General features: G+C 35.8%; 42 protein-coding genes (1 of these 42 cut by a window edge). 34 read left to right on the top strand and 8 right to left on the bottom strand.

The window, feature by feature from the left end:
- Window positions 1-630: 630 nt before the first annotated feature.
- From rpmH to LG296_RS19570, 12 genes are all read left to right on the top strand, one after another.
- Entirely contained in the window at window positions 631-765 is a 135-nt protein-coding gene (rpmH, locus tag LG296_RS19625) for a 50S ribosomal protein L34 (RefSeq protein ID WP_036200974.1), read from the top strand.
- 164 nt (window positions 766-929) lie between these two features.
- Window positions 930-1,274, top strand: a complete 345-nt coding sequence (gene rnpA / locus LG296_RS19620) for a ribonuclease P protein component (RefSeq protein ID WP_107937758.1) — start codon at window positions 930-932, stop codon at window positions 1,272-1,274.
- Between the two features lie 168 nt (window positions 1,275-1,442).
- Entirely contained in the window at window positions 1,443-2,213 is a 771-nt protein-coding gene (gene yidC / locus LG296_RS19615; RefSeq protein ID WP_107937760.1) for a membrane protein insertase YidC, read from the top strand.
- Window positions 2,210-2,983 (top strand): RNA-binding cell elongation regulator Jag/EloR, encoded by a 774-nt coding sequence (gene jag / locus LG296_RS19610; protein WP_107937762.1) that lies wholly within the window; start codon window positions 2,210-2,212, stop codon window positions 2,981-2,983. The genes yidC and jag overlap by 4 nt, the downstream gene beginning before the upstream one ends.
- 553 nt (window positions 2,984-3,536) lie before the next feature.
- Window positions 3,537-4,811: a group II intron reverse transcriptase/maturase gene (gene ltrA / locus LG296_RS19605; RefSeq protein ID WP_404427262.1), complete on the top strand. Its 1,275-nt coding sequence runs from the start codon at window positions 3,537-3,539 to the stop codon at window positions 4,809-4,811.
- 401 nt (window positions 4,812-5,212) lie between these two features.
- Complete coding sequence (mnmE, locus tag LG296_RS19600) at window positions 5,213-6,598, top strand: tRNA uridine-5-carboxymethylaminomethyl(34) synthesis GTPase MnmE (RefSeq protein ID WP_107932014.1); 1,386 nt, start codon at window positions 5,213-5,215, stop codon at window positions 6,596-6,598.
- A gap of 83 nt (window positions 6,599-6,681) precedes the next feature.
- Complete coding sequence (mnmG, locus tag LG296_RS19595; RefSeq protein WP_107932016.1) at window positions 6,682-8,577, top strand: tRNA uridine-5-carboxymethylaminomethyl(34) synthesis enzyme MnmG; 1,896 nt, start codon at window positions 6,682-6,684, stop codon at window positions 8,575-8,577.
- A gap of 110 nt (window positions 8,578-8,687) precedes the next feature.
- Window positions 8,688-9,404 carry a 16S rRNA (guanine(527)-N(7))-methyltransferase RsmG gene (rsmG, locus tag LG296_RS19590; protein ID WP_107932018.1) on the top strand — a complete coding sequence of 239 codons (717 nt, stop codon included), beginning with the start codon at window positions 8,688-8,690 and terminating at the stop codon, window positions 9,402-9,404.
- Between the two features lie 419 nt (window positions 9,405-9,823).
- The gene (gene noc, locus LG296_RS19585; protein ID WP_107932020.1) at window positions 9,824-10,711 is read left to right on the top strand and encodes a nucleoid occlusion protein; all 888 of its coding nucleotides are present in this window, start codon (window positions 9,824-9,826) and stop codon (window positions 10,709-10,711) included.
- 378 nt (window positions 10,712-11,089) lie between these two features.
- A complete protein-coding gene (locus LG296_RS19580; RefSeq protein ID WP_107932022.1) occupies window positions 11,090-11,851 on the top strand; it encodes a ParA family protein in 762 nt (253 codons plus the stop codon).
- Entirely contained in the window at window positions 11,844-12,701 is an 858-nt protein-coding gene (locus LG296_RS19575) for a ParB/RepB/Spo0J family partition protein (RefSeq protein ID WP_107932024.1), read from the top strand. The genes LG296_RS19580 and LG296_RS19575 overlap by 8 nt, the downstream gene beginning before the upstream one ends.
- A gap of 59 nt (window positions 12,702-12,760) precedes the next feature.
- Complete coding sequence (locus LG296_RS19570) at window positions 12,761-13,468, top strand: DUF554 domain-containing protein (protein WP_107932026.1); 708 nt, start codon at window positions 12,761-12,763, stop codon at window positions 13,466-13,468.
- Here LG296_RS19570 and yyaC read toward each other — a convergent pair.
- Complete coding sequence (gene yyaC / locus LG296_RS19565) at window positions 13,385-14,017, bottom strand: spore protease YyaC (protein ID WP_107932028.1); 633 nt, start codon at window positions 14,015-14,017, stop codon at window positions 13,385-13,387. The genes LG296_RS19570 and yyaC overlap by 84 nt on opposite strands.
- 116 nt (window positions 14,018-14,133) lie before the next feature.
- On the opposite strand from yyaC, the gene LG296_RS19560 reads away from it, so the two are divergent.
- The 3 genes from LG296_RS19560 (at window position 14,134) to ychF (ending at window position 16,488) form a co-directional block, all read left to right on the top strand.
- On the top strand, window positions 14,134-15,054 hold the full coding sequence (locus LG296_RS19560) for a mechanosensitive ion channel family protein (RefSeq protein ID WP_107932030.1): 921 nt from the start codon (window positions 14,134-14,136) through the stop codon (window positions 15,052-15,054).
- Entirely contained in the window at window positions 15,054-15,254 is a 201-nt protein-coding gene (locus tag LG296_RS19555) for a DUF951 domain-containing protein (protein WP_107932032.1), read from the top strand. Before LG296_RS19560 ends, LG296_RS19555 begins: the two co-directional genes overlap by 1 nt.
- Before the next feature lie 133 nt (window positions 15,255-15,387).
- Window positions 15,388-16,488: a redox-regulated ATPase YchF gene (ychF, locus tag LG296_RS19550; protein WP_107932034.1), complete on the top strand. Its 1,101-nt coding sequence runs from the start codon at window positions 15,388-15,390 to the stop codon at window positions 16,486-16,488.
- A 421-nt stretch (window positions 16,489-16,909) separates the two neighbouring features.
- Here the strand turns inward: ychF and LG296_RS19545 are convergent, their stop codons facing one another.
- Both LG296_RS19545 and LG296_RS19540 read right to left on the bottom strand, forming a co-directional pair.
- Window positions 16,910-17,482: a metalloprotease family protein gene (locus tag LG296_RS19545; protein WP_193768044.1), complete on the bottom strand. Its 573-nt coding sequence runs from the start codon at window positions 17,480-17,482 to the stop codon at window positions 16,910-16,912.
- On the bottom strand, window positions 17,460-18,026 hold the full coding sequence (locus LG296_RS19540; protein ID WP_107932037.1) for a DUF3267 domain-containing protein: 567 nt from the start codon (window positions 18,024-18,026) through the stop codon (window positions 17,460-17,462). The genes LG296_RS19545 and LG296_RS19540 overlap by 23 nt, the downstream gene beginning before the upstream one ends.
- Before the next feature lie 251 nt (window positions 18,027-18,277).
- Between LG296_RS19540 and rpsF the strand changes: the two genes are divergently transcribed.
- From rpsF to rpsR, 3 genes are read left to right on the top strand one after another with little or no spacing between them, the layout of a single operon-like run.
- Window positions 18,278-18,565 carry a 30S ribosomal protein S6 gene (gene rpsF, locus LG296_RS19535; protein ID WP_107932039.1) on the top strand — a complete coding sequence of 96 codons (288 nt, stop codon included), beginning with the start codon at window positions 18,278-18,280 and terminating at the stop codon, window positions 18,563-18,565.
- A 48-nt stretch (window positions 18,566-18,613) separates the two neighbouring features.
- Window positions 18,614-19,189, top strand: a complete 576-nt coding sequence (gene ssb / locus LG296_RS19530) for a single-stranded DNA-binding protein (RefSeq protein WP_107932041.1) — start codon at window positions 18,614-18,616, stop codon at window positions 19,187-19,189.
- 51 nt (window positions 19,190-19,240) lie between these two features.
- Entirely contained in the window at window positions 19,241-19,477 is a 237-nt protein-coding gene (gene rpsR, locus LG296_RS19525) for a 30S ribosomal protein S18 (RefSeq protein WP_107932043.1), read from the top strand.
- Between the two features lie 93 nt (window positions 19,478-19,570).
- Here rpsR and LG296_RS19520 read toward each other — a convergent pair whose 3' ends face one another.
- Both LG296_RS19520 and LG296_RS19515 read right to left on the bottom strand, forming a co-directional pair.
- Window positions 19,571-20,791 (bottom strand): hemolysin family protein, encoded by a 1,221-nt coding sequence (locus LG296_RS19520; RefSeq protein ID WP_107932044.1) that lies wholly within the window; start codon window positions 20,789-20,791, stop codon window positions 19,571-19,573.
- 130 nt (window positions 20,792-20,921) lie between these two features.
- Window positions 20,922-21,089: a hypothetical protein gene (locus LG296_RS19515; protein WP_193768045.1), complete on the bottom strand. Its 168-nt coding sequence runs from the start codon at window positions 21,087-21,089 to the stop codon at window positions 20,922-20,924.
- A 361-nt stretch (window positions 21,090-21,450) separates the two neighbouring features.
- Here LG296_RS19515 and LG296_RS19510 point away from each other — a divergent pair, with 361 nt between their 5' ends.
- The 5 genes from LG296_RS19510 to LG296_RS19490 all read left to right on the top strand — a co-directional run bounded on the left by LG296_RS19510 (window position 21,451) and on the right by LG296_RS19490 (window position 27,781).
- Window positions 21,451-22,392, top strand: coding sequence for a YybS family protein (locus LG296_RS19510; protein WP_107932046.1), 942 nt, complete (start codon window positions 21,451-21,453; stop codon window positions 22,390-22,392).
- A 12-nt stretch (window positions 22,393-22,404) separates the two neighbouring features.
- Window positions 22,405-24,378 (top strand): DHH family phosphoesterase, encoded by a 1,974-nt coding sequence (locus tag LG296_RS19505; RefSeq protein WP_107932048.1) that lies wholly within the window; start codon window positions 22,405-22,407, stop codon window positions 24,376-24,378.
- A complete protein-coding gene (rplI, locus tag LG296_RS19500) occupies window positions 24,375-24,821 on the top strand; it encodes a 50S ribosomal protein L9 (RefSeq protein ID WP_107932050.1) in 447 nt (148 codons plus the stop codon). The genes LG296_RS19505 and rplI overlap by 4 nt, the downstream gene beginning before the upstream one ends.
- A 12-nt stretch (window positions 24,822-24,833) precedes the next feature.
- Window positions 24,834-26,195: a replicative DNA helicase gene (dnaB, locus tag LG296_RS19495; RefSeq protein ID WP_107932052.1), complete on the top strand. Its 1,362-nt coding sequence runs from the start codon at window positions 24,834-24,836 to the stop codon at window positions 26,193-26,195.
- Window positions 26,196-26,494: 299 nt separating this feature from the next.
- The gene (locus tag LG296_RS19490) at window positions 26,495-27,781 is read left to right on the top strand and encodes an adenylosuccinate synthase (RefSeq protein ID WP_107932054.1); all 1,287 of its coding nucleotides are present in this window, start codon (window positions 26,495-26,497) and stop codon (window positions 27,779-27,781) included.
- A gap of 206 nt (window positions 27,782-27,987) precedes the next feature.
- Here LG296_RS19490 and LG296_RS19485 read toward each other — a convergent pair whose 3' ends face one another.
- Window positions 27,988-28,857 carry a YitT family protein gene (locus tag LG296_RS19485; protein WP_235867570.1) on the bottom strand — a complete coding sequence of 290 codons (870 nt, stop codon included), beginning with the start codon at window positions 28,855-28,857 and terminating at the stop codon, window positions 27,988-27,990.
- A gap of 482 nt (window positions 28,858-29,339) precedes the next feature.
- Here LG296_RS19485 and LG296_RS19480 point away from each other — a divergent pair, with 482 nt between their 5' ends.
- From LG296_RS19480 to rlmH, 9 genes are all read left to right on the top strand, one after another.
- Window positions 29,340-30,818, top strand: coding sequence for a peptidoglycan DD-metalloendopeptidase family protein (locus LG296_RS19480; protein WP_107932059.1), 1,479 nt, complete (start codon window positions 29,340-29,342; stop codon window positions 30,816-30,818).
- A gap of 362 nt (window positions 30,819-31,180) precedes the next feature.
- Window positions 31,181-31,891 (top strand): response regulator YycF, encoded by a 711-nt coding sequence (gene yycF, locus LG296_RS19475; protein WP_107932061.1) that lies wholly within the window; start codon window positions 31,181-31,183, stop codon window positions 31,889-31,891.
- Window positions 31,892-31,896: 5 nt separating this feature from the next.
- The gene (gene walK, locus LG296_RS19470; protein ID WP_107932063.1) at window positions 31,897-33,723 is read left to right on the top strand and encodes a cell wall metabolism sensor histidine kinase WalK; all 1,827 of its coding nucleotides are present in this window, start codon (window positions 31,897-31,899) and stop codon (window positions 33,721-33,723) included.
- Complete coding sequence (locus tag LG296_RS19465; RefSeq protein WP_235867571.1) at window positions 33,720-35,015, top strand: YycH family regulatory protein; 1,296 nt, start codon at window positions 33,720-33,722, stop codon at window positions 35,013-35,015. The genes walK and LG296_RS19465 overlap by 4 nt, the downstream gene beginning before the upstream one ends.
- Before the next feature lie 55 nt (window positions 35,016-35,070).
- Complete coding sequence (locus LG296_RS19460; RefSeq protein ID WP_404427261.1) at window positions 35,071-35,895, top strand: two-component system regulatory protein YycI; 825 nt, start codon at window positions 35,071-35,073, stop codon at window positions 35,893-35,895.
- Between the two features lie 4 nt (window positions 35,896-35,899).
- A complete protein-coding gene (locus LG296_RS19455) occupies window positions 35,900-36,688 on the top strand; it encodes an MBL fold metallo-hydrolase (RefSeq protein ID WP_107932068.1) in 789 nt (262 codons plus the stop codon).
- Between the two features lie 211 nt (window positions 36,689-36,899).
- Window positions 36,900-38,186, top strand: a complete 1,287-nt coding sequence (locus LG296_RS19450) for a S1C family serine protease (RefSeq protein ID WP_107932070.1) — start codon at window positions 36,900-36,902, stop codon at window positions 38,184-38,186.
- 178 nt (window positions 38,187-38,364) lie between these two features.
- Window positions 38,365-38,529 (top strand): CxxH/CxxC protein, encoded by a 165-nt coding sequence (locus LG296_RS19445; RefSeq protein WP_107932072.1) that lies wholly within the window; start codon window positions 38,365-38,367, stop codon window positions 38,527-38,529.
- A 232-nt stretch (window positions 38,530-38,761) separates the two neighbouring features.
- Window positions 38,762-39,241 (top strand): 23S rRNA (pseudouridine(1915)-N(3))-methyltransferase RlmH, encoded by a 480-nt coding sequence (gene rlmH / locus LG296_RS19440; RefSeq protein ID WP_107932074.1) that lies wholly within the window; start codon window positions 38,762-38,764, stop codon window positions 39,239-39,241.
- A gap of 114 nt (window positions 39,242-39,355) precedes the next feature.
- Here rlmH and LG296_RS19435 read toward each other — a convergent pair whose 3' ends face one another.
- A complete protein-coding gene (locus LG296_RS19435) occupies window positions 39,356-40,138 on the bottom strand; it encodes a helix-turn-helix domain-containing protein (RefSeq protein ID WP_107932076.1) in 783 nt (260 codons plus the stop codon).
- Window positions 40,123-40,668 (bottom strand): GNAT family N-acetyltransferase, encoded by a 546-nt coding sequence (locus tag LG296_RS19430; protein WP_235867560.1) that lies wholly within the window; start codon window positions 40,666-40,668, stop codon window positions 40,123-40,125. The genes LG296_RS19435 and LG296_RS19430 overlap by 16 nt, the downstream gene beginning before the upstream one ends.
- A 212-nt stretch (window positions 40,669-40,880) precedes the next feature.
- Between LG296_RS19430 and LG296_RS19425 the strand changes: the two genes are divergently transcribed.
- Together LG296_RS19425 and LG296_RS19420 are read left to right on the top strand one after the other, a co-directional pair.
- Window positions 40,881-41,957: a cyclic GMP-AMP synthase DncV-like nucleotidyltransferase gene (locus LG296_RS19425; protein ID WP_107932078.1), complete on the top strand. Its 1,077-nt coding sequence runs from the start codon at window positions 40,881-40,883 to the stop codon at window positions 41,955-41,957.
- Between the two features lie 2 nt (window positions 41,958-41,959).
- A protein-coding gene (locus tag LG296_RS19420) for a ThiF family adenylyltransferase (RefSeq protein ID WP_107932080.1) crosses the window boundary here: on the top strand, window positions 41,960-42,843 show its 5' portion. It continues 811 nt past the right edge of the window; 884 of the gene's 1,695 nt are visible here — the first part of the coding sequence; the start codon lies at window positions 41,960-41,962; the stop codon falls past the right edge of the window.

Genomic DNA, 42,843 nt, shown 5'->3' with positions numbered 1-42,843 from the left:
GCTTTTAACTCCTTTTCATGTATATTTTCCACTATGAAAAAATAAACTACATCTATATAAGATAGAAATCACGGACCTATAATTGTGTTTGCATTTGAAATCCTTGAGATTTTCGCACATTACGGAATGCGCTTTTGACTTTAGTTAGATACAGAAAATATTTTCTTAATGAAGTTAAAACACATACTCACAGCGTGTGGATAACTGTTATCCCAAAGCTGTGTTAAAGTTTGTCCACAAGTTATTAACATTCTGTGGATAATATATTTCCCACGCAACATTTCCACAAAGGAAAACACATTCATCGTAACAAAAAAAGATTGTCATTTCAATAGTTTACGATGCTTATCCACATAACTATTTTTTATTCACCTAAAAGTTGTCCACAGGGTTGGGATTTGTGTAAAAGTTGTCAGTAACTGTTGTGGATAAAAAAATACATAAAAATATTATCCACAAGCACTGTTTATAATAAACATTGTTCCCTGTGGATAATTTTTATACATGAGAAAATAGCAAACAAAAGAGGATTTAAATATTTAATTGACAATGCATTTCTTTTTTTTATATAATGTTATGGTCTGTATGTAGGATAGAAATTAACTTTCATAAATGGAGGTGTCATATATAATGAAACGCACATACCAACCAAAAAAACGTAAACATAGTAAAGTACACGGATTCCGTGCACGTATGAGCTCAAAAAACGGCCGCAGAGTATTAGCAGCTCGTCGTCGTAAAGGAAGAAAAGTATTATCAGCATAAGTCCACTGAACTTCTTCAGTGGCTTTTTTTTTACTGATAAATAGGAAAAGTTAATAGGCAATCAGTATAAGAAAAGCATCGATTTCGTCTATCTAAGCTGGAATCGAGTTTTTCTAATCTTCATTTTTAAAGATAAGAAAGCATTCAGAATAGCAGGTGAAGGAATGAAGAAGCGCCAAAGAGTCAAGAAGAATGAGGATTTTCAGAAGGTATTCAAAAAAGGAAAGTCCTTCGCCAATCGTCAATTTGTCGTGTATTGTTTACCGAAAGAAGATCAACAAGAATTCCGAATTGGGTTATCTGTTAGTAAAAAGATAGGAAAAGCGGTCACTAGAGTTCAAATCAAACGATATATAAGACAAGTGTTCTTGGAGATAAAAGATGAAGTAAGACAAGATATGGACTATGTTATTATCGCCCGAAACCAGGCGGCCACACTCGATTTTCATGATACGAAAAAAAGTATTGAACATGTGCTGAAAATTGCCAAGGTAATTAAAAAGAAGTAAGAGATTAAAATTTATAATTACCTAAGAGCTTTCAATACAAACAGGACCTATAAACGGTAACCGATAATATAGTTAATATACAATTGAAATAATTATAAGTAGAGAGTAAGTGTCTTTACATGGTAAAATAGCAGAAAAAAGTGAATAGTTACTCTAGGAGGATGAAGGTTGAAGAGAAGACATTGGATGATTCTGTCTCTAGTATCTGTAGTATTACTACTTTCTGGGTGTACAGAATTCGATCAGCCAATCTCATCTGAAAGCGAAGGTTTTTGGAATGAGTATATCGTTTGGCCATTAGTATCAATAATTAAATATTTTGCAGAAACATTAGGCTCGTATGCACTTGGGATTATTGTTGTAACAATTATTATCCGTTTAGTGATACTTCCATTAACGATTAAACAAGTAAAAAGCTCGAAAAAGATGCAAGAAATTCAGCCTAAAATGAAAGAGCTACAAAAGAAATATGCTTCAAAGGATGCCGTTACTCAGCAAAAGTACCAACAAGAGATGATGGCAATGATGCAAAGCTCTGGTGTTAACCCAATGGCGGGATGTTTCCCAATGCTGGTACAAATGCCGATATTAATCGGTTTTTACCATGCGATTAGTCGTATGAATGCAACACCAACAATCGATTTAGGAACGTTTCTTATTTTCCCGCTTGCAGAACCAAGTGTTATTCTAGCTGTACTAGCTGGTTTAATTCAATTTGTTGTACTAATGACAGGACCTGCAATGGACAACCCTCAAATGAAAATAATGATGTACATTATGCCATTTATGATTATCGGCTTCGGTATTGTTTTACCAGCTGCCTTATCATTATATTGGGTTGTAGGGAATATCGTTTCTGTGATTCAAAACCTTGCTATTTATAAACCTTGGAATAGAAAAAAATCAGAACCTGCTACAACAGGAGGAGCGAAAAAGTGAAACAAATTACGCAATTAGGCGCAACAGTAGAAGAAGCGATCTCAATAGCGTTACAACAGCTAAGTACTACTCGTGAACAAGTAGAAGTTGAAGTTTTACAAGAAGCGAAAAAAGGATTTTTTGGTTTTGGTGCACGGAAAGCGGAAGTACGTGTCACTGTAAAAGAGGAAGAAATTGCAAAGACAAACTCAATAGATGAAACGGAGAAGCTTGATGATCAGGTTTCTGATACAAATATTGAGGAACAAGCTAAATTAGTTATACAAAAGGTTGTATCTGAAACACCAGTAAAACAAGCAGCTTCAGATGAAGAGCAAGAAGATCCAATTGAATCAGCAAAAAACTATTTAGTTAGTATTGCTAGAGATATGGGGATTGAAGATTTATCGATTGATACACATAAGCAAGGAAAGAACATTTTATTTAAGCTAGAAAGTGAAAAAGCAGCACTTTTAATTGGAAAACGCGGTGCGACATTAAATGCATTGCAGCAATTAGCACAATTAGTTGTAAATAAAAGTGCAAAATCCTTCTTAATGGTCAAGTTAGATGTCGAGAATTATCGCGAACGACGCAAAGAAGCATTAGAAATATTGGCAGAAAGAATGGCGGATAAAGCGATTCATACAGGAAAGAAAGTAACCTTTGAACCGATGCCATCCTATGAACGAAAAGTCATTCATAATGTACTTGCGAACCGCGTTGATATCGAAACACATTCAGAAGGTACAGAACCAAATCGATACCTAGTTATCGAACCAGTAAGATAACAGAAATTATATACAGACAATGGAAGCGGCCCTTTTTAGGGTCGTTTTTTTGTGTGTGCCAGGCATGGCAACTATCTAGGTGGTGAAAGTCCACTGTGGGGGTACACATCGACCAACCACTAAGGAAGCGCAAGGTACTTATCGTGAGGTAAGGGCTGGAGGAAGCGTGGAATAAAATCTTGGCTCGACGAACAGAAATCTGATACTAAGGCTCTATAAAGGGATAAGGCTCCACGACAAGTCAAAGTCCAAAAGATGTGCGTAGCTTTGTAGGGTAAATCAGGCGAGTAAAAGAGGAAAGATAGTTGTCTTACCCTGGGAGGTCTTGCGGATGTACCAAAAGTACAGTCGAAAAAGGTTAGTCGCAAGAAGTCAGCAGATGCCATAGTAATGACCTTTGGTCATGAAGGGCAGAACAATTTATAGTGTTTCAACACCACAAATGCGTAAGTGACGGACTCCGAATGTGTTAATGGTGAAAGTATGAGCGTATCTCAAATGATAACCAAAATGGAGATATTACTTACTACGTGAGAGGAAAGGAGAAACGAGTGTGCAACTATTAGAAAAGATTCTAAGCAATCGAAATATGAATGAAGCCTATCTACGTGTCTTTAGAAATAAAGGTGCAAGTGGTGTCGATGGAATAACGGTCGATGAACTTAAACAATATCTGAAAGAGAACAAGGATGAGCTATGTCAGCGCATCAGAACTAGAAAATACCAACCACAAGCTGCCTTAAGAGTGGAGATTCCAAAAGAAAATGGTAAGATGCGCAAACTGGGAATACCAACAGTAGTGGATAGGGTCGTTCAACAGGCAATTCATCAAGTACTCAGTCCGATATTCGAAAAAGAGTTTAGTGAATTCAGTTACGGTTTCAGACCAAATAGAAGTTGTGAGATGGCAATTATAAAAAGCCTCGAATTTCTGAATGATGGATACAATTGGATAGTGGACATTGACCTTGAAAGATTTTTCGACACAGTCAACCATGATAAACTAATGCGAATTATATCCAATACAATCGATGATGGAGATGTCATTTCTTTAATAAGAAAATACTTGGTCAGTGGGGTTATGGTAAAGGGTAAATATGAAGAAACACCGGTTGGAACTCCGCAAGGAGGAAACCTCAGCCCACTGTTAAGTAACATAATGTTGAATGAACTGGATAAGGAACTAGAAAGTAGAGGTCTTCAATTCGTAAGATATGCGGATGACGCTCTTATCTTCGTGAAGAGCGAGAAATCTGCAAATAGAGTTATGGAATCAGTCGTGAAGTTTATAGAAAAGAAATTAGGATTGATAGTCAATGCAGAAAAGAGTAAAATCGCTCGTCCAAAAGATTTGAAATTCTTGGGGTTTGGTTATTACTACGATTCAAAAGACAAGAAGTATCAAGTTCGACCACATCCAATGTCAGTACAGAAATTTAAAAGGAAACTTCGGCAATTAACAAAGCGAAACTGGAGCATACCGTTAGACTACAGAATAATGAAACTAAAACAAGTAATATTCGGTTGGGTAAATTACTTTAGAACTGCAAAAATGAAAACGGCTATGCGAGAAATTGATATGAAACTACGCTCAAGAATAAGGGTAATTATTTGGAAGCAATGGAAGGTACCGAGAAAGCAGATTAGGTCTCTAATCCAATTAGGGATACCCGAAGAAGAAGCCAAAGGCTTAACATACTGTAGGAAAGGTTATCGATTTATCGGATTATCGAAAGTTGTTCATAGAGCTATCTCTAATAAAAGACTAGAACAGAGGGGAATACCCTCTGCTCTTGAACGTTACTTAAAAGTACACACTGTAATATAAATTGAAACGCCGTATACGAGATCCGTACGTACGGTGTTGTGAGAGGGGCGAGAACTTATTCTCCCTCTACTCGATTGAGAAAATATAGTTTTAAAATATTTAACTGGAATGAAACGAATAGTAAGCCTAATTTCAGTTCAATACGAATTTCAACAAGGGAATTGGTCATGGAAGATACGACTTTAAAAAATTTCTACTTATCCACATGTGGAAAATTGCTTTACTTTCGTATTTGCTTAAAATATGTTACCCTAAATTGTTAGTAAAAATGTTTTCAATAGTTATTCACATGTGGATAACTTTATTTAGTTTTCACAAGATAAATGTAATTCATATTGCGTGTTGTGAAGTTAATGAAATTACGGTGAATTCGTAATGGATTTAGTAGGAGGATTTTAAAAATGGATTTTGATACAATTGCTGCAATATCCACACCAATGGGAGAAGGCGCCATTGCGATCGTTCGTTTAAGTGGAGATGACGCAGTTCATATAGCAAATAAAATATTCAAATCGCCAAACGGTAAACAGCTCAAGGATGAAAAGTCACATACAATTCATTATGGGCATTTAATCGAACCGAAGACCGAGGAAGTAGTAGAAGAGGTCATGTTATCGTTAATGCGCGCACCAAAAACATTCACACGTGAGGATGTAGTTGAAATCAACTGTCACGGTGGGATAGTTTCAGTCAACCGTGTTTTACAGCTCGTACTACAAAACGGTGCAAGATTAGCGGACCCTGGTGAATTTACAAAGCGTGCATTCTTAAATGGTCGTATCGATTTATCACAAGCTGAAGCTGTAATGGATTTAATCCGTGCAAAAACAGATCGTGCCATGAACGTAGCACTAGGTCAAATGGAAGGGAAGCTTTCTAAGTTAATTGGCCAATTACGCGATGCTTTAATAGAGACATTAGCACATGTAGAGGTTAATATAGATTATCCTGAGTATGATGATGTAGAAGAAATGACGATACCGGTGCTGCTAGAGAAATGCTCCTGGGTACGTGATGAGATTGCGAAGCTTTTACAAACATCTTCTCAAGGGAAAATATTGCGTGAAGGGTTATCAACGGTGATTTTAGGTAGACCGAATGTTGGTAAATCCTCACTATTAAATAGTTTAGTTCATGAGAATAAAGCAATTGTTACTGATGTAGCAGGTACAACTCGTGATATTATAGAAGAGTATGTCAATGTACGTGGAGTACCTTTACGTTTAGTAGACACAGCTGGTATCCGCGAAACAGAAGATATCGTTGAGCGTATAGGGGTAGAAAGATCTCGCCAGGTATTAAAGGAAGCAGATTTAATCCTGCTTGTTTTAAACTCAGCAGAAGGTCTATCTGAGGAAGATGAACGTCTATTTGAAACAATTCAAAATATGGATTTCATCGTCGTTGTTAATAAAACAGATTTACCTCAGCAAATTGATTTGGATAAAGTAAAAGAATTATCGAATGGACGTCCTATTGTGACAACCTCGATTTTACAAGAGCAAGGAATTATCGAATTAGAGGAAGCCATTGCTAAGACATTCTTTGAAGGTCAAATCGAAGCTAACGATTTAACATATGTTTCAAATGCACGTCATATTGCACTTTTGCATCAAGCAAAAGCAACTATTGAAGATGCAATCGATGCAGCTGAATCTGGGATTCCAGTTGATATGATTCAAATCGATGTAACGAAAACGTGGGAGCTACTAGGCGAAATCGTTGGAGACACAGTTCAAGAAAGCTTAATCAATCAGCTATTCTCACAATTCTGTTTAGGAAAATAGAATTTGCTTCATTTAGGTGAAGATAACATACAAGTGTAAGAAGTAATTAATCAATTATTAGAGTAATGAAAGGAAGAGACGGCATGACTACAACATATGATGCAGGTCAATATGATGTAATTGTCATCGGTGCAGGGCATGCTGGTGTAGAATCAGCGTATGCCTCAGCCAAAATGGGTGCAAAAACACTCATGGTGACGATTAATTTAGATATGATTGCCTTTATGCCATGTAATCCATCTGTGGGTGGACCAGCAAAAGGAATCGTTGTTCGTGAAATTGACGCATTAGGCGGTGTGATGGGAAGAGTAATCGATAAAACACACATCCAAATGCGTATGTTAAATACGGGGAAAGGACCTGCAGTGCGTGCTTTACGTGCACAAGCAGACAAAATCCTTTACCAACGAGAAATGAAGCGTTTATTAGAGGAAGAAGAAAATTTAACGATTCACCAATCAATAGTTGATGAACTAATCATTGAAGATGATGAAGTTCGCGGTGTGATTACACAAACAGGTGCAGCATACCGAGCAAAAGCAGTTATTATTACAACAGGTACGTATCTGCGCGGCGAAATTATTATTGGAGATTTAAAATATTCAAGTGGTCCAAACAACCAGCAGCCTTCTGTTAAATTAGCAGATAATATGCGCGAGCTAGGTTTTGATATGGTCCGCTTTAAAACAGGTACACCACCGCGTGTTGATAGCAAAACAATTGATTATAGTAAAACAGAAATTCAGCCAGGTGATGATGTTCCACGTGCTTTCAGCTTTGAAACAACTGAATTTATCATGGATCAAATTCCTTGCTGGTTAACGTATACAAGTGCAGAAACACATCAAATTATTAATGATAATTTAGACAAAGCACCAATGTATACAGGTGCAATTACAGGAACTGGTCCTCGTTATTGCCCATCAATTGAAACAAAAATTGTTCGTTTTAATGATAAACCACGTCACCAGCTGTTCCTTGAGCCAGAAGGCCGTGATACGCAAGAGGTTTATGTACAAGGACTTTCAACAAGTTTACCAGAGCATATTCAGCGTAAAATGCTACAATCGATTCCTGGCTTAGAAAACGCAGAAATGATGCGCCCAGGTTATGCTATTGAGTATGATTCAATTGTACCGACACAATTATGGCCAACTTTAGAAACAAAACGCATTAAAAATCTTTACACTGCAGGTCAAATCAATGGAACGAGTGGTTATGAAGAAGCAGCGGGTCAAGGATTAATGGCTGGTATTAATGCAGCAGCTAAAGTATTAGGTAAAGATGAAGTAATCTTAAAGCGTTCTGATGCATATATCGGTGTGCTAATCGACGATTTAGTTACGAAGGGGACAAATGAGCCATATCGCTTATTAACTTCTCGTGCAGAATATCGTTTATTACTTCGTCATGATAATGCAGATCTACGTTTAACAGAAATTGGTCACCAATTAGGATTAATTTCAGAAGAACGTTTTACTAAGTTTAAAGAAAAAGAAGCGCAAATCGAAGCTGAAATTGCTCGTCTGCGTGAAGTGATTATAAAACCAAACGAAACGACACAAGAGGTTATTCGCTCTGTAGGCGGAACTGAACTTAAAGATGGTATTCGTGGAGCTGATTTAGTTAAACGAACAGAGATGAACTATGACTTAGTTGCTTCATTAACGCCACCAGAGTTCGAATTAAGTGAAGAAGTGAAAGAACAAATTGAAGTTCAGTTAAAATATGAAGGCTATATCCAAAAAGCATTAAATCAAGTAGATAAACTTCATAAAATGGAAAGTAAGAAAATTCCTGAAGACATTGATTATGATGATATTTCAAGTCTTGCTACAGAAGCTCGTGAAAAATTAAAAGAAGTACGCCCATTATCAATAGCGCAAGCATCACGTATTTCAGGTGTTAACCCTGCAGATATATCAATTTTAGCTGTCTATATTGAGCAAGGGAAAATTGCACGAGTAAGTAATGAGTAAAGATTCAGGTAGTAATTAGCTTATTTTGATTTGCGAGCGTTCGAGCTAAAAACTTCTCGGACGCTCGTTCATTTTATGAAAGAATTCTTTAAAAACTAAAGGAGATCCCTATGAACCAACAACAATTTATTGAAGCATTAAAAGAGATGGGAATAGAATTAAGTGACACGCAAATTGAACAGTTCAATAAATACTTTGAGCTATTAGTTGAGTGGAATGAAAAAATGAATTTAACAGCAATTACAGATTTAGAGGGTGTTTATTTAAAGCATTTCTATGATTCCATTAGTGCAAGCTTTTACTTTGACTTTACAAAAGTAGAATCCGTTTGTGATGTCGGGGCAGGAGCTGGATTCCCAAGCTTACCTATTAAAATTTGTTTCCCTCATTTACATGTGACAATTGTTGATTCATTAAATAAACGTATTACGTTTTTAAATCATTTAAGTGAACAGCTTCAATTAGATAATGTGACATTTGTCCATTCTCGTGCAGAAGAGTTCGGTCAAAATGATAAATATCGTGAAAAATATGATGTAGTTACGGCTCGTGCGGTGGCAAGATTATCTGTTCTTTCTGAGCTATGTATCCCACTTGCAAAAGAGGGCGGAAGCTTTGTTGCTTTGAAGGCAGCGGCTGGCCCAGAAGAGCTAAAGGATGCAAAAAAAGCCATTACAACATTAGGTGCAGCTTTAAAGGAAGAATTTTCATATTTATTACCTGTAGAAGAAAGTGAACGAACACTTTATATTTTTGATAAAATAAAAAAGACGCCAAAGAAATATCCACGTAAACCAGGTGTTCCAAATAAAACGCCAATTATATAAAAAATATGTGGTAGTATTAAATAGAGATTTAGGTGACATTAGAGATTCCTTTACTGTCACTCAATTTTAAATCTAGTTAACTAATAATAATAATTAAGAGATTCACATATGGAATTTTCAATTACTCTATTAAACTCTACTGTTTCACATGAAACATTGTATTATAACGGTGATTTTTTAAAATTAACTAGATAACTTATCGCTATTTTTAGCGGTTTATCGTGCTTTTTCTGAGGAAAAATTGAATTATCTTCAATTTTTAGATATAAATTTGCCTCTTGAAGCATAAATATATTATATTATGTCAATTTACTAGAGATTTTACTTCTATCGAACTCTGTACAATTTATAGATTTTAATAAATAATATTATATAAGTATTCTTGAGCAAGATAGTTTCTAAAAGGTGGTGCCTATTGAATGAAAAGTCCTTTTTCACGATTTTTCGGAGGCGGAGACAAAACTGTTTCTGAAGTTAAAAGTGAAGTAGAACAAGTAGCACAAGTTGAAAAGAAAACAGCTGCAGAAGAAGTAGTGAAAATTCCAATCGATAAAATTATTCCAAATCGGTTCCAACCTCGTACAGTTTTTGATGAAGAAAAAATTGAAGAATTATCAAGAACCATTCATACGCATGGTGTCATTCAACCAATTGTTATACGCAATTTTGATGGAGAGCGTTTTGAGATAATTGCAGGGGAACGTCGCTACCGAGCAATGAAAAAACTCAATTGGACTGAGGTTCCTGCGATTGTTCGTGATTTAAGTGATAAAGAGACTGCTTCTATTGCATTAATTGAAAATCTTCAACGAGAAGAACTGACAGCAATTGAAGAAGCTTTAGCTTATCAGCAATTATTAGAACTTCATTCACTAACACAGGAAGCACTTGCTCAACGTTTAGGAAAAGGTCAATCTACTGTAGCAAATAAATTACGATTATTAAAATTGCCTCAATTCGTACAGGAAGCAATCTTATCAAGAGAAATTACAGAACGTCATGCACGTGCGATGATTTCTTTAAAAGATGAAAAAGTACAAGCAGAATTAGTGGCATTAATAAAAGAATATGATTGGAATGTTCGCCAGCTGGAAGAATATATCCAACAAATGAACAAACCAAAAGAAGAAGAAACAAAAAAGGAAAAACCAAAACGTAAAGCAATTAGTAAAGATATTCGTATTGCATTAAATACGATCAAACAATCTTTATCGATGGTGACGAAAAGTGGTATAAATGTAAATACTGAAGAAGAAGATACAGATGATTATTATCAAATCACTGTTCGAATTCCGAAGAAAAAATAAAATAAATAACAAAGTGACCCAAAACAGCCTATTTCCGTTTAATATTTGAGCGATTCGCTTTTATAGGGGAGAGCTATTGAATGGGGGCTTTAGTGATGAGACAAGCCTTCAAAACTTGTCACAGAAAAAGAGCTGTCGTTTAGTCCTTATGAGATGGCTCTTTTTCTACAGCTAGAAAAGTAAAACTTTAATAGCTGAATAAGTACAAACAAGGCTTATCGTCATCCCATTCGACGATAAGCCTAATTTTCTACTGTCAAATTTATAAATTAGTTGTTTTGCAATCAATACATCTAGTTTATAAATTTGATAAAATGAACTAAGAAATCTAAATTCGATTCATATATAAATTGAGTAATGAAAGCAGGTGCAAAAAGGTTGGGAAGAATTATTGCCGTTACAAACCAAAAAGGTGGAGTAGGGAAAACTACAACATCTGTCAATTTGAGCGCTTGTCTTGCTTATTTAGGGAAAAAAGTTCTTTTAATAGACACTGATCCACAAGGTAATGCTACAAGTGGTGTAGGTATAAATAAAGGTGAAATTCAAGGTTGTATCTATGACGTTTTAATTGATGATGAAGAAGTAGCAAATATTATACAATCATCCAAAGTTGAAAATTTAGATGTAGTACCAGCAACAATTTCTCTTGCGGGAGCTGAAATTGAACTTGTTTCAACCATCTCACGTGAGGTGCGCTTAAAGCATGCACTACAGAATGTTAAGGAGCAATATGATTATGTTATTATCGATTGCCCACCATCTTTAGGGTTATTAACGATAAACGCCTTAACTGCATCAGATGCTGTAATTATTCCAGTGCAATGTGAATACTACGCACTCGAAGGGCTAAGCCAATTACTATCAACTGTTCGCCTTGTTCAAAAGCATCTTAATCAAGAATTATATATTGATGGTGTTTTACTGACGATGCTTGATGCACGGACGAATCTTGGCTTACAAGTGATTGAGGAAGTAAAAAAATATTTCCAAGACAAAGTATATAAAACCATTATCCCTCGCAATGTTCGTTTAAGTGAGGCACCAAGTCATGGTGAACCCATCATCATTTATGATTCAAAATCAAGAGGTGCAGAAGTTTATTTAGAGTTAGCAAGGGAAGTGATCAAAAATGGCTAGAGGTTTAGGTAAAGGAATAGGCGCATTATTTCCAACTGAAGCGATAGACAATTTACAGACTAACGAAGATCAAATTGAAAAAATTGATTTACAAAAGTTGGTGGCTAATCCTTTTCAACCACGTAAAACCTTTGAGGACGATGCAATTGAGGAATTAGCTGAATCTATCAAGGAGCATGGAATCATTCAACCGATTGTTGTTAGGAAAAAAGGCAAAAAGTTTGAAATAGTTGTTGGGGAAAGACGATTCAGAGCTGCAAAATTAGCCAATCTAAATGAAATCCCTGCCATCGTAAGAAATCTGACGGAAGATCAAATGATGGAGCTAGCCATTTTAGAAAATCTTCAACGTGAGGATTTAACACCTATAGAGGAAGCAGAAGCATACCAAAGCTTGATTGAAAAACTTAACTTCACTCAAGAAGAGCTTGCAAATCGTTTAGGTAAAAGTCGACCATATATTACAAACCATCTTCGTTTATTAACATTACCAGATGACGTACGGGAATTAGTAAATACCGGTGAGTTATCAATGGGACATGGACGTACATTACTAGGTCTAAAAAATAAAAGAAGAATCACAGAGGTAGCCGAGAAGGTAATTAAGCATGGGTTGAATGTCCGTCAATTAGAGGCGCTAATCAAACAATTAAATGAAGAGGTTTCACGTGAAACAGAGAAGCCTGTAAAAAAGGACATTTTTGTTCAGGCTACTGAAACACAATTACGTGACTACTTTGGAACAAATGTACAAATCAAAAAATCCAAGAATAAAGGAAAAATCGAAATAGAATTTTATTCTGAAGATGATTTAGAGCGTATTTTGGAAATATTACAACTAGAAGAATAGAAAAGCTGTGAGCGCCAAGGGTAAGGCGCTCTTTTTTCTAAGACATAAGAGGTTAGGATATGGTATTACTTGGATCGATTATAAACGCTTTATTAATCATTATTGGATCAACTATTGGTCTTATTTTAAAGGGAATCCCTGAAAAAATGAAAACAACTGTTTTATCCCTTATTGGTCTTGCTGTAGCTGTTCTAGGAATTCAAATGGGAATGGAAACTACAAACTTCATCATTGTAATTATTAGTCTAGTTGTAGGTGCAGTGATTGGAGAATGGATTGATATTGATATGCGGCTGTTTCAATTGGGTAAATGGATTGAAACAAAGATTGGGCGACAATCGTCAGAGAGTAGTATAGCGGAAGGATTTATTAATGCTACGTTGTTTTTTGTGATTGGTTCGATGGCAATTTTAGGTTCTTTGGATAGCGGGATTCGAAATGATCATTCAGTTTTAATAACAAAGGGGATTATTGATGGATTTACTGCGATAGTCTTATCATCAACCTTAGGAATAGGTGTGATGTTAGCTGCAATCCCCGTATTTTTATATCAAGGCACATTAACCCTTCTTGCAGGGTTAATCAGTAAATATATACCTGAAGCTGCATTGAATTTATTCATTCAAGAAATGACGGCAACAGGTGGTGTCATGATTATGGCAATCGGCTTGAATATAGCTGGCCTAACTAAGATTCGAGTAGCCAATTTGCTGCCCGGCATTGTGGTAGTTGGTATTGTCGTTGTGTTCATTTTTCTTTTTCAATGAATGACGCTGCCAAGCAAGCAGTAAGGCACGAGCGATTTTGTTACCCATTGAATAGGTAACATTTAAACGGGTATTTTGTAAAACAAGCATTTCCATAAAGCCTCCAATATTGACGATTCCTTTAATAGAAATGTCACCAATTGGAGGTAATTCTTTTTTTACAGCCTTCCCTGGAAATAACGGGCCATCCTGAAGAACGATATGACCTACATTTCGTTCACTACCCAAACACGCATCAATGGCAACGATATAAGGAGTAATCGGCTTTTGATTGATCTCTTCTATTTTCGATGACAAATTAATCGCATGTAATGGGTCTTCAAGCGTACCTATAACTTCAAATGGGAATGAATGAAAACTAGATAAAAAACTGCCTGTTAAAGGACCTAGAGAATCACCTGTTGAACGATCCGTTCCAATACAACAAAAGATGAGTTGTTCATGGTCAAAAGGAATATAATTTAAAAACAAATCACTTAATTGCCAAAGTGCGCCTGTCTGCTCATGGTGTACGAAAGAATTTAAGGGGACCTTCGAGATATTTTGCATAAGCAATTCTCCCTTTCTTTAGAATTGGTAAAAAATTATCTTTTATGGTAAAAATTGAACTATATTGTAATCAAAGTATATTCAAATTTTTAGCTACTTATACAAGGAGTGGAAAAATGGCAACAGAAGTTTTAGATAAACCAACAGAAGAGCTTGTAGAGAAGTCAGGGGAGGCTTGGGCTTTCTTTACTAGTCAAGAGCTATGGGAATTTGTAATAACAGCTTCCATCAAAATTGTTACAATTCTTGTGGTATCCTATCTCGTTATTTTTATAGGGAAAAGAGTTATTACAAGAGTCCTTACTTTGAAAGTCAAAACACCTATTAATCAAAATGAGCGACGTCAGCAAACGATTATTAAATTATTACATAGCACATTGAGCTATTTAGTTTATTTCTCTGCGATGATTGCAATTCTATCGGCGATTAATATTAATATTGGCGGTCTCCTTGCCGGGGCAGGGATAGCCGGTTTAGCGATTGGTTTCGGTGCTCAAAGCTTAGTGAAGGATATCATCACTGGATTCTTTATTATCTTGGAGGATCAATTTGGAGTGGGCGATTATATTAAACTCAATACCAGTAGCGCGGCTGAAGGAACAGTAATCGAAATCGGCTTAAGAACGACTAAAATTTTAGGCTACACAGGTGAGCAATATATCATTCCAAACGGTCAAATTACGGATGTTATCAATTTCTCAGTTAATAACTCAAAAGCAATTGTTGATTTACAGGTTGGCATTGGGGCTGATATTGAAAAAATTGAGAGCTTAGTAAAACCATATTTAGAAACGCTGCCTGCTAAATTTGAAGAGTTAATCGATGTACCTGTTTTTGTAGGGGTACAAAATGTAGTAGGGGTTGAAGTGACAATTCGAATTGTTGCGGAAACTAAGCCTTATAGTCATTTCGCTGTAGCACGTGCAATGAGAAAAGATATAACGAATATATTAGAGAGAAACGGGATTCCACTGGCATTCCAAAAAATGATGGTGGTCGACCCTAGTATAAATCTTGGTAAGGGAGATGAGGTATAATGGAACCAAAAGTATTTGAACTAAATGATGTCGTGGAAATGAAAAAACAACATCCTTGTGGAACAAATGCCTGGAAAATTATCCGACTAGGTGCAGATATTCGAATCAAATGTACAGGTTGTGGTCATAGTGTGATGATACCTCGTCGAGAATTTGAAAAGAAAATGAAAAAAGTATTAGAAAAGGCGAATGAAGAGTAAAATCTTAGTGTATTAGACTTTTTCATCACTTATCCATATAATAAACAATGGTTTCATATTATTTAGTCCTGTATTTACTAATACTTCAAACGTAAAAAATGAGAAGAGAAATAGAAAGGTCGTGTCAACAAACATGTCGCTAACAGCTGGTATCGTAGGTTTACCGAACGTAGGAAAATCTACATTATTTAACGCAATTACAAAAGCAGGCGCATTAGCTGCTAACTACCCATTCGCTACAATTGACCCTAACGTAGGAGTAGTTGAAGTACCTGATGCTCGTTTAGATAAATTAACTGAATTAGTAGAACCGAAGAAAACAGTTCCAACAGCTTTCGAATTTACTGATATCGCAGGGATTGTAAAGGGAGCATCAAAAGGAGAAGGGCTAGGAAACAAATTCTTATCTCACATCCGTGAAGTAGATGCAATCTGCCAAGTAGTTCGTTGCTTTGAAGATGAAAATATTACACACGTTTCAGGTTCAGTTAATCCAATTGATGATATCGAAGTTATCAATTTAGAGCTAATCTTAGCGGATATGGAATCTGTAGACAAACGTCTTTTACGTGTAGGTAAAATGGCAAAGCAAAAAGATAAAGAGGCTCTTATTGAAGAGCCGATTCTAGTAAAGCTAAAAGACGCTCTAGAAAAAGAAAAGCCAGCACGCTCTGTTGATTTATCGGAGGATGAATTAAAAGTTGTTAAAGGCTTACATCTTTTGACGATTAAACCAATGCTTTATGTAGCAAACGTTTCTGAAGATGAAGTAGCAGATGCAGCAAACAATAAATATGTACAGCAGGTACGTGAATTTGCAGCTGCAGAAGGAGCACAAGTAATTACAATTTGTGCAAAAATCGAAGAAGAAATTTCTGAATTAGATGATGAAGAAAAAACAATGTTCCTAGAAGAGCTAGGAATTGAAGAGTCAGGCTTAGACCAATTGATTCGTGCTTCTTATGATTTATTAGGTTTAGCGACATACTTCACTGCTGGTGTACAAGAGGTACGTGCGTGGACTTTCCGTAAAGGAATGAAGGCGCCTGCATGTGCTGGTGTAATTCACTCTGATTTCGAGCGCGGATTTATCCGTGCAGAAACGGTGGCATATGAAGACTTAGTAGAAGCTGGCTCAATGGCAGCAGCTAAAGAAGCTGGTAAAGTACGTTTAGAGGGGAAAGAATACGTTGTACAAGATGGCGACGTAATGCTATTCCGCTTCAACGTTTAATTTGAAAGGCTAACGGGTTTCTCTAATAAAATGGGAACCAGGTTAACTAAAAAGCATGGCATTCATGAATTGAATTGCCATGCTTTTTGTATTTCTCATATATCATGTTTAAGTTTCGTTGTAGCTTTAAGAGCACTTAAGCGGAGAAATTCCCGTTATTGTATATAGTAGTGGTTTAAATTGCTGATATAAGCGAAGGAATTCCTGTTAACTGCTCAAAATAAGACCAAATACACCGATTTGGGGAAAATAAGCGGAAAAATTACCTTTATTTTATAGAGAATCCAGTTTTTTTTTAATTTAAACGTAAATTTACGCTTATTTTCAAACACAGTGACAACAGCATTCAATTATCATAGAGCCAAAAATTAATTTGGCCAAACGTATGAGAGAATCACCAGGATTGCTGACCCTTAGCCAATTAAGAAGGCTTTTCCTCATTATCCAAATAGACAATCACACTAAAATTCTCTGGTATATCCTGCACTAGGCATTCATCCGGAAATTTTCTAAGCTTATTAATCCCTTTAAAATTAGCAAGTCCACCTGCAATAAAAGAAGCGCTAGCAAGTAACAAAGGATAGCTGCCAACAGCGAAGCCAAAAGCTAATGGCAGGACGCCCGTGAATGAAAAGGAGGTTAAAAAGACAGATTGATATTGTCCGTTTTTAATTTTCTCTGTTGTTTTCGTGTAGATTAAGCCCTTTTCAAGATTTATAGAAAGCGAGATAGATTCACGAGCAACCTTACATCGATATCGATAAATAAATATGTTAAGCACTTCGTTCGCAATTACTAGTGCCAACGATACGATTAAGTAAATGGCTGCACCAAAGATGAATCGTAATATGCTAAATGAAAGATCCCTATGTAGATAATAATTTATCCCAGTAAATAGAATACTTAATAGGATAGTCAAGATAATGGTTTGCTTTATAATTTTCTTTTCATCTATAGTGATAATCTTTACATTATTGGTCATAGCTGACTTCAATTCCTTCCTCATAAACATACAACTGTGGTAATTCAGGGTCATCCTTGACTAGTGAAGTATTAGGGAATTTACGTAACTCCTTGTACATATAAAAATCGCCAACAGCACCCGCAATAAGAAACGCACCCAATAACACTAATAGATTGGATTGGAATAGAAATCCGAGGATGCTAGGAATTACTCCGGTTGTCCAAAAAGGTAATAATAATGCTTTTTTCATTGCTGTGTTTGTTAATGGCTGTGTAGTCGTAGCATAAGCGATACCTAATTTTAAATTCACCCCATAATCTAATTGATTAAATTTTACTTTTCCAAAAAGCATAAATCCAAATAAATGAAAAATCTCATGAAGTCCGATAAGAGCAATGTAACAAACGATAAACAAAAGAATATTCCACAATGAAATCGAAACAGAAAATTGTTGATGAATTAAACTGTTAGCAATCAAGAAAAGAACACTTAAGCCAAAAGTGAACCAAATGTTCATTTTCGCAATTTTTTTCATATCAAGCTTGATTATATTGGGTTTTACGTCTATAGACATTTTTCCACACCCCTTTATAAATAACCATTATAAATGGTTCAAAACTGATTGTGCACTGTAAAAAAATATTAAGTTTTTGAATAGAAAGATTAAATAAGCCAGTAGAGACATAGACACTCATAACGAAATGCTGTGATATATGTTGCATATAGTGTCGAAGTGTGCTACAATTCAATGATGTGAGTATATATTACTTACTCCTTGCTCCCGCTATGTCGGAGAGCCCAAGTCCATAAGGAGGTGCAAAAAAGATGAAAAAGTATGAAGTAATGTACATCGTTCGTCCTAACATTGAAGACGAAGCGAAAAAAGCATTAGTAGAACGCTTCAATGAAGTTTTAACTTCAAACGGCGCTGAAATCATCGAGTCTAAAGAGTGGGGCAAACGCCGCTTAGCTTATGAAATCAACGACTTCCGCGAAGGTTACTACCAAATCGTAAAAGCTAACGCTGGAACAGAAGCTATCAACGAATTCACTCGTTTAGCTAACATCAGCGAAGACATTATCCGTCACATGGCTGTTCGTGCAGAAGCATAATTAACATTTAAAACTAACAAAAATCGCTGAAAAAAGGAGGTTGAAATTGTGATAAACCGTGTCGTATTAGTTGGAAGACTTACGAAAGATCCAGAGCTTCGTTATACACCGAGTGGCGTTCCTATGACTCGATTTACAGTTGCTGTAAATAGAACATTTTCGAACCAACAAGGTGATCGTGAAGCAGACTTCATCGGATGTATTGCTTGGAGAAAACAAGCCGAAAACTTAGCAAACTTCATGAGAAAAGGAAGTTTGATTGGTGTAGAAGGCCGTATTCAAACAGGTAGCTTTGAGGGTCAAGATGGTAAACGTGTTTATACAACAGATGTTGTAGCGGATGCTGTGCAATTCTTAGAGCCGCGTAACAACACTGGTGGTGGTGGGGTGCCAAATCAACAGTATGGAGGGCAACCACAATATGGAGGCAACCAACCTTCGTATAGTACAAGCCAACCAAACCAACAATTTGGCGGTGGCAATATGGACCAAGATCCATTTGCTCCTTCTTACCAACAATCTCAACCTCCTGCAAATCAGCAAAATTATACACGTGTTGATGAGGATCCATTTGCATCAAGCAAAGGACCAATCGAGGTTTCTGAAGACGATCTACCATTCTAATTAGAGTGTGGTCGCCTAAGAACTAAAAACTTATAAAGGAGGAATATTGAAATGGCACAACGTCGCGGAGGCCGCAAACGCCGTAAAGTTTGTTACTTCACTTCAAACAACATCACTACAATCGATTATAAAGATGTAGATTTACTTAAAAAGTTCATTTCTGAGCGCGGTAAAATTTTACCACGTCGCGTAACTGGTACAAGTGCAAAATACCAACGCAAATTAACTACAGCTATTAAACGTTCTCGTATTATGGCTCTTCTTCCATTCGTAGCGGAAGAAAAATAAGATATAAAATAAAAGTACAACAAAGGTGTTAAAGCCTTCGTTGTACTTTTTTGTTGTTATTTAATTTTAATATCAATTTTGAAGAGGTCTATATTATTTTAAAATCTGGACCTTCTTAATAGCTCCACTATCGGTAGTTAAGATTTTAAAGGTCAGATTGTCACGCTCAATGACATCTCCTTCATTTGGGAAATCTTTAATTTCATTTAGGAGATAGCCAGCAAGTACGTCCTCTTCTTCTGGGATGTCTGTATAGAAAATGGTGTTTAAGCGATGAAGCGTTATTTTTCCATCACAAATAATTTCAGTTTCTGTTAATTTTTCAACGAGGCTTTCACTATTTAAATCTGTCTCGTCTTCAATTTCAAATCCAAGCATTACCTCAAGTATGTCTTCATGAGTAAGAATACCTTCTGTTCCACCATACTCCTCTAAAACAATGGCCATATGCTTCTTTTCTTTTGTCATTTTACTCAATACCAATTCAATCGAATGGAATTCGTAAACAATTAGAGGGTCATTGTCACAAAAAGCTGCCAATGGTTTTTCAGGCTCAATTGACCAGGAAATAATGTTTTTGGAGTGAAATACAGCAATAATATTATCAATATTTTCACCATAAACCGGATATCGAGTAAAAGGGTTTTGCATAACGATTTCACGGGCTTCTTCAAATGTAGTTGTACTAGATAGGGCAACAATATTGATACGTGGTGTTTTCATCGCATCCTTTACATTCAAATCATAGAAGTCCATTACACCTTTAATACGATAAGACTCTGCTTGGTTGAATGTTCCCTCTATATCTGCAATATCAACCATAGTCCGCAGCTCTTCCTTAGATATAGATACATCTATTGGCTGGTTCTTAGATAATGCTCTAGTAAGCGTGCCTGTAAGAGAGTTAAGAATAAATGTAATCGGTTTAAAAATAATAACGAAAAAGCGAATAATAGGGTAAACAAGTAAGGCGATACGATCTGGAAATGCAGCTGCAATTGACTTTGGAATTACTTCAGAAAAAACGATAATAATAACCGTTAAAATTGCAGAAGCCAATCCTAAATTAAAGCCGTATTGAATAGCAAGTGTTGTAACTAAGGTTGGCAATAGGATGTTGGCAATGTTATTTCCAATTAAAATTGTCGTAATAAACTCACTAGGCTTTGATACTAAATTTAATAGGTTTTCAGCCTTTTTATCATTATTACTAGACTTGGTTTGAAGCCGCATTTTGTTCGTGGCGGTCAGTGCTGTTTCACTTCCTGAAAAGAAAAAGGAAACAAATAGTAGAAAAATGATCGCAATGATCAAAGTAAATTTCCCCCTTAAAATATAAAGCTTACATACAATTATTGAATAATTTTAAAGGAATTTCAATTTTTGAGTACTAATGAAGATTTTTAGTTTGAATAAATAAAATAAAGGGAAAATTTTTCCTTTTCTAGTGGTTTAAGTTATGGTCTGATTTTTTATCTTTTGAAAGAAACCAACCTGCTGCAGCTATTATAAGTAAAACTGCATAGAAGAAGAGCTTCCATTCTTTAGAATGAGCAAATTCATAGGAGAGTACGCCGAAATCCGGATGTCCCAATGTATACAGCAAGCGCAATTATATCCATCTATACTCCAGTAGTATCGATAATTCCAATGATTAGTCCTACTATTTTTAGCTTCAAGGTAAGTATCCATTATTAAGTGAACTTCATTCCTCATAGGATTGACAATTTTGAAGGGATTATAGGGACTAAATTATATTTTTCACTTTCTGAGTTTATTTATTTTATTTTTACTAAACAATGGTGGAAGTGAATATAATGAAAAAAGTCGACAAAATCCTTAGCTGGATTTGTCGACTTTATTAATTGAAACGAAGCTCAGTATTGCTCTGTGCATTTTTGTCCATTGTATAAAAAGATGGTACAATATACGAATGACAAGGATTTTTCTAATTAGTCAAAGGAAGGTTATACATGCCGAATAATCAAACAAAAAGGCTAGCTCACGGTGCTATGATGATAGCACTATTTACAATCTTTATTGCTATCGCCTTTTATGTACCAATCATTAGTCTTGTTGCTACGTTATTTGCTCCACTACCACTAGCTTGGTATAGTGCAAAGTACGATCGAAAATCTTCGCTATTAGTAGCCTTTATAGGTTGTATCATAACTTTCTTCTTTGGAGGATTGTTAATCATTCCATTTTCACTTATTTTTGCAGCAGTTGGGTTTGTAATAGGGGATGCACTTCGATTAAAGCGAAGCAAAGTGTTTTTGCTTATGTCAACTGGGATGACCGTTTTAATAACATTCGCCATACAGTATGTAATATCCTTAAAGTTACTTGAAACGGACTTTATAAAAGAGTCAATGGTTTTAATGCGTGAAAGCTATGAGAAATCCATTGAAATTTCTCAAAATCTAACAGGTCAAGTAGCTATTGACGAAAAAACCTTGAATATTATGTTTGATACGATGGAAATCCTGATTCCAGCATCAATCACAATAGCTGTCTTTTTCTTTTCATTTATTATTATTTCTTTAAATTTACCGATGTTAAAACGCCTCGGAGTGAATGTGCCTAAATTTAGCGCGTTTAAGAATATGCGTTTGCCAAAAGCTGTATTATGGTATTACTTAATAGTACTTACGATTAATTTATTTATTAGCCCTGAAAGCGGTACTGCACTTTACGTAATTTGTTTAAACTTTTCACTAATATTATGGTTTTTGTTAACCTTACAAGGAATTTCACTTATTCATTTTATCCTTGATGCATATGGGTCACCAAAGTTTTTAAAGGTACTAGCAACCATAATGGCAATTCCACTGTATTCCTTCTTTGTATTGATAGGAATAGTGGATTTAGGTTTTGACATACGTTCAATTATTAAAGGTAAGATTCAGAAGTAGGGAGCTGATAAAATGGATACTTATAGGAAGCGAATGATTCGACATCCTCTTATGTATCTAACGATGATTGGCTTACTAGGTGCCATCCTACTGACCATTTGGAATATTTGGTTAGGCATAGCCTATGCAGTAGTCACATCCATCGGGTTAGTATATGCATGGAGAATAGAAAAAATCACCTTTTCACAAACAGAGAAACATATAGAATCCCTATCATTTCGCATGAAAAAAGTAGGTTCAGAAGCTCTTTTAGAAATGCCAATAGGAATTTTACTTGTAAACGATAAGTTTGTTATTGAATGGGCAAATCCGTATATGTCTGAAATTATTGAAGAGGACTCTTTGATTGGTCTAGAAATGTTCGAACTGACAGATGAACTCTATAGTTTAACGAAATCAGAAGAGAAACGTGAGCAGACCGTTACCATTAACGATCATAAATATAAAGTGGTTTATAAGCAGGAGGAAAAGCTTTTATATTTCTTTGATGTGACAGAGCAAGTAAAGATTGAATCCCAATACTTCGCCGATCGTACCGTGATAGCAGTATTATTTATTGATAATTATGATGAGATTACGCAAGGAATGGATGACCAATCAAGAAGCTTAACAAATACAGTGGTTACGTCCATTATTAATGAGTGGGCATTTGAACACGGTATTTTTGCAAAACGCATCTCCTCGGATCGTTTTTTAGCAGTTTTAAATGAATCTATTTTAAGTGAATTAGAGAAGAAAAAGTTCTCGATTTTAGATGACATTCGTGAGAAAACTGCACAGAAAAATCTATCGCTTACACTAAGTATCGGGGTAGGCGCAGGTTCCTCATCTCTTATTAAGTTAGGTGAATTAGCCCAATCAAGTCTCGATCTAGTTTTAGGACGCGGTGGAGATCAGGTGGCCATTAAGCAGCCAAGCGGTAAGTTGAAGTTCTATGGAGGAAAAACAAACCCTGTAGAGAAACGTACTAGAGTAAGAGCACGAGTTATTTCTCATGCCTTACAGGATTTGATTATTGAAAGTGATCAAGTATTTATCATGGGGCATAAGAATCCGGATATGGATGCAATCGGAGCGGCGATTGGTGTTCGTAAAATGGCTCAAAAGAACAAAGTAAATGGCTATGTTGTTGTTAACTTTGATGAGCTTAATGGAAGTGTTAGCCGATTAATGCATGAAATTGAAGAAAACACGGATCTTTACCGTTACTTTATTTCACCTGAGGAAGCTCTTTCAACCATGACGGAAAAGTCGTTAGTAATTGTAGTGGATACCCATAAACCAAGTCTTGTAATGGATGCACGACTTTTGAAGCGTTCAGACAAGGTAGTTGTCATTGACCATCATCGACGCGGAGAAGAGTTTATACAAAATCCAACGCTTGTGTATATGGAGCCATACGCATCCTCTACTGCAGAATTAGTAACAGAAATTCTTGAGTATCAACCAGAGGATGAAAAGCTAACAAAGCTTGAAGCAACCTCCTTATTATCAGGAATTATTGTAGATACGAAAAGTTTTACATTGCGTACGGGCGCCCGTACTTTTGAAGCAGCCTCTTATTTAAGAACTTATGGGGCAGATACAATTCTTGTTCAACAATTATTAAAAGAAGATATCGATACGTATATTGAACGTTCGAAAATCATACAAACTGTTAATTTTGTATATCCAGGCACAGCAGTTGCCAGAGGAGAAGACGACAAAATCTACGACTCAGTATTAATCGCCCAAACAGCTGATATTTTATTGACCATGAAGGATGTTACGGCTTCCTTTGTCATTGCCCATCGCTCAGACGGATTAATCGGCATTAGTGCACGCTCATTGGGTGACATCAATGTCCAGATTATTATGGAGAAGCTTGGTGGTGGCGGTCATTTAACAAATGCAGCCTGTCAAATCGATGCAGAGACTATAGAAGAAGCGCAGAGTCGTTTATCAAATGCAATTTTGGAAACACTCGAAGGGAGTAATGGAGAATGAAAGTAGTATTTTTAAAAGATGTAAAAGGTAAAGGAAAAAAAGGCGAAATCAAAAATGTAGCAGATGGTTATGCACACAACTTCCTTATTAAAAATGGTTTTGCAGTAGAGGCATCTAATCAAGCACTAAGCCAATTAGAAGGTCAAAAGAAGCTAGAAGAAAAAAATGCAGCAGCCGAGCTACAAGCAGCAAAGGATTTAAAGGACCATCTTGAAAAATTAGAGGTTGAAATTAAAGCAAAATCAGGTGAAGGCGGTCGTCTTTTCGGATCTATTTCAACTAAACAAATTGCTTCAAGCTTAGAAAAAACACATGGCATCAAAATTGATAAACGCAAGATGGATTGTGATGGCATCCGTTCATTAGGCTATACAAATGTTCCGGTTAAATTACATCAAGATGTAAAAGCAACTTTAAAAGTACATGTGGTTGAAGAGGCTTAGGGAGAGATGTCTATGAACGATTCCGTTATGGACCGCGTTCCGCCGCATAACCATGAAGCAGAACAATCGGTTATTGGTGCTATATTTCTTGAACCGCCAAGCTTAATAACAGCATCTGAGATTTTAATAGCGGATGATTTCTATCGAATTGCCCATAAAAAAATCTTTCAAACAATGCTGGATTTAAGTGACCAAGGAAAAGCGATAGATGTTGTCACTGTTACAGAAGAGCTTTCAGTACGAAAGGAACTTGAGGATGTTGGTGGACTTTCTTACTTAACAGAGCTTGCAAATGCTGTTCCAACAGCAGCAAACATTGCGTATTATGCAAAAATTGTTGAAGAAAAAGCTCTTTTACGCCGTTTAATTCGTGTGGCAACTAAGATTGCAGAAGATGGTTATACACGAGAAGATGAGGTTGAAGCACTTTTATCAGAGGCTGAAAAGAAAATGATGGAAGTTGCGAACCGCAAAAATGCTGGTGACTTTAAGCACGTAAAAGATGTACTTGTTCAAACCTATGATAATATCGAGCAGCTTCAATTTAGAGATGGCGATGTGACCGGGATTCCTACTGGATTTAACGATTTAGATCACATGACAGCTGGCTTCCAGCGAAACGATTTAATCATCGTTGCTGCACGTCCTTCAGTAGGGAAAACGGCCTTTGCCTTAAATATCGCACAAAACGTAGCCATTAAAGCGCGCGAGAATGTAGCGATTTTCTCACTGGAGATGGGTGCTGAGCAGCTTGTTATGCGTTTGTTATGTGCAGAAGGTAATATCGATGCGCAGGCATTACGTACAGGAGCACTGACAGCAGATCATTGGAGTAAGCTAACCATGGCAATGGGAAGCTTATCGAATTCAGGTATATTTATAGATGATACACCTGGTCTTCGTATCAATGAAATCCGTGCCAAGTGCCGTCGTCTTGCACAAGAGCATGGATTAGGAATGATCTTAATCGATTACTTGCAGTTAATTCAAGGGAGCGGGCGTAGTGGAGAGAACCGTCAGCAAGAGGTATCTGAAATTTCCCGTTCGTTAAAAGCACTAGCTCGTGAATTAAAGGTACCTGTTATCGCCTTATCTCAGCTATCTCGTGGTGTTGAGCAACGTCAAGATAAACGCCCGATGATGAGTGATATCCGTGAATCTGGAAGTATTGAGCAAGATGCTGATATCGTAGCTTTCTTATATCGTGATGATTATTATGATAAAGAAAGTGAAAGCAAAAATATGATTGAAATTATTATTGCTAAACAACGTAACGGTCCGACTGGTACGGTAACTTTGGCATTCAAAAAAGAATTTAATAAATTCATCAATATAGACTGGTCACAGCACCCGATGCCAGCCAACGCTGGGTAAGGTAGCGTGAGTAGTAACAAGATAACTTTTTGACGTTAATTAAACTAGATTAATTAGTAGGATTTCAGAACACGAACAATGGTTAAAATTCATTAATCATTTGTTCGTGTTTTTTGCGATTCTTGATTGACTTCTATTGCGAATCACTGTTACAATAATAGCTGTTTGATATAATGATACATTTACATGAGTAAGTAAATACTTATTAGTAATAGAAATCACAATTGTACGTATTTTTCATGATATTTTACTTATAAATGAGAATAATAAACGTACTCGAGTCTAGCGGAGGTGCTGATATGACATCAGTTGTAGTTGTAGGAACACAATGGGGAGATGAAGGTAAAGGGAAAATTACCGACTTCCTATCTAAAAAAGCAGATATAATCGCTCGTTTTTCTGGTGGCGATAACGCAGGTCACACAATCAAAATTGGTGATGAAACTTACAAGTTGCATTTAATTCCATCAGGTATTTTTTATAAAGAAAAAACTTCAGTTATGGGAAATGGAATGGTTATTAACCCGAAATCTCTAGTAACAGAATTAAAAGGATTAGAAGACCGAGGGATTGATACGTCAAACCTACGTATTTCAAACCGTGCTCAAGTAATTCTTCCATATCATATCTATCAAGATAAAGTGGATGAAGCTTCTCGTGGGGATAACAAAATCGGGACAACTTGCAAAGGGATTGGACCATGCTATCAAGATAAAATTGCACGTATGGGAATCCGTATTGCCGACCTTCTTGATCGTGAAATTTTCGAACAAAAGCTACGTGAGAATTTAGAAAACAAAAACCGTCTTTTTGAAAAATTCTACGAGGTTGAAGGCTTAAAATTTGAAGATATCTTCGAAGAATTTTATGGCTATGGCCAAGAGCTAGCAAAATACGTAACTGATACATCTAAAGTATTAAATGATGTATTGGACGAAGGTGGACGTGTATTATTTGAAGGTGCACAAGGGGTTATGCTAGATGTTGACCATGGTACTTATCCATATGTAACATCTTCAAATCCTGTAGCAGGTGGTGTAACAACTGGTACTGGTATTGGACCTTCTCAGGTATCTCGAGTTGTTGGGGTATGTAAAGCATATACGTCTCGTGTAGGTGATGGTCCGTTCCCAACTGAATTATTCGATGAGGTTGGTCATCAAATCCGTGAAGTTGGTCGTGAATACGGTACAACAACTGGTCGTCCACGCCGTGTAGGTTGGTTTGACTCAGTAGTAGTTCGCCATTCTCGTCGTGTAAGTGGGATCACTGATCTTGCATTAAACTCAATTGACGTTTTATCTGGTCTTGAGACAGTTAAAATTTGTACGGCTTATGAGTATAACGGTGAAGTAATCACTGAATATCCAGCTAGCTTACATGTCCTTGAAGCATGTAAACCAGTTTATGAAGAACTTCCAGGCTGGGCTGAGGACATTACAGGTATGCGCACATTAGAAGAACTTCCAGAAAACGCTCGTAAATACGTAGAACGCGTAGTAGAGCTAACAGGAATCAACCTAATGACGTTCTCGGTGGGTCCTGCAAGAGAGCAAACTAACATTGTTAATCCTATTTGGGATTAACAATGTTAGTTCTGCACCGAAAGCTTGCGACAGGTGCAAACAAAGATAAAAAAATCCTATTTGGGATTAACAATGTTAGTTCTGCACCGAAAGCTTGCGACAGGTGCAAACAAAGATAAAAAAATCCTATTTGGGATTAACAATGTTAGTTCTGGACAAAGAACTAAAAGCTACTAATGGAACCGTTCCATTAGTAGCCTTTTTACTTAGTGAATCGCCTTCTTCTTAAAGCGGCCACCCTTAACCTCGCTAATATTCCCGATAGCTAGGAACGCTTGTGTATCAATCGAGCGCACAATTTCCTTCATTTTGGATTCCTCCAGTCGGGTGATAATACAGAAAATAACCTTTTTGTTATTTCCGGTATAGGCACCTTCACCATATAGATAAGTTACGCCACGTCCTAATCGAGCCATAATGGCCTGCCCAATTTCCTCAATTTCATCACTAATGATATAAACAGATTTAGATTCTTCCATACCTAATACCACAACATCAATGACCTTAGATGCAATAAAGTAAGCGATGACTGAATACATGGCTTGTTCCCAAGTAAAAACAAATCCAGCAATAGTAAAGATAACAAGATTAATAATTAAAATGATTTCCCCAACTGAAAATGGCAGCTTTTTATTGGTTAAAATAGCCATCACTTCTGTGCCATCTAAACAGCCACCAAACCGAATAACCAGTCCAACACCGATTCCTAGTAAAATTCCACCAAAAACTGTAGCTAATAATATATCTGAGGTAAAAGCATGGAAATGATGCATGATCATAGTTGCTCCTGAAAGAATGATAATGCCGAGTAATGACATGAAAGCGAAGGTTTTCCCAATTTGCTTATAGCCTATGTATATAAAGGGGATGTTAATGCAGAAAATGAACACTCCTGTAGGAAGCCCTGTTAAGTAAGAGAGGATAATCGAAATCCCTACAATGCCACCGTCTAATACCGTATTAGGTATTAAAAAGAGTTCAAGACCAACAGCAAAGATGAGTGCTCCAATGACTACCATTGTAATACGTAAAACTTTAGTACCGATACTTATTTTGTTTATCTCAGATGCATACATAGCTTTACCTTTAGCCATTCAAATCCCCCAATCTACTGCTATTAATATATTAAATTGCCCTTAAAAAAATTAATAAATAATGACTGTAATGATTAAAGACTGTGAGGAATTTCCTATTTACTAAGCAAGTGGATAGTCATTCATTTTGTCGAAGAAGAACAAAAGACTACGAATGTCTAGAACAATATAATTATGCAGAAAATTAAGAACTATTAAAAACGAAAGCAGAAAAATGAGATGATAAGAGGTATTTCTATTAAGAATAATAGAAATTTAATGAATATATCGATTTCACATAAAGATATTAAGTTTATATAGTTTATTTTACCTAATTTGTAACAGCGAATATTCAAATAATACATTTTCGTTACAAAGGACTCAAATGGTTTAATAGAAAAAAAGATTATGGTACAGTAAAAAAGTGAAATTTTCACATGGAAATTAGCCCATTGAATGGGTGGTCTTTGGAAGGGGCTTTATCAATGAGTTCGAAATGGAACATCAACGGGGACTTTACAAAGAAAGAAACTTTAAGTCTTAAATCTACTAAAAATAATATATTAAAAAAAGCTGCTATTACTACATTACTGTTCACAGCAATTGGTTCTAGCTATGTATATGCTAATTCAACAAGTGCAAATAGTTTTGACAAAATCTACCACGTCTATGTAGGAGATACATATATTGGTGCAGTCTCAAAAGAAGAAGCTGTTACAGAAATTATTGAAACGAAAGAACAAGAAGCACAAGGAATTTATCAGGACTATGTTCTCGATGGGAAATCCAATGTTACTTTAATTCCTGAACAAGTATTTTCTTATGAAACGGACGATGCTACTACACTATCTAATTTAAATGAAGAGATGATTGTAGAAGCAGAAAGCTATGCATTACAAATTGATGGTCAACCAGTTCTTTATTTGAAAAATCAAGCGGATTACAAAGAAACACTTCGCTTATTGAAGCTTCAATACGTTACTGAAGATGAGTTGCAAAAATATGAAGCAAATGCTTCTCTTGAAACATTACCCACTTTAAAAGCAAATGAAACACGCATTAAAGAAATTAAAATAGTAGAAGCTATTTCGGGTGGAGATACAAAAATTAGCCCGGAAAAAATCTTAACACCAGTAAAGGCTGTTGAGTATTTAAAATCAGGCTCGCTTGAAAAAGAAGTATATGCAGTCCAATCAGGAGATGTACTTGGTACAATTGCCAATAAACATAATCTAACTACTGCACAAATTTTGGAGCTAAATCCAGATTTGAAAGAGGATTCTTTACTGCAAATCGGTCAAAAGATTAATATTACGGTTGAAAAACCACTATTAAATGTACAGATCGTAAAAGAAAAAAATACTTTAGAAGAAATGCCTTTTGAGAAAATTATTGAAAATGATGATTCGAAATTTAAAGGTGAAACAGTCGTTAAGCAAGAGGGATCAAATGGTCAGAAGGAGGTTTCTTATTTAGTTTCTCAAGTAAATGGTGCTGTTACTGAGAAAACTGTTACAAAAGAAACTGTTTTAACTGAACCAGTTGATAGTATTACAGTAGTTGGAACAAAGGTCATTTCGTCGCGTGGAACAGGTAGCTTTGCATGGCCAGCAGTTGGTGGCTATATTTCAAGTAAAATGGGCTCACGTTGGGGAAGCTATCATAGAGGTATAGATATTGCTCGCCCTTCTAACTACAACATTAAAGCATCAGACAATGGTGTTGTAACTGCAGTTGGCTGGGAAGGGACATATGGACAAAGAATTGTTATTAACCATAACAATGGTTATGAAACAGTATATGCCCATCTCTCGGAAATTAAGGTAAGTGTAGGACAAGTTGTACCACAGGGATCTGTTATTGGTATTATGGGTTCAACTGGTCGATCTACAGGTACCCATTTACACTTTGAAGTGCATAAGAATGGAGCACTAGTTGATCCATTATCTTATTTAAACTACTAAAATTATGTAAGACAGTCCTAACTCAACGGACTGTCTTTTTTAATTAAAATCAATTGACTAAATTTGTCGAATTATTTCCCGAAAAATAATTACTACCAAGTATAAATTCTATTCAAATAATACTGATTAATAGATTAACGGTTTCTAATACTTGTTTAAGGAGTTTATTTGGTATAATAGCTGTATGCATAAATACTAAACGAAGATTTCAGGAGGCATCATTTGTAATTTGTGCTTATGATTCGTGAAGTCCTTCTTTGAAAAGGCAGAATAAATATTATCAATATGCCCTTTTATAGATTATAAATTTTAAACTTGATTATATGAACATAGATAGTTTCACTAAGAGGAGAGAAAAAAATATGACAAAAACAATTTTAGTTTGTGATGATGAAAAGCCGATTGCAGATATTTTGCAATTTAATTTAGTAAAAGAAGGATACCAGGTAATCTGTGCTTATGATGGTGATGAAGCATTAGAAAAAGTGGAAGAATCTCAGCCAGATTTAATGTTACTGGATATTATGCTTCCAAAAAGAGATGGTATGGAAGTTTGTCGTGAAATCCGTAAAAAATATGATTTCCCAATTATCATGCTAACTGCAAAGGGTTCAGAAATTGACAAGGTTTTAGGATTAGAAATGGGAGCAGATGATTACGTAACAAAACCATTCAGTACACGTGAGCTAATTGCTCGTGTAAAAGCTAATATGCGTCGTTTAAAGGTTTCTAGTCAACCAGAAGAAGTAAAGGAAGAAACAAATGATATCACAGTGGGTACTTTAATTATCCAGCCTGATGCTTATTTAGTTTTAAAACGTGGTGAAGCGATTGAATTAACACACCGTGAATTCGAACTACTACATTATTTAGCTAAGCATATTGGACAAGTCATGACTCGTGAGCATTTACTTCAAACTGTATGGGGCTATGATTACTTTGGGGATGTTCGGACTGTGGACGTTACGATTAGACGTTTACGTGAAAAAATTGAAGATAATCCAAGTCATCCAAACTGGATTGTAACCCGTCGTGGTGTTGGTTATTATTTACGAAATCCTGAACAGGAGTAGTTTAAATGCATAAGGTGAGCTTTTTTAAGTCCATTCACGTAAAAATTGTTCTGATATATGTATTGTTAATCATTATCGCTCTACAGATTATTGGAATTTACTTCTCAGCCAAACTAGAAGAGAGCTTAAAAGAGAACTTTAAGGATTCGATTACACAGCGAATTGACTTAGTTCAATACAGTATTCGAGAAGAATTATTAAAGGAACGCGATGAGAATAGCCCATTAGAACAAAGTCTAAGTGTAATTTTATCGGAGTTTTCAAATGAGGACATCAATGAGGTTTTAATCATTGATAATCGAAATAAAGTTCTTGCTACCTCAGATTCAGATAATCAATCTATCGTTGGTCAGCGTTTTAATGAGGATACAATAACAAAATCAATGTCATCTGAAGATTATTCAGAGAATATTGCTCTGGATTCGGGTAACCGAGTATGGATTCTTGCTGCCCCTATTAAAGATAATGTGGGACCAAATGGCGAAGTGATTGGTGCAATCTATATTGAATCTGATATCGAAAGAGTTTTTGAGCAGATGAAAGACATTAACCGAATTTTTGCTATTGGAATTGTTATGTCTCTAGCTATTACCATTGTTCTCGGGATATTGTTTGCAAAAACCATTACAAAACCAATTCTAGACATGAGAAGACAGGCTCAGGCCATGTCGAGAGGGAACTATTCAAGGAAGGTTCGAGTATATGGGGACGATGAAATTGGTCAGCTTGCACTAGCCTTCAACCATTTAACAAACCGTTTACAAGAAGCACAGTCTACTACCGAAGCTGAGAGAAGAAAGCTTGCTTCTGTTTTGAGTAATATGACAGATGGTGTAATAGCAACTGATCGAAAAGGTAAGGTCATTCTTATCAATGACCCAGCTTTGAACTTCTTAGATGTTACACGTGAAACAACTTTAGGTCGTCCAATCGCGTCTGTATTAGGTTTGGATGAAGAATATAACTTTGAAGATTTAATTCATACACAGGAATCTATTAATTTAGATTATAGTACACAGGATAACCCATTTATTTTGAGAGCGAATTTTTCTGTCATTCAAAAGGAAACTGGATTTGTTAACGGGTTAATCACTGTTATTCATGATATAACTGAGCAAGAAAAAATTGAGATGGAGCGACGAGAATTCGTTGCCAATGTATCTCATGAATTACGCACGCCATTAACAACGATGAGAAGTTATTTAGAGGCGCTAGCAGACGGTGCATGGCGAGATGAAAACATAGCGCCAACGTTTTTAAATGTTACACAAACCGAAACAGAGCGTATGATTCGTCTAGTAAATGACTTATTGAATCTATCGAAAATGGATAGTCGCGATTACAAATTAAATAGAGAATTTGTGGAGTTTAATAAATTCTTTAACCGAATTATCGATCGCTTTGAGATGTCAAAATCACAAAATGTGCGGTTTGACCGATATATTCCAGATACCTCTTATTTTGTTGAAATTGATACTGATAAGCTAACTCAAGTAATTGATAATATTATTTCTAATGCTTTGAAATATTCACCAGATGGTGGGAATATTCGATTTGGATTTACCGTTCAAGAAAACATGTTAAAGGTCATGGTTTCGGATGATGGTATGGGGATTCCAAAAGAAAATGTAACGAAGATATTCGATCGTTTCTATCGTGTAGATCGAGCTAGATCTCGTGCAATGGGAGGTACAGGCTTAGGACTTGCTATCGCGAAGGAAATGATTGAAGCACATGGCGGTAAGATTTGGGCCGAAAGTGAGGAAGGAATAGGAACAACAATCTTCTTCACATTGCCATTTGAATTAGATGAGGCGGGTGATTGGGAGTGAAGCATGTAGAGCAAATTAAATCATTTGTCCTGTTCCTCCTCGTCTTTTTAAGTCTTATTCTAACATTCACAATATGGACGTATACGCCAGACTACCAAGATATTGAGGATCCACAAGTCGAACAAATCACGCTCGGTGATAAAAAGGATATTCAAGAAATTTTCAAGCCTTATCGTATTTTAATTCATGAAAACGGTGGCTTTTTAGGGTCAACAGCACCAACAGCTATCGATACCCTAATGGATGCGATTAAAGATTTAGATGCAACAGAACTCAGATTTATTCAAAGTAATTTATCAGAAGAAAAGCTGAACAGTATGATTCATTCAGAAAATCAGATGACCCTTTTCTTCCCGGCAGAAGTTCCGATTAATGCATTTGACTCTGTGCTGCAATTTACCCAAAGTGAGCTACCTGAAATTGCATTTAGCCATATCTTGATCGATTGGAGCAATATTGAAGAAACGAATACATTACAATTCTCCTTTATCAGCAAGGAAAAACAAACACTTTACACAACTGTTGTAGGTGTAGGACAAAGCGAGTTTAACTCGACTTATATGAAGACAGTTCAAAAAACAGTTCCTTATGAAGAAATCGTTAGAGCAAATGAGCTTTCCTTATATGTTCCTTCAAATGCAGTGGATTTAGTGCAATACACGTACTATATTGACGAGATTTCCACTGAGGTCTTTAAAGATATTTTGTTTGAAGATACAAACATCGTCCAAAAGAATTTTGATAATACAACTTATACGGATGGAATGGCTATGATGACATATGATTCGGGTAGTAAAACCATAAACTATGTCTATCCTGCATCTGAAAGTATGGTCGAAATTAAACATTCTGACCTTGTCCATGACAGCTACGATTTTGTAAATGACCATGGTGGACTAACAGGGGATTACCGATACAGCTACAACAATATACCGAAGCATGTTATTGAGTATCAGTTATATCTACAGGGCTTACCTGTATTCAGTAGTGTGACATCAACTCGTATTGCGGTTACTTGGGGTGCCAATCAGGTTTTCGAATATAAGAGGCCCTATTATTTATTTATCGCCTCTGAATCGTCAACTCGCCAATTACCTTCAGGGGTTGATATGGTAAAAACACTGCAAACCTTAAAAGATATTGATGATTTAGTACTTGGCTATTATTTAACACCAGATCCTCAAAAAGCTAAAGTATATACGCTAGAACCAAGCTGGTTTGTTATTCGAGAGGGTAGCTGGGCACGTTTAACACCAGAGCCAGCAGGAGGTGCTCAGTATGGATTGGAGTAAGTCCAAATCAATTTTCATCGTTGTATTTTTAATACTAGATGTCTTTTTATAATCGTTGTATTTAAACCGTCATACCGAAGCCCAGCTCGTTCAAAGAGGCTCGTCGCTGACACAAAAAACGATTGAAGCTCGGTTAAAGGATGACAATATTACGTACGGGGTTTTACCAACAAATATTGAAAAAGCCGCTTATATTTCTGGGAAAGTTAAGAATTTTGAACAAGAGACGCCTAAACTTGATAATGCAAAAAATATATTGATTGATAAAAACAAGCTGATCGTCACTTTAAAAAATCCAGTCAAAGTCAAAAATATTGATGAGGCAACTTCGTATAATGATTTCTTGAAGGCAAATGTATATGAGGGTGCTTCCTATACTTTATGGAAAATCGATAAGGAAAACAAAAAAGCAACCTTCTTCCAAACCGTGAATACACGGACACTCTACTACATTCTTAATGGTCTTGTAGAGGTAACCTGGAATGACCAAAATGAAATAGTAGAATACGAGCAAACGCTTTTAGAGGATATAGGAGCCTATGAAGAAGAAAAGGTTTTAACAACACCTCTAAGAGCAATTCAAACCATTTATAACAAAGGGCTTCTCTCACCAAATTCAACGATTACTGAGGTGAACCTAGGGTATACAACCTTAGTACAATTTACGCAAACGCAAGTGTTTGTTCCAACATGGGAACTTCAGGTCCAAACAGAAGATGAAGGACAAAAAGAATATTTTGTTAATGCGGTTCAAGGTGGAATACTTGATTTGACGTTAGATGCTTCAAAGGTTGAAGAAGTTGAAGAGGCTGTAGAAGAAGCTATAACAGATGATTATGAAATAAACCTAGATGCTGAAAATGACAAAAGTAGGGAGTAGTAATATGCGATTTAGTGTTTTAGCAAGTGGTAGTACTGGAAATGCAATTTATATAGAAAACGATGAACATGCATTTCTAGTCGATGCCGGCTTAACAGGCAAAAAAATGGAGCAACTGTTTGCTAAAATTGATCGTGATATGAAAAAATTATCAGGAATTTTAGTAACACATGAACATAGTGACCATATCAAGGGAATTGGTGTTTTAGCTCGAAAGTATAATGTCCCAATCTATGCAAATGAAAAAACGTGGCAGGCAATGGACGGTCATATTGGAAAGATAGCATTAGATCAAAAATTTGTTTTCAATATGGAAACGGTCCAATCCTTTGGGTCTTTAAATATCGAATCTTTTGCAGTTTCTCATGATGCAGCAGACCCTATGTTTTACGTGTTTCATGAAAACGGTCGTAAACTCGTACTAATTACGGACACGGGCTATGTCAGCGATCGAATGAAAGGGATTATCCGTGGGGCGGATTCCTTTGTATTTGAAAGTAATCATGATATCGGCATGCTTCAAATGGGGCGTTATCCTTGGTCTATCAAACGACGAATTTTAAGTGATGTTGGACATGTTTCCAATGAGGACGCAGCTGTTGCCATGAGTGAGGTCGTTTTTGAAAAACCAACTCAAATTTACTTATCCCATTTAAGCAAGGATAATAACATGAAGGATTTAGCACGAATGAGCGTAACTCAAACCTTACAATCCTGCGGTATTATTGCCGGAGAATACGTGCAAATTCATGATACAGATGCTGAAGAACCAACTCTACTAGTTACGGTTTAAATTTTATAAAGATAGAAAAAATTTAATTGTTGGCGGCGGCTTGGAAGGGTTAATCTTTCAAGTATATACGCATAAGATAAAAATCACCTCGACTTAATTTAGTTGAGGTGATTTTTTTATCATTTTTAATTTTGTTTTATTTCATTTTCATGTAATTTTAATGTTTGGGTTGTATCATAATGACAAGTACAAAGGGAAAGGATTGAAAAAGATGAGCTACTATAACGATGATGAAAATAAACAACAAGAACAAAATGAATCTGTAAATTCTTACTCACCTCTCCAAGAACGATTGAAACGTGAGCAAGATGAAGAAAATAAAAGACGCTCTAAAAAAAAAAGTGGAGGCAGCAAGGCAGGATACTTTTTAAGTGGACTGTCGGGCGTTATCATTGGGGCATTGCTCATTTGGTTATTAGTACCGTCCATGACAAATCAGCTTCCAAGTCAATCAGCAACAAAAAACAACAATTCTGAATCAACAATTACACAAACAGCTACAGAGGTAACATCAGATATTGTAACTGCAGTTGAATCTGTGTCAGATGCCGTTGTAGGGATAACAAATATCCAAGAAGTAAGTGATTTCTGGAATCAACAAGAAGCAACAGCTGAGGCAGGTAGTGGATCTGGTGTAATCTATAAAGTAGAAAATGAACTTGCCTATATCATTACAAACTACCATGTAATAGAAGGCGCTAAACAGCTTGAGGTTACATTGACAGATGGATCTAAAGAAGAAGCAAAATTGGTTGGTAGCGATATTTGGACAGATTTAGCAGTTATTTCAATCAGCAGCGAAAAGGTTGAAACGGTTGCAAAATTTGGAGATTCTGATGTATTAAAACAGGGAGAATCAGTAATTGCGATTGGGAATCCGCTTGGCTTAGACTTCTATGGCTCAGTAACAACAGGTGTAATCTCAGGTACTGACCGAGCAGTTCCAGTTGATTTAAACGCAGATGGCAACGAAGACTGGGAGGTAGAAGTTCTTCAAACTGATGCTGCCATTAACCCAGGAAACAGCGGTGGAGCATTAATTAACATTGCTGGGGAATTAGTAGGCATTAACTCCATGAAAATTGCTCAAGATACAGTTGAAGGCTTAGGCTTCTCAATTCCTATTAATTCGGTGATTCCAATTATTGAAGAGCTAGAACGAAATGGTGAAGTGAAACGCCCAACGATGGGAATTGGTTTGTTGGATTTAACAGACGTGCCTGCATTTTACCAACAACAAACCTTAAAATTACCTGAGGAAGTGACAACAGGTGTTGTAGTTTCGGAGGTAGTAGAAGGATCAGCAGCAGGTAACGCTGGTGTTCAGCAATATGATGTCATTGTTGAAATGGGCGGACAAAAAGTAGAAAATTCCATTGATCTACGTCAATACCTATACAACGAAACAGATATTGGAGAAACTTTAACAATTAAAGTGTATCGTCAAGGTGAGCTAGTAGAGCTAAATTTAACATTAACTGAAGGAACAACAGTGTAAAGTCTAGATAAAAATAAATGTTTGTGGATAACTTTTAAAAAAATATACACAAAGAGTGGTGGAAGAAAAGCCTTTTCTTTCCTACTCTTTTTTTGTCTGTTACAATGGATTGTGGATAAAGTAGGATGAATTGTGAATAAGTTTGTTGAAATTTCTGAAAAAAAGGAGGGACGTAATTTTGACGAAGTATAGCTGTGAAACCCATATAGATCACGCATTAGACATGTTCGTAGCGGAGACACAAGAGTTCCCAATTATGGATAAACTGTCTGAGGAAAAAAAGTTATCCACAAAATGCTCTTACTGTGAAGAGCTAGCAACATATATTGTATCAAGTAAATAACTTTACACAATATATAGATTGCAATTGTGGATATGTGTATAACTTTTGTGGATAAGGTGTTTGTAAATGAATTGTTAAGGTGGATAAATTGTTTGTATTTAAATTTTCTAACAAAATTGAAAACCAGAAACCCTATAACAGTGACTGTTGAAGCGTTCTCTTAAAAGCCTTTGAATGAGGTTAATTGAGTTGGGAAATTTAAATATGAATGGAATGTAAAGGTGGAAAATCTGTGAATATCACGATCATTTCGGTCGGAAAGTTAAAAGAAAAGTATTTAAAGATGGGCATTGACGAATATGTAAAACGTCTAGGTGGGTATGCCAAGGTTGAATTAGTAGAAGTCCCAGATGAAAAGGCCCCTGAACAATTAAGCGAGGCCGAAATGGAAATCGTCAAACGTAAGGAAGGCGAACGAATACTAGCAAAGGTCAATGACGGCATGCATGTCATTGCCCTGGCAATCGATGGAAAAATGAAATCCTCCGAAGACATGGCAAAGGACCTCGAATCCCTCATGACATACGGCACCAGCAAAGTAGCCTTTATCATCGGCGGCTCACTAGGCCTACATGAAGACGTCCTAAAACGCGCAGATGAAAAACTAAGCTTCGGCAAAATGACCCTCCCCCACCAGCTCATGAAGCTCGTGCTGGTCGAGCAGATTTATCGGAGCTTTAGGATAATTAAGGGTGAACCGTATCACAAATGATGGTAAAGCAGCGAGGTGAATTTGTGATAGAAGGAGATATTTTAAAGAAAATATTATAAGTAAACCCGTAAGAGTAGCCATTGCATTCTTACGGGTTACTTTGTATTAGAAAGTTTAATATGTACTTTCTTCAAGCCTCTTAAGTGCCTTTTCGTATGCTGCCTTTCTTTCTCTTTCTTCCCAATCGAGATTTTGTAAAATTCGCTGCCAATAGATATTTCCTTCATCTGCATAAGATTTTGCAGTTTCTCTCCATAGATATGCTTCCGCTTCTTCAAGAACAATATAATGTCGACTATAGATTTTAAAATGAGGCATTCCATCTTCTTTGATTAGATTATAAATTGTAGAGGAACTTGTACGAAAGTGATTTGCTGCTTCTTTTATGGTTAGGACCGTTCTTCCATAGTAACTTTCTTTGTCTTTTTTAGCATAGTTTTTTATTTCATTTGAAAAATTGGCTAGTTCTTCTCTAATTATTTTTCGTAATATTTCATCAATCATAGTCGGTGTCTCCTTTTTATGAAAATGAGCGATTTCAGATTGAACGCTTTTTACATCCCAGTGATTATCTGGATCAGTCCATCCAAATTTTTTGTAATTCTCAATTGTTTCTTTAATCTCATCTTCATCCAAAATTATTCGAGATTTAACTTTCCTATGGGGCATGGCTCTAGATAGTGTTAATTGCCGTATTATAGAAGAACCAATGCCAGTTAATGAGGATACTTCTTTGATAGTTAAATATTTTTTTGACGAATATTCCTTATTACGAAACAAATCATTTATAGAAGTGGATATTTCATCTTTAATGATACTTCCCAGAAGGTATTCAAATGAAGGATTGTTTAACGGCCCATTCATATAATTGCCTCCGTCCATTAAACGTTTTTCCATTCTAGATTACCAATCCTCAAGTTGTCACTTTTATTTTCAAGTAAAACAACTGTGAAATGGTGTTTTTTGTAGAAGTGAACTAATCTTTCGAGATGGTCACTATCAACTTTGGATATCCAGCCAGTGATGCTATTTATATTTCTCTCTCTTGCAATTTTAATTAATGTGTTTAAAAGAATGCTTCCGTAACCATGACTAGTAAGATGCTCTTCAATCTCAATATCTGCTAGAGAAATATTAGTAAAGTCCTCATTAATAAACGCTTTTAAGACAGGGTCAGGACGTAGAATACCTTTATTAGTTATAATTCTTATTCCAAGAAAAATCATTTTTTCTTCTTCCTTAGGGGTGTCTTTATAAAAATGTCTATATTGAATTAAAGAGTACTTCTCCTTTTCTATCGTTGAAATTATTTCAAATCCTCTACTTTCTAAAATTTCTGTCTGGTACTTTACCTCAAAATCAATATCATTTCTCCGCATTAATGGTGTAATAGTATTTCTATTAAATAATTGATTAAATAAATTCATTCTAAATCCCCCAGTATCCTTAGGAATATACGTTCGCGTTTACTATGTATTAGTATATAATCTATGGTACAATTAAACTACATAAATTTACAAATTATTGAAATATTAGATATTATAATAATGAGGATTAAAACAATATTAGCAACTAAGAAAGTTACCGATTTTTGTAGTACTATAGTGGAAAAGAAAAACTAATTTTTGGGGGTTAACAAATGGCTGATATTCAAAAACAATTTGAAGAATTCCATGATGCAATTAAATTAAAGCGTTTTAAAGAGAATGAAGAATTACGGGAAAAAAGAGATATCATCACCAAAAAAATAAAGAAAGGTGTTAAGACCAAATTTGAAGAAATGGAAAAAGATGTACCAAGTCTAGAATTTATAGACCAAGGAAGTTATGCTGTAGATCTTGGTATTATTCCAGAAGATAAAGACTATGACATAGATGAAGGAGTAATCTTTGATCTCTATAAAGAAGATTATACCGACAGCGTAGAACTTAAAATGATAATTAGAGACATCCTAGAAAACCACACTAATACACCACCTAAGATAAAAAACCCCTGTGTAACAATAACCTATTCATTAGATGATGAACCAGCATATCATGTCGATTTACCAGTGTATATAAAATCAAAGTACGATAACAATTTGTATCTTGCTTGGGGCAAGGAGTTTTCAAACCAAGATAATAAGCATTGGGATCTTGCCGATCCAGAAGGACTAAACGACCATATTAGAAATTCGTTTAAAGATGATGCAAAGAAACAATTTAAGAGAGTTGTTAGATACATGAAAAAGTGGAAGGATATTTGCTTCAACTCTTCAGGAAATTCGCGCCCTCCTAGTATAGGATTAACTATTGCAGCAGTCGATTTATTTTCTTATAAGCAATCATATAACTACTTATCAGGAAAATTTAAAGATGATGATTTGGGGGCTCTAAAAGATCTTGTAAGTAAATTAAAAAATAAATTTATATTAAAGTGGGATCCCGATTTGGAGAAAAGTTTTTATACTATTGAATACAATTTACCTGTACAACCATATAGTAATGTCTTCTCTAAGATGTCGAATAACCAAATGGATTCTTTTTATCAGAAACTAAATGAATTAGAAAATGCATTAACTGAAGCAGAAAGTAAAAGTGACCCACACGAAGCGTGTAAAGTTCTTAGTCCCAAATACTTTGGCGATAAATTCCCAATACCTGAATCAAAAGAGGCAAGATATCAACAAGTTGCTTTATCTAGTGCGCCTTCTTCCAACTCTGCTAAAGGGGATTAATAATGAACATTGACTTTCAAGAATTACTACAAGAAAAAGAATATCTGGACAAGGTAACAGAAGTTGAATCATATAATTATGAACTTCTTTTTGAATTGAGAAATGGTTATCAAATACCATTAACGATAACTTTTAGTCCATTGTTTCCAGCACAATTACCAGTTGTTCATATCAATGAAAAGTATCACAATATACCTGACATCCCACACGTTATGAGTAGTGGACTAGTTTGCTTTTTGGATAAAGAGGGAGTTATTTGGAGTGATATTCCCGAAAGAATACTTGATTTTGTTTTTGATAGAGTTGAACGGGTATTAATTTCAAACTCGCCGCAAATGGAATACCATAGGGAATTTAGTTATTATTTTGGAACCTTAGAAAAGACAGAGCCTGTTTTTTCAGTTTACACTCCTGAAGATGAACCAAAGGAAATTTCTGTTTTGGCAATGGGGGGGAAACCATTTGCCTTTTTAACTGACGATGTGGAGTCTAGATCATTATTAAGTAAGTTATTAAATGCGAACATCAATTCCTACAATCTGGATAAGGCATATTATATTCCATTAGATTATACGTATAAGGGTAAGGTTCCTCAGTTTGACAGATTTTGGAGTAATGGAGAAATAACAAATATTATTAGAGATCATATATCTGACGATACATTATTAAAGATAGCAAAGTTTTCAATGAATAAAAAAAGATACTTTTATTTACTAAGAATTCCATTATTGACGGGTGACCAAGCAATTATTGGATTATGGTACGAAAGGGTAAATCATTCTCTTTCAAAAAAAGTAATTCCGCTTATAGATGACAGTATTGTTGATGATTTTGTTGTGACACCTTTGTTTGTTTTTAGAAATGATGACACCACATTAATAGAAAG

The sequence above is a fragment of the Ureibacillus chungkukjangi genome, assembly GCF_044795995.1.
GTDB lineage: Bacteria > Bacillota > Bacilli > Bacillales_A > Planococcaceae > Ureibacillus > Ureibacillus chungkukjangi.
Note: the sequence above shows the minus strand (reverse complement) of the source record. Positions and strands in the feature narration are given on the sequence as shown.

Excerpts from the sequence above, each read along its gene's own strand:
- rpmH (WP_036200974.1), top strand. The coding sequence starts at position 631 with ATGAAACGCACATACCAACCAAAAAAACGTAAACATAGTAAAGTACAC.
- rnpA (WP_107937758.1), top strand. The coding sequence starts at position 930 with ATGAAGAAGCGCCAAAGAGTCAAGAAGAATGAGGATTTTCAGAAGGTA.
- mnmE (WP_107932014.1), top strand. The coding sequence starts at position 5,213 with ATGGATTTTGATACAATTGCTGCAATATCCACACCAATGGGAGAAGGC.
- mnmG (WP_107932016.1), top strand. The coding sequence starts at position 6,682 with ATGACTACAACATATGATGCAGGTCAATATGATGTAATTGTCATCGGT.
- rsmG (WP_107932018.1), top strand. The coding sequence starts at position 8,688 with ATGAACCAACAACAATTTATTGAAGCATTAAAAGAGATGGGAATAGAA.
- noc (WP_107932020.1), top strand. The coding sequence starts at position 9,824 with ATGAAAAGTCCTTTTTCACGATTTTTCGGAGGCGGAGACAAAACTGTT.
- LG296_RS19575 (WP_107932024.1), top strand. The coding sequence starts at position 11,844 with ATGGCTAGAGGTTTAGGTAAAGGAATAGGCGCATTATTTCCAACTGAA.
- LG296_RS19570 (WP_107932026.1), top strand. The coding sequence starts at position 12,761 with ATGGTATTACTTGGATCGATTATAAACGCTTTATTAATCATTATTGGA.
- yyaC (WP_107932028.1), bottom strand. The coding sequence starts at position 14,017 with ATGCAAAATATCTCGAAGGTCCCCTTAAATTCTTTCGTACACCATGAG.
- LG296_RS19560 (WP_107932030.1), top strand. The coding sequence starts at position 14,134 with ATGGCAACAGAAGTTTTAGATAAACCAACAGAAGAGCTTGTAGAGAAG.
- LG296_RS19555 (WP_107932032.1), top strand. The coding sequence starts at position 15,054 with ATGGAACCAAAAGTATTTGAACTAAATGATGTCGTGGAAATGAAAAAA.
- ychF (WP_107932034.1), top strand. The coding sequence starts at position 15,388 with ATGTCGCTAACAGCTGGTATCGTAGGTTTACCGAACGTAGGAAAATCT.
- LG296_RS19540 (WP_107932037.1), bottom strand. The coding sequence starts at position 18,026 with ATGTCTATAGACGTAAAACCCAATATAATCAAGCTTGATATGAAAAAA.
- rpsF (WP_107932039.1), top strand. The coding sequence starts at position 18,278 with ATGAAAAAGTATGAAGTAATGTACATCGTTCGTCCTAACATTGAAGAC.
- rpsR (WP_107932043.1), top strand. The coding sequence starts at position 19,241 with ATGGCACAACGTCGCGGAGGCCGCAAACGCCGTAAAGTTTGTTACTTC.
- LG296_RS19510 (WP_107932046.1), top strand. The coding sequence starts at position 21,451 with ATGCCGAATAATCAAACAAAAAGGCTAGCTCACGGTGCTATGATGATA.
- LG296_RS19505 (WP_107932048.1), top strand. The coding sequence starts at position 22,405 with ATGGATACTTATAGGAAGCGAATGATTCGACATCCTCTTATGTATCTA.
- rplI (WP_107932050.1), top strand. The coding sequence starts at position 24,375 with ATGAAAGTAGTATTTTTAAAAGATGTAAAAGGTAAAGGAAAAAAAGGC.
- dnaB (WP_107932052.1), top strand. The coding sequence starts at position 24,834 with ATGAACGATTCCGTTATGGACCGCGTTCCGCCGCATAACCATGAAGCA.
- LG296_RS19490 (WP_107932054.1), top strand. The coding sequence starts at position 26,495 with ATGACATCAGTTGTAGTTGTAGGAACACAATGGGGAGATGAAGGTAAA.
- LG296_RS19485 (WP_235867570.1), bottom strand. The coding sequence starts at position 28,857 with ATGTATGCATCTGAGATAAACAAAATAAGTATCGGTACTAAAGTTTTA.
- LG296_RS19480 (WP_107932059.1), top strand. The coding sequence starts at position 29,340 with ATGAGTTCGAAATGGAACATCAACGGGGACTTTACAAAGAAAGAAACT.
- yycF (WP_107932061.1), top strand. The coding sequence starts at position 31,181 with ATGACAAAAACAATTTTAGTTTGTGATGATGAAAAGCCGATTGCAGAT.
- walK (WP_107932063.1), top strand. The coding sequence starts at position 31,897 with ATGCATAAGGTGAGCTTTTTTAAGTCCATTCACGTAAAAATTGTTCTG.
- LG296_RS19455 (WP_107932068.1), top strand. The coding sequence starts at position 35,900 with ATGCGATTTAGTGTTTTAGCAAGTGGTAGTACTGGAAATGCAATTTAT.
- LG296_RS19450 (WP_107932070.1), top strand. The coding sequence starts at position 36,900 with ATGAGCTACTATAACGATGATGAAAATAAACAACAAGAACAAAATGAA.
- LG296_RS19435 (WP_107932076.1), bottom strand. The coding sequence starts at position 40,138 with ATGGAAAAACGTTTAATGGACGGAGGCAATTATATGAATGGGCCGTTA.
- LG296_RS19430 (WP_235867560.1), bottom strand. The coding sequence starts at position 40,668 with ATGAATTTATTTAATCAATTATTTAATAGAAATACTATTACACCATTA.
- LG296_RS19425 (WP_107932078.1), top strand. The coding sequence starts at position 40,881 with ATGGCTGATATTCAAAAACAATTTGAAGAATTCCATGATGCAATTAAA.